General features: G+C 40.5%; 56 protein-coding genes, 1 tRNA gene and 1 pseudogene (1 of these 58 cut by a window edge). 20 read left to right on the top strand and 38 right to left on the bottom strand.

The window, feature by feature from the left end; translation table 11 throughout:
• Positions 1-1,436 carry the 3' portion of a TonB-dependent receptor gene (locus BIZ38_RS15825; RefSeq protein ID WP_187490724.1) on the top strand. The gene continues 664 nt to the left of window position 1, outside the view, so 1,436 of the gene's 2,100 nt are visible here — the last part of the coding sequence; its start codon lies beyond the left edge, outside the window; it ends in the stop codon at positions 1,434-1,436.
• Between the two features lie 61 nt (positions 1,437-1,497).
• On the opposite strand, the gene epmA is transcribed toward BIZ38_RS15825, so the two are convergent.
• Entirely contained in the window at positions 1,498-2,472 is a 975-nt protein-coding gene (gene epmA, locus BIZ38_RS15820) for an elongation factor P--(R)-beta-lysine ligase (RefSeq protein ID WP_187490723.1), read from the bottom strand.
• A 65-nt stretch (positions 2,473-2,537) separates the two neighbouring features.
• Positions 2,538-3,104: an elongation factor P gene (gene efp, locus BIZ38_RS15815; RefSeq protein WP_054554126.1), complete on the bottom strand. Its 567-nt coding sequence runs from the start codon at positions 3,102-3,104 to the stop codon at positions 2,538-2,540.
• A gap of 41 nt (positions 3,105-3,145) precedes the next feature.
• Here efp and epmB point away from each other — a divergent pair, with 41 nt between their 5' ends.
• Positions 3,146-4,159: an EF-P beta-lysylation protein EpmB gene (gene epmB, locus BIZ38_RS15810; RefSeq protein WP_187490722.1), complete on the top strand. Its 1,014-nt coding sequence runs from the start codon at positions 3,146-3,148 to the stop codon at positions 4,157-4,159.
• Positions 4,160-4,162: 3 nt separating this feature from the next.
• Here the strand turns inward: epmB and BIZ38_RS15805 are convergent, their stop codons facing one another.
• Complete coding sequence (locus BIZ38_RS15805; RefSeq protein WP_054554124.1) at positions 4,163-4,375, bottom strand: hypothetical protein; 213 nt, start codon at positions 4,373-4,375, stop codon at positions 4,163-4,165.
• Between the two features lie 72 nt (positions 4,376-4,447).
• Here BIZ38_RS15805 and BIZ38_RS15800 point away from each other — a divergent pair, with 72 nt between their 5' ends.
• On the top strand, positions 4,448-4,738 hold the full coding sequence (locus BIZ38_RS15800) for a hypothetical protein (protein ID WP_054554123.1): 291 nt from the start codon (positions 4,448-4,450) through the stop codon (positions 4,736-4,738).
• 184 nt (positions 4,739-4,922) lie between these two features.
• Here BIZ38_RS15800 and BIZ38_RS15795 read toward each other — a convergent pair whose 3' ends face one another.
• Positions 4,923-5,426 carry a DUF3016 domain-containing protein gene (locus BIZ38_RS15795; protein WP_054552824.1) on the bottom strand — a complete coding sequence of 168 codons (504 nt, stop codon included), beginning with the start codon at positions 5,424-5,426 and terminating at the stop codon, positions 4,923-4,925.
• Positions 5,427-5,655: 229 nt separating this feature from the next.
• On the opposite strand from BIZ38_RS15795, the gene galE reads away from it, so the two are divergent.
• Positions 5,656-6,669 carry a UDP-glucose 4-epimerase GalE gene (gene galE / locus BIZ38_RS15790; protein ID WP_054552825.1) on the top strand — a complete coding sequence of 338 codons (1,014 nt, stop codon included), beginning with the start codon at positions 5,656-5,658 and terminating at the stop codon, positions 6,667-6,669.
• Positions 6,670-6,714: 45 nt separating this feature from the next.
• Here galE and BIZ38_RS15785 read toward each other — a convergent pair whose 3' ends face one another.
• Together BIZ38_RS15785 and BIZ38_RS15780 are read right to left on the bottom strand one after the other, a co-directional pair.
• Positions 6,715-7,416 carry a hypothetical protein gene (locus BIZ38_RS15785; RefSeq protein ID WP_054552826.1) on the bottom strand — a complete coding sequence of 234 codons (702 nt, stop codon included), beginning with the start codon at positions 7,414-7,416 and terminating at the stop codon, positions 6,715-6,717.
• 13 nt (positions 7,417-7,429) lie between these two features.
• A complete protein-coding gene (locus tag BIZ38_RS15780; protein ID WP_187490721.1) occupies positions 7,430-8,449 on the bottom strand; it encodes an NADP-dependent oxidoreductase in 1,020 nt (339 codons plus the stop codon).
• Positions 8,450-8,557: 108 nt separating this feature from the next.
• Here BIZ38_RS15780 and BIZ38_RS15775 point away from each other — a divergent pair, with 108 nt between their 5' ends.
• Positions 8,558-9,463, top strand: coding sequence for a LysR family transcriptional regulator (locus BIZ38_RS15775; RefSeq protein ID WP_187490720.1), 906 nt, complete (start codon positions 8,558-8,560; stop codon positions 9,461-9,463).
• Here BIZ38_RS15775 and BIZ38_RS15770 read toward each other — a convergent pair.
• The 5 genes from BIZ38_RS15770 to BIZ38_RS15750 all read right to left on the bottom strand — a co-directional run bounded on the left by BIZ38_RS15770 (position 9,448) and on the right by BIZ38_RS15750 (position 12,467).
• Positions 9,448-10,017 carry a hypothetical protein gene (locus BIZ38_RS15770; protein WP_187490719.1) on the bottom strand — a complete coding sequence of 190 codons (570 nt, stop codon included), beginning with the start codon at positions 10,015-10,017 and terminating at the stop codon, positions 9,448-9,450. The genes BIZ38_RS15775 and BIZ38_RS15770 overlap by 16 nt on opposite strands.
• A gap of 5 nt (positions 10,018-10,022) precedes the next feature.
• A complete protein-coding gene (locus BIZ38_RS15765; RefSeq protein WP_054552830.1) occupies positions 10,023-10,526 on the bottom strand; it encodes an RNA polymerase sigma factor in 504 nt (167 codons plus the stop codon).
• A gap of 21 nt (positions 10,527-10,547) precedes the next feature.
• Positions 10,548-11,255 (bottom strand): hypothetical protein, encoded by a 708-nt coding sequence (locus BIZ38_RS15760; RefSeq protein ID WP_187490718.1) that lies wholly within the window; start codon positions 11,253-11,255, stop codon positions 10,548-10,550.
• Positions 11,256-11,565: 310 nt separating this feature from the next.
• Positions 11,566-11,733, bottom strand: coding sequence for a hypothetical protein (locus BIZ38_RS15755; protein WP_166338703.1), 168 nt, complete (start codon positions 11,731-11,733; stop codon positions 11,566-11,568).
• Between the two features lie 8 nt (positions 11,734-11,741).
• Positions 11,742-12,467: a zeta toxin family protein gene (locus BIZ38_RS15750; RefSeq protein ID WP_187490717.1), complete on the bottom strand. Its 726-nt coding sequence runs from the start codon at positions 12,465-12,467 to the stop codon at positions 11,742-11,744.
• Between the two features lie 121 nt (positions 12,468-12,588).
• Here BIZ38_RS15750 and BIZ38_RS21865 point away from each other — a divergent pair.
• Positions 12,589-12,858 (top strand): annotated as a pseudogene (locus BIZ38_RS21865) (site-specific integrase); the annotation flags it as partial.
• A 43-nt stretch (positions 12,859-12,901) separates the two neighbouring features.
• On the opposite strand, the gene BIZ38_RS15745 reads toward BIZ38_RS21865, so the two are convergent.
• Both BIZ38_RS15745 and BIZ38_RS15740 read right to left on the bottom strand, forming a co-directional pair.
• On the bottom strand, positions 12,902-13,369 hold the full coding sequence (locus BIZ38_RS15745) for a hypothetical protein (RefSeq protein ID WP_187490716.1): 468 nt from the start codon (positions 13,367-13,369) through the stop codon (positions 12,902-12,904).
• 93 nt (positions 13,370-13,462) lie between these two features.
• Positions 13,463-13,651: a hypothetical protein gene (locus BIZ38_RS15740; protein WP_187490715.1), complete on the bottom strand. Its 189-nt coding sequence runs from the start codon at positions 13,649-13,651 to the stop codon at positions 13,463-13,465.
• Positions 13,652-14,075: 424 nt separating this feature from the next.
• Here BIZ38_RS15740 and BIZ38_RS15735 point away from each other — a divergent pair, with 424 nt between their 5' ends.
• Positions 14,076-15,386: a tyrosine-type recombinase/integrase gene (locus tag BIZ38_RS15735; RefSeq protein WP_187490714.1), complete on the top strand. Its 1,311-nt coding sequence runs from the start codon at positions 14,076-14,078 to the stop codon at positions 15,384-15,386.
• A gap of 13 nt (positions 15,387-15,399) precedes the next feature.
• On the opposite strand, the gene BIZ38_RS15730 is transcribed toward BIZ38_RS15735, so the two are convergent.
• The 4 genes from BIZ38_RS15730 to BIZ38_RS15715 form a co-directional block, all read right to left on the bottom strand.
• The gene (locus BIZ38_RS15730) at positions 15,400-16,395 is read right to left on the bottom strand and encodes an Abi family protein (RefSeq protein ID WP_222938058.1); all 996 of its coding nucleotides are present in this window, start codon (positions 16,393-16,395) and stop codon (positions 15,400-15,402) included.
• Positions 16,396-16,562: 167 nt separating this feature from the next.
• Positions 16,563-16,895, bottom strand: a complete 333-nt coding sequence (locus BIZ38_RS15725) for a hypothetical protein (protein WP_187490713.1) — start codon at positions 16,893-16,895, stop codon at positions 16,563-16,565.
• Between the two features lie 241 nt (positions 16,896-17,136).
• Complete coding sequence (locus BIZ38_RS15720) at positions 17,137-18,003, bottom strand: replication protein RepA (protein WP_187490712.1); 867 nt, start codon at positions 18,001-18,003, stop codon at positions 17,137-17,139.
• Entirely contained in the window at positions 18,003-18,230 is a 228-nt protein-coding gene (locus BIZ38_RS15715; RefSeq protein WP_187490711.1) for a helix-turn-helix transcriptional regulator, read from the bottom strand. Before BIZ38_RS15715 ends, BIZ38_RS15720 begins: the two co-directional genes overlap by 1 nt.
• A 688-nt stretch (positions 18,231-18,918) precedes the next feature.
• On the opposite strand from BIZ38_RS15715, the gene drt3a reads away from it, so the two are divergent.
• Positions 18,919-20,268 carry an antiviral reverse transcriptase Drt3a gene (gene drt3a / locus BIZ38_RS15710; RefSeq protein ID WP_187490710.1) on the top strand — a complete coding sequence of 450 codons (1,350 nt, stop codon included), beginning with the start codon at positions 18,919-18,921 and terminating at the stop codon, positions 20,266-20,268.
• Entirely contained in the window at positions 20,268-22,334 is a 2,067-nt protein-coding gene (drt3b, locus tag BIZ38_RS15705; protein WP_187490709.1) for an antiviral reverse transcriptase Drt3b, read from the top strand. Before drt3a ends, drt3b begins: the two co-directional genes overlap by 1 nt.
• A 134-nt stretch (positions 22,335-22,468) precedes the next feature.
• Here drt3b and BIZ38_RS15700 read toward each other — a convergent pair whose 3' ends face one another.
• Positions 22,469-23,329 carry a phage integrase N-terminal domain-containing protein gene (locus BIZ38_RS15700; RefSeq protein WP_187490708.1) on the bottom strand — a complete coding sequence of 287 codons (861 nt, stop codon included), beginning with the start codon at positions 23,327-23,329 and terminating at the stop codon, positions 22,469-22,471.
• A 567-nt stretch (positions 23,330-23,896) separates the two neighbouring features.
• Between BIZ38_RS15700 and BIZ38_RS15695 the strand changes: the two genes are divergently transcribed.
• On the top strand, positions 23,897-24,586 hold the full coding sequence (locus BIZ38_RS15695; protein ID WP_187490707.1) for a hypothetical protein: 690 nt from the start codon (positions 23,897-23,899) through the stop codon (positions 24,584-24,586).
• A gap of 75 nt (positions 24,587-24,661) precedes the next feature.
• Here the strand turns inward: BIZ38_RS15695 and BIZ38_RS15690 are convergent.
• Positions 24,662-24,738, bottom strand: a tRNA-Ile gene (locus BIZ38_RS15690).
• Positions 24,739-25,012: 274 nt separating this feature from the next.
• On the opposite strand from BIZ38_RS15690, the gene hemN reads away from it, so the two are divergent.
• The gene (gene hemN / locus BIZ38_RS15685; RefSeq protein WP_187490706.1) at positions 25,013-26,386 is read left to right on the top strand and encodes an oxygen-independent coproporphyrinogen III oxidase; all 1,374 of its coding nucleotides are present in this window, start codon (positions 25,013-25,015) and stop codon (positions 26,384-26,386) included.
• Between the two features lie 62 nt (positions 26,387-26,448).
• On the opposite strand, the gene BIZ38_RS15680 is transcribed toward hemN, so the two are convergent.
• From BIZ38_RS15680 to BIZ38_RS15670, 3 genes are all read right to left on the bottom strand, one after another.
• A complete protein-coding gene (locus BIZ38_RS15680; RefSeq protein ID WP_054561152.1) occupies positions 26,449-26,964 on the bottom strand; it encodes a DUF2489 domain-containing protein in 516 nt (171 codons plus the stop codon).
• Positions 26,961-27,560, bottom strand: a complete 600-nt coding sequence (gene yihI, locus BIZ38_RS15675) for a Der GTPase-activating protein YihI (protein WP_166341076.1) — start codon at positions 27,558-27,560, stop codon at positions 26,961-26,963. Before yihI ends, BIZ38_RS15680 begins: the two co-directional genes overlap by 4 nt.
• A gap of 750 nt (positions 27,561-28,310) precedes the next feature.
• Positions 28,311-28,943: a c-type cytochrome gene (locus tag BIZ38_RS15670; RefSeq protein ID WP_054552855.1), complete on the bottom strand. Its 633-nt coding sequence runs from the start codon at positions 28,941-28,943 to the stop codon at positions 28,311-28,313.
• Between the two features lie 283 nt (positions 28,944-29,226).
• On the opposite strand from BIZ38_RS15670, the gene yihA reads away from it, so the two are divergent.
• Complete coding sequence (gene yihA / locus BIZ38_RS15665) at positions 29,227-29,874, top strand: ribosome biogenesis GTP-binding protein YihA/YsxC (RefSeq protein ID WP_187490705.1); 648 nt, start codon at positions 29,227-29,229, stop codon at positions 29,872-29,874.
• A gap of 4 nt (positions 29,875-29,878) precedes the next feature.
• On the opposite strand, the gene BIZ38_RS15660 is transcribed toward yihA, so the two are convergent.
• Together BIZ38_RS15660 and BIZ38_RS15655 are read right to left on the bottom strand one after the other, a co-directional pair.
• The gene (locus BIZ38_RS15660; protein WP_187490704.1) at positions 29,879-30,397 is read right to left on the bottom strand and encodes a DUF1285 domain-containing protein; all 519 of its coding nucleotides are present in this window, start codon (positions 30,395-30,397) and stop codon (positions 29,879-29,881) included.
• Positions 30,397-30,984: a YceI family protein gene (locus tag BIZ38_RS15655; RefSeq protein ID WP_054552858.1), complete on the bottom strand. Its 588-nt coding sequence runs from the start codon at positions 30,982-30,984 to the stop codon at positions 30,397-30,399. Before BIZ38_RS15655 ends, BIZ38_RS15660 begins: the two co-directional genes overlap by 1 nt.
• Before the next feature lie 423 nt (positions 30,985-31,407).
• Between BIZ38_RS15655 and BIZ38_RS15650 the strand changes: the two genes are divergently transcribed.
• Positions 31,408-32,328 (top strand): esterase/lipase family protein, encoded by a 921-nt coding sequence (locus BIZ38_RS15650; protein ID WP_138616089.1) that lies wholly within the window; start codon positions 31,408-31,410, stop codon positions 32,326-32,328.
• Between the two features lie 50 nt (positions 32,329-32,378).
• Here the strand turns inward: BIZ38_RS15650 and BIZ38_RS15645 are convergent, their stop codons facing one another.
• Positions 32,379-34,049, bottom strand: coding sequence for a GGDEF domain-containing phosphodiesterase (locus tag BIZ38_RS15645; protein ID WP_171043809.1), 1,671 nt, complete (start codon positions 34,047-34,049; stop codon positions 32,379-32,381).
• A 121-nt stretch (positions 34,050-34,170) separates the two neighbouring features.
• On the bottom strand, positions 34,171-35,412 hold the full coding sequence (hutI, locus tag BIZ38_RS15640) for an imidazolonepropionase (protein ID WP_187490703.1): 1,242 nt from the start codon (positions 35,410-35,412) through the stop codon (positions 34,171-34,173).
• A 142-nt stretch (positions 35,413-35,554) separates the two neighbouring features.
• Between hutI and hutC the strand changes: the two genes are divergently transcribed.
• Positions 35,555-36,262 (top strand): histidine utilization repressor, encoded by a 708-nt coding sequence (gene hutC, locus BIZ38_RS15635; protein ID WP_187490702.1) that lies wholly within the window; start codon positions 35,555-35,557, stop codon positions 36,260-36,262.
• On the opposite strand, the gene BIZ38_RS15630 is transcribed toward hutC, so the two are convergent.
• Positions 36,263-37,033 (bottom strand): NADP-binding protein, encoded by a 771-nt coding sequence (locus BIZ38_RS15630; RefSeq protein WP_166341070.1) that lies wholly within the window; start codon positions 37,031-37,033, stop codon positions 36,263-36,265.
• Positions 37,034-37,145: 112 nt separating this feature from the next.
• Here BIZ38_RS15630 and BIZ38_RS15625 point away from each other — a divergent pair, with 112 nt between their 5' ends.
• Entirely contained in the window at positions 37,146-39,170 is a 2,025-nt protein-coding gene (locus BIZ38_RS15625) for a methyl-accepting chemotaxis protein (protein ID WP_187490701.1), read from the top strand.
• Here BIZ38_RS15625 and BIZ38_RS15620 read toward each other — a convergent pair.
• From BIZ38_RS15620 to BIZ38_RS15605, 4 genes are read right to left on the bottom strand one after another with little or no spacing between them, the layout of a single operon-like run.
• Positions 39,155-39,364, bottom strand: a complete 210-nt coding sequence (locus BIZ38_RS15620; RefSeq protein WP_054552865.1) for a hypothetical protein — start codon at positions 39,362-39,364, stop codon at positions 39,155-39,157. The two genes, BIZ38_RS15625 and BIZ38_RS15620, sit on opposite strands and share 16 nt — an antisense overlap.
• 50 nt (positions 39,365-39,414) lie before the next feature.
• Positions 39,415-39,597: a hypothetical protein gene (locus tag BIZ38_RS15615; RefSeq protein WP_054552866.1), complete on the bottom strand. Its 183-nt coding sequence runs from the start codon at positions 39,595-39,597 to the stop codon at positions 39,415-39,417.
• A gap of 21 nt (positions 39,598-39,618) precedes the next feature.
• On the bottom strand, positions 39,619-39,777 hold the full coding sequence (locus BIZ38_RS15610) for a YqaE/Pmp3 family membrane protein (RefSeq protein WP_064971745.1): 159 nt from the start codon (positions 39,775-39,777) through the stop codon (positions 39,619-39,621).
• A 57-nt stretch (positions 39,778-39,834) separates the two neighbouring features.
• Positions 39,835-40,401 (bottom strand): BON domain-containing protein, encoded by a 567-nt coding sequence (locus BIZ38_RS15605; protein WP_187490700.1) that lies wholly within the window; start codon positions 40,399-40,401, stop codon positions 39,835-39,837.
• 330 nt (positions 40,402-40,731) lie between these two features.
• Between BIZ38_RS15605 and BIZ38_RS15600 the strand changes: the two genes are divergently transcribed.
• The gene (locus BIZ38_RS15600; RefSeq protein ID WP_187490699.1) at positions 40,732-41,391 is read left to right on the top strand and encodes a LiaF domain-containing protein; all 660 of its coding nucleotides are present in this window, start codon (positions 40,732-40,734) and stop codon (positions 41,389-41,391) included.
• A gap of 672 nt (positions 41,392-42,063) precedes the next feature.
• Here BIZ38_RS15600 and BIZ38_RS15595 read toward each other — a convergent pair.
• Positions 42,064-42,480 carry a VOC family protein gene (locus BIZ38_RS15595; protein ID WP_187490698.1) on the bottom strand — a complete coding sequence of 139 codons (417 nt, stop codon included), beginning with the start codon at positions 42,478-42,480 and terminating at the stop codon, positions 42,064-42,066.
• Between the two features lie 130 nt (positions 42,481-42,610).
• Complete coding sequence (gene pmbA, locus BIZ38_RS15590; protein ID WP_055021365.1) at positions 42,611-43,948, bottom strand: metalloprotease PmbA; 1,338 nt, start codon at positions 43,946-43,948, stop codon at positions 42,611-42,613.
• 137 nt (positions 43,949-44,085) lie between these two features.
• Here pmbA and yjgA point away from each other — a divergent pair, with 137 nt between their 5' ends.
• Entirely contained in the window at positions 44,086-44,607 is a 522-nt protein-coding gene (gene yjgA / locus BIZ38_RS15585) for a ribosome biogenesis factor YjgA (protein WP_058583884.1), read from the top strand.
• A 114-nt stretch (positions 44,608-44,721) separates the two neighbouring features.
• Here yjgA and BIZ38_RS15580 read toward each other — a convergent pair whose 3' ends face one another.
• The 5 genes from BIZ38_RS15580 to BIZ38_RS15560 form a co-directional block, all read right to left on the bottom strand.
• Complete coding sequence (locus BIZ38_RS15580) at positions 44,722-45,168, bottom strand: REP-associated tyrosine transposase (protein WP_138599300.1); 447 nt, start codon at positions 45,166-45,168, stop codon at positions 44,722-44,724.
• Positions 45,169-45,657: 489 nt separating this feature from the next.
• The gene (locus BIZ38_RS15575; RefSeq protein WP_187490697.1) at positions 45,658-47,730 is read right to left on the bottom strand and encodes a M13 family metallopeptidase; all 2,073 of its coding nucleotides are present in this window, start codon (positions 47,728-47,730) and stop codon (positions 45,658-45,660) included.
• A gap of 480 nt (positions 47,731-48,210) precedes the next feature.
• Positions 48,211-48,612, bottom strand: a complete 402-nt coding sequence (gene mutT, locus BIZ38_RS15570) for an 8-oxo-dGTP diphosphatase MutT (RefSeq protein WP_187490696.1) — start codon at positions 48,610-48,612, stop codon at positions 48,211-48,213.
• A gap of 62 nt (positions 48,613-48,674) precedes the next feature.
• Positions 48,675-51,383 (bottom strand): preprotein translocase subunit SecA, encoded by a 2,709-nt coding sequence (gene secA, locus BIZ38_RS15565; protein WP_187490695.1) that lies wholly within the window; start codon positions 51,381-51,383, stop codon positions 48,675-48,677.
• 724 nt (positions 51,384-52,107) lie between these two features.
• A complete protein-coding gene (locus BIZ38_RS15560) occupies positions 52,108-52,584 on the bottom strand; it encodes a DUF721 domain-containing protein (RefSeq protein ID WP_054552875.1) in 477 nt (158 codons plus the stop codon).
• Between the two features lie 496 nt (positions 52,585-53,080).
• On the opposite strand from BIZ38_RS15560, the gene BIZ38_RS15555 reads away from it, so the two are divergent.
• The 3 genes from BIZ38_RS15555 to BIZ38_RS15545 all read left to right on the top strand — a co-directional run bounded on the left by BIZ38_RS15555 (position 53,081) and on the right by BIZ38_RS15545 (position 56,768).
• Positions 53,081-53,968 carry an NTP transferase domain-containing protein gene (locus BIZ38_RS15555; protein ID WP_187490694.1) on the top strand — a complete coding sequence of 296 codons (888 nt, stop codon included), beginning with the start codon at positions 53,081-53,083 and terminating at the stop codon, positions 53,966-53,968.
• Positions 53,969-54,009: 41 nt separating this feature from the next.
• Positions 54,010-55,089, top strand: a complete 1,080-nt coding sequence (locus BIZ38_RS15550) for a phosphotransferase enzyme family protein (RefSeq protein WP_187490693.1) — start codon at positions 54,010-54,012, stop codon at positions 55,087-55,089.
• Positions 55,090-55,364: 275 nt separating this feature from the next.
• Complete coding sequence (locus tag BIZ38_RS15545) at positions 55,365-56,768, top strand: MBL fold metallo-hydrolase RNA specificity domain-containing protein (RefSeq protein WP_187490692.1); 1,404 nt, start codon at positions 55,365-55,367, stop codon at positions 56,766-56,768.
• Positions 56,769-56,878 lie beyond the last annotated feature (110 nt).

The raw sequence follows: 56,878 nt of genomic DNA, 5'->3' as shown, positions 1-56,878 counted from the left end.
CTCGCTTTAAATTATACAGTCAATTAACCGACCATCTGCGTACTGAACTGAATGTACATTACATCGATATAAATAACGGCTATGACGCATTCACATTAGATAACAGCCGTTACAGTGTTGCTGATGAACCAGGCCAAGACAACCAAGAAAGCATTGCGGTTGGCCTAGCAAACATATACACCGGCTTTGACTTTTTTGATGTTAGCTTAAACCTATCTGGTATCGACAGCGAGCTGTTATACAGCTATGACGAAGACTGGGTGTGTAATGATGAAGCTCAACCTGAATTATGTGCTGCTGGCTTGCATGATTGGGGCTATAGCTCAACAGATGCTTACTTTCGCGATCGCCAAGATCAAGCGGCTGAGCTGCAATTTAGTGGTAAATCTGGCGAGTGGGTCGCAGGCATTTACTATCAAGGCCGCGAAGTTGACTTAGAACGTCAATACACTTGGCTGGCACAACCATTTGCATCTAATTATGAAACCAGCAATATTGCTGCATATGGTCAATTAGCAACACCTATCGGCCCAAAAACAACCTTAATTACGGGTTTGCGTGTTGAGCAGTATCAGGGCGACTACACCGACAACAACGGTTTTATTGAAGAAACCGATGATGTCATGGTGGGCGGTAAGCTTGCACTTGAATACCAAGTGATTGATCGCACCATGATCTATACCAGTATTACTCGTGGCTATAAAGCTGGCGGTATTAACTCTGAAGCTTTAGCAAAAGCAAAAGACGAAGGCTTAAACCTAGATGCTGATTTCTTTGCTAATCACACATCATTTGCCCCTGAATACCTATGGAGCGGTGAATTTGGTGTTAAAGGCAGCTCTTTGGACGATAAGTTTGTGTTACGTCTTGCCGCTTTCTACATGTACCGTGAAGATATGCAGCTAAAATCGTGGCAAGTTGAAGGCCAAAAATTCACAGGTTATATCGATAACGCCAGCTCTGGTGAAAACTACGGTTTAGAAATTGAAGGCAGCTTCCAAGCAACTGACAATTTACTACTAACGGGTAGTGCAGGTTATCTACATACAGAAATCAATGACTTTGTTGCGCAATCAGGCCTAGATCAAGATGGTCGAGATCAAGCACAAGCTCCTAAATACCAATATGCATTCACTGCGCGTTATAACTTTACGCCAGCACTTTATGCATCAATTGGAGTAGAAGGCAAAGACGATTACTACTTCTCTGATAGCCATAACTCAAAAGCACCTAGCAGCAACTTAGTGAATGCTTCATTTGGTTATGAAAGTGATAATTGGAGCATTAATGCATGGGCACGTAACTTATTTGATGAAGACGTACCAACCCGTGGTTTTGAGTTTGGTAACGATCCATTAGACGGTTACACCACTCATACATACACACAGCTTGGCGAACCTATGGTTGCCGGTGTGACATTTATTTACGAGCTATAAGCAATTAGGTGCTAGGTTTTTTACCTAGCACCCAAACACCTAGAGCCTAGAGCCAAATAAGTTAAGCCCTTTCAACATCAAAGGCGAGTACGTCTTTAATCTTTTGCTTATTCGTTGCCAGCATAATGAGTCGATCTATACCCAGTGCGACACCCGCACATTGTGGTAAGCCATGCTCTAGTGCAGCTATTAAACGCTCATCCATTGGCACTTGCTTTAAGCCATTTGCTTCACGGTACTGATTATCTTCACTAAAACGAGCTGCTTGCTCTTTGCCATTGGTCAGCTCATTAAAGCCGTTTGCAAGTTCCATATTTTTAAAATATAACTCAAAGCGCCCAGCTACTCGCTCATCGTGCTGACAAATTTGGGCAAGCGCTGCTTGCGAAGCTGGAAAATGATAAACGAAACAAGGCTTTTCTTGGCCAATCGTTGGTTCAACCTTCATACAAAATAATAGCTGTAACAAGGTATCGCGATGCGTTTCATTCGCGGCAATATCGGCGAAGCCCTGCTCCTTTGCTAGTTGCTGTAATGTGCTGATATCAGCAGTTAAAGGGTCTACACCTAAGGCGTTCATAAAGGCTTGCTGATAAGTGAGTCGCTCAGCGCTTTCTACGCCAAGCACCAATTGCATAAGCTCATCCATTTCATCCATAAGCGCAAATTCATCAAAACCCGGACGATACCACTCAAGCATTGTAAATTCAGGATTATGATGACTACCCGCCTCTTCATTACGAAAAGCTTTGCATAGCTGGAAAATAGCCCCAGAGCCCGCCGCAAGTAAACGCTTCATGGCAAACTCAGGTGACGTTTGCAAATAAAGTGGTAAGCCACCAGCATGACCTGGGCCAACAAACTCGGTACTAAATGTCGCTAAATGCACATCGGTTACACTGGCCGCGCTTAAGCTTGGCGTTTCAACCTCCATAACATCACGTGCATAAAAGAACTCGCGAATACGGCGGATGATGACGGCACGCTCTCGTAAAGTTTCAATATCGGCGCTTGGTTGCCAAAGGACATTAGACATAGCGTTTCCCAAAAAAAATCCCAGCAGAAGCTGGGATTTTATAATAAATTGCTTAACAATGCCTATTACTTAACACGGCTCACGTATTCACCGCTACGTGTATCAACTTTGATCACTTCGCCGATTTGTACGAATAGAGGAACACGAACAACAGCACCTGTGCTTAATGTTGCTGGTTTACCGCCAGTACCCGCTGTATCACCTTTTAGACCTGGATCTGTTTCAGTGATTTCTAATTCAACGAAGTTTGGTGGAGTCACGGCGATTGGGCTACCGTTCCAAAGCGTGATAGTACAAACGTCATTTTCAACTAACCATTTTGCATTGTCGCCAAGCGCTTTTTCGTCAGCAGCGATTTGCTCAAATGTTTCGTTGTTCATGAAGTGCCAGAACTCACCGTCAGTGTATAGATACGCTAAATCTGTATCCATTACGTCTGCACCTTCAACTGATTCACCTGACTTGAATGTTTTTTCTAGTACTTTACCTGTGATAAGTTTACGAATACGAACACGGTTAAACGCCTGGCCTTTACCTGGTTTTACCATTTCATTTTCTAAGATGCTGCAAGGTTCGCCGTCTAACATAATTTTTAGGCCGCCCTTGAACTCATTGGTGCTATAATTCGCCATCGTTTCCTCTGTCTAAATAATTTCGAGTAATCTACGTGTCAATGATACAAAGAAATGAAGTAAATTTGCATAAAAACTGGCAAAAAGAATTGGCAAATGTTGTCACTTGTCCTGAACGCTTGCTAGAAATGCTAGGATTATCAAGCAAAGTAGACGAAAAAGACCTCAAAGCACGCAGTCTTTTTCCTGTCCGCGTGCCGCTGCCATTTATCAAAAAAATGCGTTATGGCGACATAAACGACCCTCTTTTGCTGCAAGTGATGCCCAGGCACCAAGAGTTTTTAGCAAAAACAGGTTACGACAAAGACCCTCTAAAAGAGCAAGATAACAACCAACCTGGCTTGTTACACAAGTATCGCTCTCGCGTTTTAGTAATGTTTAAAACCGGTTGTGCCATAAATTGCCGTTATTGCTTTAGACGCCATTTTCCTTATCAAGAAAACCAATTAAACAAACGCAGTTTAATTGATGCACTGGCTTACATTAAAGCCGACAGCAACATCAACGAAGTCATTTTAAGTGGTGGCGATCCATTGATGGCCAAAGACGATGCTGTTAGTTGGTTTATGGATGAGTTAGAGCAACTTCCGCAAATTAAACGCATGCGTATTCACAGCCGCTTACCTGTGGTGATCCCTGCAAGAATTACCGATGAGCTATGTGCACGCTTTGCTGCATCGCCCTTAAAGGTGGTGTTTATAAATCATATCAATCACGCTAACGAAATTGATGATGACTTTAAAGCGGCCATGCAAAAGTTAAAAGCTGCAGGGGTGACGTTACTAAATCAGGCGGTGTTACTAAAAGATGTGAATGATTCTGTCGAGTCGCAAGTTGCACTTAGTGAAGCGCTATTCGAAGCAGACATTTTACCTTACTACTTACATCTACTCGATAAAGTTGAAGGTGCCAGCCACTTTGATATAGCTGAGAGTCAGGCACGGGAAATCGTGACGGCTATGCTAGCAGCATTGCCGGGGTTCTTGGTTCCTAAGTTGGTGCGCGAGATCGGCGGCGAAAAAAGTAAAACGCCTATCGATCTCAATCTAATTTAACAACTAAACGTATACGTTTACGTTGTTACCTAGTGTCGCAGTTACCGACTTAGCAGGTGTTTGTGCAGCACTGGTGTTCATTGCTGCGCCTTCGATAAGTGCAAGTGCCGCAGCACCATCAGCCTTTTGCTGTTTTTTAGCAAGTGATGCGCTGTAAACTTCTGCGCTTTCGCCACCGCCACTCATCGCTGGTAAGCTTGATCCTGATATATTCATAGTTCATTACCTGACTTTTTATGACAATCCACGTACTATATCGGCATTGCAGTCTAAAGCTTTAGGAAAAAAATGGATTCAATTATTGAACAACTCAATGCTAACCTAAAAATCGTTTATCGTCAGGCACTTGATGCTGATAAAAAATTAGATGATTTACAGCAGCAAGGCCATGGCAAATTCAAAGCCTTATTTGCAAAAGATGCTGGCTTTGATTTTGAAGCGAAACGCTTTAAACCTTACGTTCTCGATGTTGCAGCTGATGTAGAAAGCTTAAGCAACGACGGTATGGACGAAGAGAAGCTGAAAAAAACCGTTATTAAACTGCAACAGTTACTACAACTGTTAGCGACGTTTAAGTAACGTAGAAGCCTCTATTTTATTTATTGTAAATAGAGGCTATCGCGAAAAATAAATTTCACGCCTACATGTGTTAGCAGCTTTAGCCGTTAATTGTTTTTCGGCGTTAAAACGCCTCCCACGATATAGGCCTTTTACAAGGCCCACAAACAACACAGCTCAACTAAAAACTGATGGCTGACGGCTATCATTCACCCAGATTTAAAGACGGCAATAGCTCATCTTCAAACCAATCGCTGATTAAACGTTTGTCGTAGTAATAAGCTTCATCGCGCCCCATTTTCATGCGGTCCATAAAGCCCATATCTTTAAGCTTTACGTCTTTTGCTTCACTAATCACTTTACCGTCTTTATCCGTAATTGAATAATTAAGGTCAATACGTGGGAAATAAATTGGCTTGATAATGCGCAGTTCATTCATCGTTCCAAAACGCACATCACCAGCAAGGTCAAGCTCTGTTACTTCCACATTGAAGGTGTAGCCATCAGGTAACTGTTCAGCAAGCTTGTTAAAGTGCTTCTCAAAGCTCTTTGCCACGTTTTTATGAAATGCACCTTTTGGTGAGTTATTTCCGGGGCGCACATCACGGTAATCGTTAAAGTCATGCCATTTAACCTTAGCCTCCCCTGCGTGAGCAAAAGCAGGTAGTGCAATAACCATTGCTAAGGCCATTTTCTTTACAATTTTCATCTTTATCTCCACTTAACAGGAATAGCTTTTGATTAAAATTTAGCAGCTGACAATTAACTATAGCTTAATAACTCAACGCTTGGATGTAACCAATATGGTGCAAAATGTAATCAAAAACAAGACACTGATATTTCTATGAAATAAGTTTAATCACATTTTATTCATGTAATTTAACGCGAAATGTGATGAAATAAGGCTAATTCAACTAGGTATAGTTCATGGATATTTTATGACCATTTTAGTCACCGGCGGAGCCGGGTACATCGGTTCTCACACCGTTTTAGAGTTACTACAACAAGGCACAGACGTTGTTGTACTTGATAATTTAAGCAATTCATCAAATGAGTCATTGGCTCGCGTAAAACAAATCACCGGCAAAGACGTCACGTTTTATCAAGGTGATATTTTAGATAGAGCCTGTTTAGACAAAATCTTCAGTGAACACACAATTGATAGTGTTATTCACTTCGCTGGTTTAAAAGCGGTTGGTGAATCGGTTGTAAAACCTATCGAGTATTATCAAAACAACGTACAAGGTACACTGACTCTGGTTGATGCTATGCGTGATGCTGGCGTGTTTAAGTTAGTATTTAGCTCATCAGCAACCGTATACGGTGACCCAGCAAGCTTACCAATTCGCGAAGACTTCCCAGTTGGCGGCACGACTAACCCGTATGGCACATCAAAGCTTATGGTAGAGATGATGCTGCAAGATATCGCGAAATCAGATGAACGCTTTGCCTTTGTTATCTTACGTTACTTTAACCCTGTAGGCGCACATGAGTCTGGCCTTATTGGTGAAGACCCTAATGGTATTCCTAACAACTTATTACCTTATATTTCGCAAGTCGCTGTGGGTAAGCTAGAAAAGCTTGGTGTGTTTGGGGATGACTACGATACTGTAGATGGTACAGGTGTTCGTGACTATATCCACGTTGTCGATTTAGCATTAGGTCACTTAAAAGCACTGAACCGAATTGCAAGTGATACAGGTGCGCACGTATTTAACCTAGGCACAGGTAATGGTTATTCAGTACTGCAGATGGTTACCGCTTTTGAGAAAGCCAGCGGTCAAGCCGTACCTTACCAAATTTCGCCGCGTCGAGCGGGCGATATTGCAGCTTGCTACGCAGCTCCAGAAAAAGCGTTAAAAGAGCTTGGCTGGCAAGCTGAGCGTGGTATCGATGAGATGATGCAAGATACATGGCGCTGGCAAAGCAATAACCCGAACGGTTACAAATAGTCAGAAGAATTAAAAGGCACTTACAAATAAGTGCCTTTTTACTGGCTACTTTATAAAATCCTGCGTTTCAAAATAGGCTATTTGGCTGTACTCACAGTCTTGAAAGCTATTAGATAATTGCGTAAATGTTGGCACGTTTACTTCTACCTGCAAACGCTCAGCTTCACACCCTCTTACTAAAACAATGGCGTCAAATGACGGGCTGGCCTGTATTTGATGTACCAATATTTGTATTCCTTGTTCATTTGTTGCTTTATTTATTCTTCGCCAGCGCGGTTGCGACACGTGCTGAGTCGATGACAGTGCTCGTTTATATACAAGAGAAACAAACTTAAAGTTTTCATCCTTTAGCCATTTTTTACCGCCTCGTTCGAAGTGACCAAAGAATAACTGGCTGGGCACACTCAGTGTCTGCCCTGCAATTAACTTATTCAAGTCAAACTTAGCAGGCAATAGAGTGATCATCGAATTTAAATACTGAGGAATTGAATCACTTTCTTGCACAGTAAGCCAACGAATTAGTTCTTTCTCATAGCGAGTTTCTACACGATAAATTAATTGATAATCATGCGGGGCGTGGTACAAAGGAAGGTGGCTGGCATAGAGCTCAACGCCATCGGTGAACAACACCATGCCATGCATGCCAACTCGGCTATGCGCATGAAAATGCTTAACCTCTTTTGCTATGCTTTTAAAACTGACAATTAAACAGTAAAGTAACAACAGAAAAGCGAAATTTGCTTTCATTTTTTAATACCTTTTATTTAACACGAACAATCGCTTTACCGATATTCTTCCCTTCGAACAATCCCTCAAGCACGCTTGGTAAATTTTCAAAGCCATTAATTTCGGTTGTTTTAAATTGGATCTCTCCTGCTTTTAACCACGGCAAAATATGATTAATCATTTCAGGCATACGGTGAGTAAAGTCTCTTGCTAAAATCCCTTGAATTGTCGCTCGTTTATAAAGTAATTGATGGAGAAAGCGAGGGCCTAGTTCGGGGTTGTCAAGCGAGCCATCGTACTGCGAGATTTGCCCGCAAATCACTACACGAGCACGCAAGTTTAAGCTGCTCAACACCGCATCAGTGTTCATCCCGCCAACATTATCAAAATAAACATCAACACCACCAAGCTCCATCAACCTTTCGTGCAACTGTTGGGCTGAGTCAAATTGCTTATAGTTAAGCGCATAAGTGACCCCGAGCTTTTCTAACCAAGTACATTTTTCTTCAGATCCAGCTAAGGCAATAACACGACAACCATTTTTTATAGCAAACTGAGTAACTAACGAACCCACGGCTCCAGCAGCACCTGAAACGACAACCGTCTCGCCGGCTTTTGGTTTACCTGCTTCCATTAAACCAAACCAAGCTGTTCGCCCAGGCATACCTAAAACACCTAGTGCCGTTTTTACATCGGCATCATTAGGGTTTAAGGCTTGTATTTCATTGGCATGGACAACTGCATGAGTTTGCCAACCTGAATAAGCGCTTACCCAATCACCTTGCTTAAAACGCTCGCTGTTTGACTTTAAAACCTGAGCAACAACCGCAGCCCCTTGCACTGTATTTAATGCATGAGGTTGCTCCCAGTTCGGCTTAGCAGCCTGTTGAATACGCATATATGGATCGACAGAAATATACTTTGCCTCTAGCAGCACTTCGTTTTTAGCCAATGTCGGCGAAATTACAGATTCTCGCAATGCATAATGCTGCTCACTGACACGTCCATCAGGGCGCTTAACATAAAACCACTGCTTAAGATTGTAAGACGTCATCGCTCTCTCATTTAATGAAATTTAATAACGAAATTATTGCACTTAAACAATTAACCATTAAGCTATTAAAACTATCTATACGTTTCCACATTGGAATTAGAGGCAAACTTGGATACAGAAGATTTACGAAAGTTTTTGGTCATCGCAAAGCACAATAACTTACAGCAAGCATCTGCAACATTAAATGTCACACCTGGCGCGCTTTCGAAGGTCATAAAACGGCTCGAAATTAAGCTAAATACACAACTATTTAAGCGAATTGGTCGAAATATAAAACTAAATCAGCAAGGTGAAAAATTTCGCCATTATGCGCTTAATTTGGTTCATGAGGCTGATCAAGCTATCAGCGAGTTTAATGGAAGCACGAAAAATACGGTTGTTAACTTATCTGGCCCCTCTTTGCTGTTACAGCATTACCTGCCTTTATTATTATCGCAATTTAATGAGCAAGGTTTTCAATTTAATATTGATACAAGTTGGGAAGGTCAAGCCATTGAACAGGTTGCCAGCGGCCATGCCCATTTAGCTTTAGTTACCGAAGTGGCATTAAATGAAAGCACACTACAAAGTGACTTTGAACGTATATATTTAGGCACAACTACTTTCAAAGTTGTAGCTGCGGACTCTCATCCATTATTCGAGCAATTTAGTAATGGTTCACTCACCAACAGAGAGCTTTTTCAATTTAGTTTTGCTTGTCCGAGTATTTCACCCTTTTGTGGCGTAACTAGGGGTGTCGGCTCAGATGGTTGGCGAGATGACAAAGTACCTAGAACCATAAGTTATCGCTGCAACGATTTCAGCACCTTGCTGTCACTCGTCAAACAAGGGATTGCATTAGCATACGTCCCTGACTTTATTGCAAACGATCCAGCCCTCAAAGTCATCGATGTATTAGACTGTAACTACACTTGCCAAGAGCGCCTCGAGCTGGTTTACAAACCAAGTTTAGCTACTGGCTGGTTAAATAAATTCGCAGCAAAAGTGAGAGCCGCACATCAGCGCATTGCTTGAATGCTCTCAAGTGCTACAGCTAGCTGTGTTTTTAATTTTTTATAGCGTATATAAACAGCCAGCACGATAATACCATTAATACCAAGCTGGATAAGCCATAGGCTGTATGTTTTAAACATAACCATATTAAACAAGGCAACGATCAGCAAAGCGCACCAAAGCACAACGCAGCCAATAAAACTCACATGCCAGTAATGAACTTGGTGCTTTAGCTGGCTTTCTTTAAAATTAAGCATTGCATTGACGTCTAGCGTTTCTGCTCGCCAAAGCTTTCGCCTTAAACGGTATGACCAAATTCCAAAACCTAAAGGAATAGGCACTAATAGCGCAAACATAATGGTTTCATAGGTATTTTTTGCTTCAAACAACATGGCGTAAATACAAAATACGGTTACCACAACACCTAAAAAAGATTCGATTAACCCTTTTAGCTTTAACTTAGCTCGCGACTTTTGCGTTTGTGCAATTAACGCTTCACTATCCACTTTCGGAGTTGCCTGCACGAATGCCTGCTGCCACTTAGCTAATTGATCATCTGCTTCGAATTTATCCACTTTATTTACTCCATTAGGCTCGCAATTTGCTGTCTTGCTCTACTGGCACGTTTAGCAACAGCATCTTCAGACAACCCCAGCGTTTGCGCTATCTCACTTTGATTAAACCCTTCAAGCTGTAAAGCAAGCACCTGCCGATATTTCAGCGTTAATTTACGAAGGGCAGCCATTAAATCTAAACTGTCGTCTGGTGACTTATGCGCACTTAAGGCTTGGGTGTAATCAATACTTTCAGAGCTTGCCACCTCTTTGCGGTTTTGCTCTTTTATCACATGATCAACCGCTTTATTGTGAGCTATTCGGGCAATATAGGTTTTTATGCTGGCATCGCCCCGAAAGGCAACATCGGGTGATGAGTCATTACTTTCAAAAGCGCGCCAAACAGCCAGCGACATCTCTTGAATTAGCTCATCTTGTAGCGCTTGATTGATCTCGTAGGTTGCAGCAACACGCGCCAACAGCGGCGCGTATTCATTCAGCAATGTGTTTATTTGAACATCAGCTTTCACTGTACTTCCATGTTTTTATTATTATTTGAACAAACGATTATAGGCACAAAAGTAGGTACATGCTAATACCGGCCCTACCAACAACATAGGTAAAAGACTATAAGGGGCAGCAAAGGTAACGAGCATATTAATCAAACAAAGCATGCTTAATGGTTTAATCACCTTTAGTACCGTTGTAATGCCTTCTTTAACAGCTGCACTAAGCGAAGCATTGTTTAAAAGTAACAGAGGTACCACAAACATAAGCAACATATTTACAGGAACAATTGATACAAACATGACCCCTACGCGCCAGCGCTCAACATCAACAAACTGACCTGACAATAAAGCCGATAACTGCTCACTACCAATCAAAGTACTCCCAACAGCAAATTGCACCAGCGCCAGTAAAATACCAACAACTGACCACACGGCAACTCGCCCCCACTTCATCCATGTTGCATTGTGCTTAAATGAAAAGCCTTGCTGATTATTCAGGTTAAACAACAAAGGCCACACCGTTGCCATTAACATAGGCGCTAACCACTTTGATACGGTTAAACCCGTAGGTGCAGGTAATAGCTGCACTAAACCTGGCACAATAGCGAACAGCGTCATAAGTAAAAAAAGTTTAAACGGTGCTTTTTTAAATAGCCCCCACCCTTCTTTTAACCAAACAGCAGCATCACTAAATGGTGCATTTGTTGAATCAAGTTTTAGCGTATTCACAGTTGATGTTGTAGTCGTCATGAGTTTGTCCTTTTCGTAAAAATAGATACATAAGACACTGCCTATCGCTACCACCGAATAGAACAACTTCGTGTCATTTGCAGCTATAGACGAGACAAACACAGAAAACCTGACAAAATATTTTTAAAAAATTAAAAAGTAATTTTATTTCATTGAATTTTAAGGATAAAAAGAGGTGTATAAATTTTTTAGATTAAGCTAGTAAAGCTAATAATAGAATTTAAGGGCTAAGTGGTGTTTAATTTAACTATCTATTTGAAGTTGTGTTTCTTTCTTAAGCAAAAAAGTCCCGCATAGGGACTTTTAATAATTACTTATGGCCAGCAGGTGCTTTATTTACTACCTGTACTTGAGAGGAAATTGCTCGCTCAATAACTTGATTATAAACTCGCTTTTTCTCACTTGAGCTTGAATCAAGTACAAAGTCTGAAAGCTTAGAATTTTGAGCTTGCTTTGGCTTTATTAAATTTGAAAACATAGGCACTCCTAAAGCTCGTTTTTTGAGCTGGACGATGATTTTATCAGGCTCTCTAGATCTTCTCTAGTGAATTTTTCATCTAAATGATGCTCAATTGCCTGAACATTATCATGATAAAAGCGTGTTCGGCCCTTATTATTCTTAACTAATAAATCTACTTTAATTTGACTTCCAAACTTTGCCTTAAGTTCCTTTATAACTTTTTGTGATGCAAAAAATTGATCTATAAAAGTATTTGGTAAAATTCTACGCCCTTCTAACTTCTCTCTAGCTTCAACAAATTCCCATGCATATTCTGGGTTTTGGTATACAAACAAAATAAGCACATTTCGACCTTTACGAATAGATCGCTCAATATTTTTTTCTGCCACATCATAACTTGCCAAGGTACCATCTAACAAAAATGACTGTTTATTTTTAAAAGCATGGTCAAGTGTCCTCTCTACAATAAAAGATACAGCACGATGAAATAAATAAGAATTATCACCTGTGTAGCCAGGTATTTGCTCTCTTAACTCATCGGGATCAAGTCTGAGTACATTATCGGCACCAATTTCTTCTAAAAAAGCTTTTGAAGCTTCCGTTTTTCCAGCACCAGGCGAACCTGCCATAAAAACAGAAACCGGTCTTGTATCGGGAGGAAACTGATTTTTGTCTGTTAACTCACGGGCAATACGTGTTCTGTGTTTTTTAGCATAAGCTGTGGCATGTTGTTCTAGTTTATCAAGTGTCATATGAAGCCTTTTCCTATCTTTTTATTATGTCCCTAGAGTGCCTATTAGCAAGTGATTTAAATTCAAAATAAATCCTATGCGATTAGACTCTTTAGAGTTTCTGTATGTTTATAAGCGCTGAGCACAGCCTATAACGGTTCGTGATAGGGAAGTTAACTATTTGCAACGTTAAGATATTGGTGGCGGTCATAAATGGTCATGCTCATTCTCAAAAGCATCTAGTCGCACACTCTTCTTTTCAAATGGCGGTCATGGCCTCAGGCATAGCTACGCACAAGAAAGAATGGTAGAGCTAAGAAGCTTTGGTTTAAGTAGAGCAACGGCTCTCGAAACTGTATCGCAGGAACTAGGCCATTTCAGGGCTGAAATAACTGAAGTTTATTTTAGGTGATATGTGATAACTCTTAATTCACATTAACTAAGCTTGATATACTTCATTTTTTAATTGCGCCTTCTTTAACTAAAAATAGTCTTGCTTTAGATAGTTGTTCCTTATTTTTACCTGCTACTAAAATATCTTTTTCAATAGCCTGTAATTGTTGCTCAAGCATTAAGTTAGCTTCAGCTTGATTTATTTTCCCAAATTTAATCATTGCTGTACGCAGCAACCCTGCTGAATCAAGAAATAGTTTAATATTTTCGATTGCTTGATAAATTTGAATGGCATCAAGCTTTAAGAACTGCTCTTTATCTGAAAGGTACGAGCTAAATTGCTTAATAATTACAACAACATTTTTTAGCTTCTTCTCATAACGTTGGTAAAAGATAAGAGCATCTTTCGGGAGTTCAGCTTGTTGTTCAAATGTCAGATAAGTCTTTGTTAGGCTGTCAATATGAAGCTCTACTAATCCCTCAAAACCAACTATATTTTCGTATGAATGACTATTGTTTTCTCTAATCATATCTTCAAAAATAATTGATATCGCGTGTGAAAAAGTAAACTCATTTTCAGGGATCGGAGTGTCTACTTGAGCTTCTATTTTCTCGAAAAAAGATTATAACCATGCATTTGCAGCAACCAAAAAACTTAACTGGTATACATAGACATAAGCAATACGATGTTCTAAGTCCTTTTTTATTTTATTTTGGGCTATAACTCTAACTTTAAAACTCAAGAAAGCTGATATTAGGGCTCCAAATAAACCACTTAGTATAGAAATCAGTAGGGTATAGCTATTATCCATATATTGCCTCATATGCTTTAACAGCCAATAAAATAATGACTGCAATGAATCCTTTTTAGTTAGCTCTATTAAAAAGAGACCAAATGCTTACTTTAAAGATATTAATAGCAATATCAATTAATATGATAGGACTATTTTTAATAATTGATTTATAGTAAAAAGTAGCACAGGGTAATTTCTGTTAGTAGGTGGTTACTTGGGAAGCTTGTAAAAATGGTGGCCCCTCCCAGACTTGAACTGGGGACCTAACGATTATGAGTTGCAAAACAAGGACTTACTACTAGTTACTTTTTGATATAACCATTTACTAATTTTCATAGCTATATCATAGGGTTATTGAATAACCCATACCTCTGATGCATAAATCATTATGTATTTCAGAACGTTAAATTTTACGTTCAAAGTAGCACAGAGGTAGCACCATATGTCAGACACAAAGTTTCGCTTCACAGAATTGTCGCTTGAAAAGATCGAATCAAACGGTAAACGCACTCGATTTTTTGATAGCTTCTTACCTGGTCTTATTTTGGATATCACCAAAGCGGGCCGAAAGTCTTTCCGTGTTTATAAAAAGATACCAGGACGGGCAAATCCTGTTTCAGTAACACTAGGCTATTTCCCTTCACTTAGCCTTGAGGCAGCTCGTCGTATGGCGCGTAAAGTGATGGCCGATATTGCCGATGGTATTAACCCCAATGACACCAAGCGCCAGTTTAGGGCTGCGTCAGTCACTCTAATCGAGGCATTTAATGCGTTTCTCGAAGCACGAAGCCTAAAACCTATTACGGTGCGTGGTTACGAGCAGACGATGAACTGTTACCTAACAGATTGGCACTCAAAGCGTTTGGCAGATATTAACCAGAGCATGATTTTAAAGCGCCACCGCAAAATCACCGAGCAAAGCCGTGCTCAAGCCGATCTCACCATGCGTGTAATGCGAGCTCTATATAACTTTGCTAAGGCTGAATACAAGTCATCAGAAGGGCGCTCATTATTCCCTGATAACCCCGTTGATGTGCTATCTGAAAAGCGTGTGTGGAACAAGGTAAAGCGTAAGACGACCCGTTTACGCCGCTCTCAACTCAAGCCATTTTTGGAAGCACTAAATAAGATTAGAGATGAAGCTATTATGTATCGCCAAAACGACCGAGTCGCGTTTTGTGATTATATCGAGTTTGTAACGTTTACCGGTCTACGGAAGATGGAACTACTTCAACTGCCTTGGTCGCAGGTGTTTATGGAGGATAAACTATACTTCCTTAAAGACACTAAAAATAGTGAAGATGTTGAATTTCCGATGACCACCAAGTTAGTTGAAATCTTTGAGCGCCGTAAGGAATATAAAGTCTCGCCTTACGTCTTTGGTAAAGCAACCGGCAAAGGCTGGCTTACCGAGCCCAAAAAGACACTCGCTAAAATATGTGAGCTAGCTGACGTGCAAATTACGCTTCATGACCTCCGCCGCACCTTTACGTCTATTGCCGAGAGTAATAGCGTGTCAGGATATCGTCTCAAACGCCTGCTAAACCATTTAACTGATCAAAGTGATGTAACGGCTGGATATACGATATTAACAGCAGAAGAGCTTAGAGAGCCTGCTCAGCATGTGGTTGATAAAATGGAGGAGTATGCTGGTTTTTTAGACGATGATGATCAGCTTCAAAGTATTAAGCTCTTACTGACTACATTTTCCAAAGAGCAGAAGTTAGAGCTACTAAGTAGTCTGATGAATTGATAGATTTTAAGTTTTATTCTAAGAAAAGGTCGATCGATAGGCCATTCTCTGGGACTCCCATCGCTTCCATTGTATCAAATGGTAGATCAGGCAAGGACGCTATTTCTTCAAGTACATGTTGAATCCAGTCTGAGTTTGGTCCTATATTCCTCACTAAGTACCAAATTATAGTTATGAGGCTATAAATCTTTTTTTTATGCCTGTTCCCAAGGTTGAACCTTGCAAAATATTCAGTGTCTGCGTGCCCCTGATCAGTTGGAACTCGTATAGGGTTATTTTGTGATTGATTCCAGACTCTAGTGTGATGGGCGCATCTATTTCGTAGAGTATTCAAATCTTGAAGCCATCTTACCAATAGAGATGAATTACTAACACCTAACTTGGCGGCGACTCTGTTTTGATGAGTACCTTTTAATAATTCAAAGTATTTAGATACTGTACCAAAAGACCACGCTTCAACTGCTACCCAAATAGGCAAGGTTTTTTCATTCTTTGTATGCCACATCATGCAATCTTCTTTACTACGAGATAGTTCTGACTGCTGGCGAGAGTACCACTCTATCCAAGAATTTCTTACCTTTCCATGTTTATAGTAACTCTGTAATTCAGATGGGTTTATAAATTTCTGCTTTTGGTATGCTAATGGGTCTAGCCGCCCTAGTTCGTGGGCTATTATCGTTCTTAAATGAATTTCAATTCGCTCTATTGCATCTAGTAGCAATAGGCGAAGTCGTTTATCAAACTTATAGAGGAGGAACGTATCATTGAAGCTAGAGCTGGGTAAAAATTGGCTTGTTCGTTTAGGCTTACCGTGAATTTTGACCACTTGATTATTTTCATCGCGCTCTAAAACTCGACATGGGTACCAAAAGCCACTTAATCTGTAGTAACCAACTTGAGATACTTTTCGTATGGCACGATCTTTATCTTCGACAGTCATGCCACGAGAACTAAGAAGCTCAATTAAATCTCCATAATCCATGAATGGTTTGACTGCTGATAATGCCAAGTTTTTCATCCCCTGAAAACAAGAAGGCCTAGACGTACTACCCACATTGCTATGGGTAACAGCGGCCTAGGCGCGATTGGCTGAGTATTATAAGGACTTAAAAAACTATGTCAAATAAGATTATAGTCTATTGGTACTGGCTATATAATTACTTAGACTGTTAGATCTCAAATAGATTCAATGTGCTTTTTTGCGTAATCTTCCATCTCTCTTAACGCTTTATGCCTCACCGCAGCCTCTTCTCGTTTTTCTTTTGGTGCATTAGCTCTTTGCCTTTTTTCGAAGAAGTCATCAGGCAGAGCGATCCGAACAAGGTCTTCAATTCGCTTCTTTGGCTTAAAATTATGCTTTGTGCTTGCAGAAGAGAGTGCAAACTTTAAAGTTCTATTTTTATCAATGATAAGATAAAGGGTCATCCCCACAGCCTTGTATAACTGAACGTCTTTGATGTAAGGCAGGTTCTTCATGTACTTTTCGTACTTATAAGTTTTTTTATTCACAGTTAAGTGTCCTTAATAATAAGATTTTTGGATATTGAGAATTTAAGGTATTAAGCAGGGAGCTAGAGGCCTTGATAATAAAGGGCTGCATTGGTGGTACTGTCCTTCAGTGACAAACTTTTGCACGCCTGTGACAAACATTTGGTTCTCAGTGACATAAAACTGTTCGCCAGTGACAAACTTTTAACCGCCAGTGACATTACTAGTAACTACTTATACATAATTTTTAAGCAACTATACGCTAGCCTCCTCCACCGCGAAGTAGGTAGTTGTTAGGCGGAATGACGATACCTTTATCCTTTTTATCTAAGCGAATGCCAGAGTGAGGATGACATTCAAGAATGAAGTCTAAAGCGAACAAAAATCGCCGCTTGAACCTGCTCAGAGCAAGCCTGTCTAGATAAGGAAAAACATCTTTGTGGAGGGTCCCCCAAGGGATAAAACCAATTTTTTCACGTCCATAACCTCGACGTATGAGATACAAGTAGAGATCATGGGCGAGGACTATGTCTTTAGCTCGAGCAAGTTGAAGGAACCTTAAATCAATGGGAATAATGCTTTTATCATCAGCTATCAGCGTCTTAAAGCTATTCGAGGGGGTATAGAGAACCTGTTTATATTTAGCGTTGAATTGACCAACGTCATACTCATTGTTGAGCAGGTTATCTGCTTCAGCGAAAAAGCCCCTTCTTCGCATTGTATCTTTTGATTTATTAGTCGGGACAACTGTAAATGTCGTATCAAATACTCTTTCGAGAGAGAGTAAAAAATTAGCGTACGTGCCACCTGATATACTGTCTTGCCCTGTTATTTGCTGAAATAGCTCACTTACAGATTTAGCCATCACGTATGAGGGAAGCTCTGGTCTTCTACTAATTTGTGTTGTTAAGTGAGCAATGATCAACCTTGCATAGTGACCATGAGGCAAGATTTTAGGACTGCTCAACATTACAGTTTTGTATTTGCCAAAGCCTTTGACAGTGGGTTGCTCAAGCTTTTTAAGGGGCAAAATACATGGGTCAATCAAAAAGGCTGGGTATGAACCAATGGTTCGCTCTTCGATAGGACACTTTTTAATTATATCTATGTTGTTATGGGATAGAGCCATTAGTAATGGACCTCCCCACTGCGAATTAAAGGCTGCGTTTCAATCCAGTGGTGGAACTCAGATATAGGAAAGAGTGTTTTACCACCTTGCTTAATATAAGGAGGCAGTGAGTGATGCGCTTTTGCTTGCCTATTCTCACTAAGCTTGTTGTATAGGGTTTGCTTAGAGCAGCATAAAGCTTCTGCAACTTCATCAGCTGTATAAAATTGAGGTTTGATTTTCGGCATAAAGCACTCCGTTTACTAATATATGGAATGCCTTACTATTATGGGAATGAATTTACCGTTGTCTCAGAAAAACCCCCCTGACTTTTCTGGAGCTTTTTTTTTGAACAATTTAAGTGCTGGGAGAGAGCTCAATTTTGCATGCCAAATCGGGGAATGGTTTAGACCGCTTTTTTAATAATTACGTACTTTCGTTCGTCGAAACAGCAACCAGAAAAATAAAACAAGCGATAAGATCATGATATTACTTACGATTAGCGGTAGCATATTGCAGACTCCTATGATTGTGGTGTTATCAGGTAGAGTTAGGCATGCCTAATTCTGTGTGGTTTTCTTTGGTCGAGCCGTTTCATAAAAATTAGGCATGCCTAATTGTGTGATTTGTTTATAGCTCTACTCCTCTTTGAACCTTTTTAGCTTGTAGTCTTGTAGACTTGTCGTTTAGCTCAAAGTCTTATAGCTCTAGGCTATTATTTTGATAGCTCCAGCTTAGCGTAGACTATGCTTAGTATTGAGAAAAGTTATTAAAAATTGATTTCTCATGATAAAGGTGTAGGGGGGCTGACATCCATAGATTTGTTTTTATTTGTTCGAAGGGGCTCGATGTGAGGAGCTTGAAAAAAAAAAAGTTTTAGTACATTGTGAGGAGGTAGTGGAGCAAATTAATATTTAGAAGAATTAAGGAAGATTCGTGTTTGACCAATCTTTTTCCCATCAAAACTTATTCAAAATATACGTTTCTGAAAATAAGAAAGGGAACAACCTTGCTGAAAAGTACTTCGGCGATGTTGATTTTGAGTACACCAAAATAAATAGAGTTAGAACCCTAATACGTCGAGCATACTCACGTAGAAGAAACTATTCAAAGGAAGTTTTTGAAACGCGTATTTTGCTCCTGTACAGAATACTTCATGGTTTAAAAAGCAGGAAAAATGACCTTGTTAGAGAACATTTAAAACGAATTTCTAAAAATGTCTCCAAGAAAGACTTTCACTTCGTAATTAAAAAAGGAGCGAATAAAGTCAATGGGAAAGATGTATACATAAGTAATGGTTCCTCTTCCTCATTTTTTTCTGAAAAACAAATTCAAAGAAATATAAAGTATATATATGGAGTTAAACAAGCAGATCGAGATTTGATTATCCCACAGTTGAAGTCTGTTTTAGACGATCAATTCCCCAAAATAATTATTAAAACAGACATCAAATCTTTTTATGAAAGCATTGATCGAGAGATGCTCTTAAAGAAGTTGAATGAAAGCCCATTACTTAGCTTAACTACTAGAAAACTGATCGCTCGATTACTCAAGTCATATGAAAAGGCTTCCGGATCTAAAAGCGGTATACCGAGAGGCGTTGGTGTTAGTGCATATCTATCTGAGCTTTATATGAAACGCTTCGATACGGTCATCGAGAGTCTTCCGAATTTAATTTATTACTCTCGCTACGTTGATGACATAGTTATAGTACTGACGAAGGAGCCTGGACATAAGGCAGAACATTACTTGAAGTTGGTTGAAGATCAACTTCATAAAGAAAAGCTGAAGATTAATACTGTTGGTGGAAAAACAAAAGTTACAGTTGTAGAAGGAGCCTCTACGCCATTTTCATTTGATTATCTCGGGTACAAATTTAAATATGCATCTGGCCGAATTACACTTGAACTCGCACAAAAAAAGATATTGAAGTATGAAAGTCGAATCAAAGCTGTGATCGATACTTACAACAAGCATTGCATAAAGCAGCCTAATAAATCGAAAAAGGAGCTGTTTCTTAGATTGAAGTTCCTTACTTCCAATACAAAGCTATCGAATAACAAAGGTAATGCTGTTGTTGGAATTTATAATTCAAATAAGTGGATCTCGGACCCAACATATTTAAGCGCCTTAGATAGGAAGTTGATGGGAATATCGAGAAAAATAAAAAACCCTAATGTTAGAAAAAAAATATCTAAATTTTCATTTCAGAAAGGCTTTGAAGACAGGACTTTCTCAGGTTTCAGTCCTTCTGATTTTTTCACAATAACAAAGGTTTGGTCATAATGAAAAAGTTAATGAGGATCAAGCTAAAAAAAGAGAGAGTTATACTTTCAGATACCCTTCCTTATGAAACTCCGATCACATTCTCAAATCGTTTCTTCTACGATTTCCTCGTGAAGAACAATATTGAATGTAAAGATAAGAAAGTACAATGGATTAAAAGAACTGATGCGGATGAGGCTGTAATTCAGCTTCTTTTAGGTATTGATGATAAAGATAAAGCAAAAATAAAAGAAGATGGGCTTCAAAGAGAAATCGACATTAATAATGGCATGTTCATTACAGTCCCATTTCAGTATGGGGTTAGCCACAAAGAGGATAGTTACAGAAAACTTTCGGTCATTCATCCAAGAAATCAGATTCAAACGATATTTTTCTATGAAAAGTATAAAGAGATTATTTTATATCACTCTGAAAGGTCTAAATTTAGTTTGCGATACCCATCTCGTATTGCTAATACGAGGCTTTTTGACGATGAGAGAAAAAGCGCATCAGTAATACTTTCTAACCACTTCGACAAGGGGATAATATATAAAAACAAACACTTAAAATCTTTTTTTGGTTATCAAAAAATACGTAACATTCACGAATTTTTTGAATCTAAGGCATATCACCAATGTGAAAAAAAGTACGATTTTATGGCGCAGCTAGACATATCAAAGTGCTTTGATTCAATCTATACACATTCAATTGCCTGGGCTACTTTGGGTAAAAAAGTTGTCAAAGATCAGATGGCTTTATTAGGTAACAGTGTTCTAAAAAATAATTTTGCAAATGATTTTGATTCATTGATGCAAAAGCAAAACTACAATGAGACTAACGGTATTTTGATCGGTCCCGAAGTATCAAGAGTTTTTGCTGAAATGATACTTCAGAAAGTTGATTTTAACTTGGAAACTCTGTTACTGGCATCGAATCTAGTTCATGATGTCAATTACTCAATATTTAGGTATGTAGACGATTATTTTGTTTTTTTTAATAGTAAGAAAGAGTACAAGGTTATCGTTGATACCTTAATTGATTGCCTGTCAGAATATAAGCTAGGGTTAAATACTGAGAAAGAGCTTATTTATTCAAAACCTATTATTACAGAAATAACTATCGCAAAGAGAAAAATATCTGAATTGCTGAACGATAAGATTAGTATTGAACTTGAGGTGTCTGAAGAACATGTAGATGATAATGGAGAGCCTTTAAAAAAAGCAAGGGTCTACATTTATGGAAAAAGCTTAATTACTTCTTTCAAGGCAATATTATCTGATAGTGGCGCCGAATATAAGAGTGTGACAAATTACTCATTAACGATATTAGAGTCAAAGTTAAAAGGTGTATTCAAGAATTATAAGGAAGCTTCTTTTGATTATAAAGCTCACCAGGACTTACTTCTATCAATAAACTCTTGTATCGAGTTTTGCTTTTTTATTTACAATGTTTCACCCCGTGCGAATACTACTATTAAACTGAGTAGAGTTTTAAAGCAAATAATTGAGTTTTGTAAAACACCGTTGGTAGATACTGATGAAATGCACCAAGTCTTTAAAAGTATTTCCGATAACATATCATTTGTAATCAGTAAGTATGAAACGCAGAATTACACGCAAGTTGAGACGCTTTACCTACTTACTGTTTTGTCTGAGCTAGGGAAAGACTATTGGCTATCTGAAGATAGCTTAGTGAAGTACTTTGGTGGGGAGTATAAAAGTGAAAGAACGATCGCGTTTAATGATAGCTTAAACTTCTTCTCTATCACGGTCATTCTTTTCTATATGAAGAATAAGAAAAGATACTCAAGAGTTAGAAGAGCTATTAAGAAAGTAATCAAATCCAAACTCACTTCGCCAAGTACTTCAATTCAAAAAGACACAGAAGCTTTTTTGTTGTTCATGGACTGTATCAGCTGTCCGTACTTAGAAGATAACTTTAAACGGACTCTTTTGAAGCACTTCGGAATCAGTCGCAAAAAGCTGCAAGGAGAGATAATTGCGCTCAGGGATAATTGGTTTACGAAGTGGAAAGACTTTAGCTTTGCTGAAGAGCTTGACTCAAAACAAAGCGACGAAGTATATTAAATACACTTCGCATCGTACCACCGTTAATGACTGTAGGCAGTTTTACACACTCGCGAAGCCTGACATTGCTCCTATGCATGGTGCGTGTTGGGTAAGTGGTCTGGTATCGAGCCACTTCTAATTTTTTTACTGTATTAACTCCCCAAATATGTATAAGTAATACTAAACCTCTCGTGCCCAAGCTCTCGGCTAATTATCATTCGTGCTTTGTAATCTAGCTCTCGCTCTTTGCCTATTAAATGCATACGTCGTGGCCCACCATTAGCGGGGCACTGCCAACCAGTTAGTTCTAGATAACGTTGTCGGGCATAGTGATGGCGTAAGCCATGATTTTTGCTAAGGCCTACCTTATTTGTTTCGCGCTCATAGCGGCGCATTTGATCTACGTAGCGGTCTGTCGCGCGAATTAATGATGAGCGTGTAAAAGAGCGAACTTCATCAAGCAGAGAGCGCTGTGACTCTTTTAGAATAGGTAAGGTGCGGGGTTTACCACCTTTAGTCCATGAGCCTTTTAAGCGGATATAATTACCTTGATCGGCATAGCTGACATTGAACTTTATTGCCTCTTCTCGGCGTAGCCCGAACTCTTGTTGTAAGCGCAGTGAAAACCTTACATAAGGGCAATTAATCTGGGCATGCTTCTGCATATCTAGCTCCTTGGATTTACCCAGAGGGCTATTGCGTACCTTATCAATACCATATTCATCGTTAGTACGACCGACTACATTGCGTTTACCGACTTTGTCTGCCCACCATCTAATGGCCGACATTCGATTTTTGATAGTCTTGTTTGCAAGCTTTTGAGCTTGCCAATGCTTTACTAATGCATTTACGTGTTTAGGTTTTAACCCTTTTGCATCTTTTAACTTAAAGCCAAAGCCATGAAGCTGTTTGGCAACAAGGTTAAAAATGCTCTTTCTATTTTGACGTGTAGCATGGCTACGCTCTTTGTTATTAATGTTTAACTGATTTAGTGAATATCCCAACTGGCTCATATCAACTCCTCAAAATTTAAGTGGAAGATAAAAAACCAAAACCGAAGATCAGGGGGCGTAAGCCAATAAAGGTAAGTTTTAAAGCCACTTAGTTAGTGCGTAACTAAAAAAGTTGTCATAAGACACATAGGCTGGCTGATCAAAAGCAAACAAGCAAAGCGGCGCTGAGTCTGTTGATTCAAGGCGCAGACTATAGTGGTTTTGGTAATTATTAATCTGGCTCTGTTGAGCCAGACAGCTACGGTTGTAGCTCCTCTTGACGTGTCGAGGGCAGTTGGAAAACGCCCATTTTCTTGTTTGCTCAAATTGAGCTAGTTCATATTTAAATTAGCATATTGATCTTAGATTGCAAGCAGCTATTTTTTCTAGTGGATGCCCTTCCCTCTTTTGGCCTTCTGATTTTGCGGTTGGATAATAGGTCTCAAGGCATCATGAGCAGTTGCCTTGAGATAGGCGACTCTTTGAGTCGTCCCTACCTCTTCGAGTAGGTACGACTTATTCAAAGTTTAGAATTGCGCTTAATGTTACCCCAGTGCAAAATAGGAATATTTATAATAGGGAAGTTACATGTCTAAAAGAAATCACCAGAATATTTTTACGTTAACCAATATAGCGGCATCAATTTCGTTATTCGTACCGATATTTTACATAGTCGGCCATCTCTACCTTCAAGGTTATTTAAGTGTCTACAATCAATCTGTGGACTCACTTTCATTACCATTTGAATCTATTCTGATGAAGTCATTTTATGTGATATCAGGATCAATTATTCAGCTTTTTATATCTTTTGTAGATAACATCATTTACTTTCTTTCCTTTGCTGCTTTTATTTTTGTTTATTCTGTAATCATTATATTTACTGCCTCTCACTCAGAGAAAATGAAAAAGAAAATAGAGGAAAAGAAAGTAAGTCTAAGAAAAAGTAATTTATTCAATTATGGATTCGTACCAACAGCAATAGCAACAATCTCTGCCGGTGGACCATTCTTATTGCTAACTGCCTTAGCTGCAATTTTGATGGCTATTTGGAGTAGTTACTCATATGGGGAAAGACTAGCAAAAGAAGAAATTACGGATTTCGCATATTGTAAAGAAAAACAAAAGGCTGTTTGCACTACAATAATTGAATCAAATGGTATAAAAACAGTAGGAGTTTTAATAGCTTCAAGCGATAAATTTATTGCGCTTTACACAGGTCAAAAGGTAGTACTTATAAACAATCAGAATTTAAAAATTGAAACCAAGCCTAGAGTATAACTATACTAAAAGTAGCACAGAGGTAGCACAGGGTAATTTCTGTTAGTAGGTGTTTACTTGGGAAACTTGTAAAAATGGTGGCCCCTCCCAGACTTGAACTGGGGACCTAACGATTATGAGTCGTGTGCTCTAACCAACTGAGCTAAGGGGCCATTGTATTAGCGAAAGCTAAATTTTTTGATGCGTTTAACAGGTTTAACTGACTAAAGCGGGATGCAGTATAAAAAGTTTTTGCAACCTTGTCACTAGCAAAACCCTTTATTTTAACAATCACTAAATCAACTGCTCAAATAGTAAACTCTTTGTTTTTACAACGACCTTAAAGCATTGCCGATTCGTTTCTATTCTCCGACATTGTTCTAGATCAAATAGCTAACTTGCTAAACTCGTTAAAATAGCCGCTCAATCAATTGCGGAGTGCTGACTGTGATAAATTTACCAAGCTGGGATCAATCTCTGATCAATAAGTACAATATTTCTGGGCCTCGATATACATCTTACCCAACGGCATTGTCTTTAGCTGATGGTTATAAGCAACAAGATATGATTAACGCGATTGCGGCGTCGAAAAGCCGTTCTTTATCGCTGTATATCCATATCCCTTTTTGCAGTCAGCTTTGTTATTACTGTGGTTGTAATAAGGTGATCACTCGTCATCAATCTAAAGCCGATTTATACCTAGATAACTTAGCGCTTGAAATTGCTGAGCAAGCAACACTTTTTGCCGATTATAACGTTGAGCAACTGCATTTAGGGGGTGGTACACCAACGTTCTTATCGGCAGAGCAAATGAGTCGCTTAATGGCGCTGGTTGAGCAGCATTTTAATTTTTCTGATGATGCCGAACGCGGTATTGAGATTGACCCTCGTTCTTTAGCTGATGGCATGCTAGTTCACCTACGTCAGCTTGGCTTCAATCGTGTCTCGTTTGGTATTCAGGATTTCAATGATGATGTGCAGCTGGCAGTTAATCGCCCACAAAGCGTGCAATCTGTAAAAGGTTTAATAAGTGAGGCTCGTGAACTTGGCTTTAAGTCTATTAATGCAGATATGATTTACGGTTTGCCACTGCAAACACCAGAGAGTTTTAAAGAGACGATTGCGCAGCTGATAGAGTTAAACCCTGATCGCGTGTCGGTATTTAACTATGCCCACTTACCAGATAGATTCGCTGCTCAGCGTAAAATTAAAGACGCTGACTTACCATCTGCTGGCGACAAGCTCACTATGTTCAAAAATACCCTTGAGCAGATGTTAGCGGCGGGTTATCAGTTTATTGGTATGGACCACTTTGCCCGTAAAGACAATGAACTAGCAATTGCACAAAACGCAGGTCAATTACACCGTAATTTCCAAGGTTACACAACGCATGGCCAATGTGACTTATTAGGTTTGGGTGTGTCATCTATTTCGCAAATAGGCAATGCCATTTTACAAAACGAAAAAGAGTTAAAGCACTATTACAAAGCCGTGCAAGAAGGCTATGGCAGTGCAATCTGTAAAGGTGTTGCTTTAACTGATGACGATACGTTACGTGCCGCAGTGATCAAACAATTGATCTGCCAGTTTGAGCTGGATATTCCAGCAATCGAAAAACAGTTTAATATTAACTTTGCCAGCTACTTCTGCGAGGCACTACAGGCACTCGACCCATTACTAGCTGATGGCTTGGTGTCTGTTAGCCAAGATAAGATTACAGTAACAGCTCGCGGTAATTTATTTATTCGTATTATTTGTATGTGCTTTGATGCGCACCTACAACAACAAATCAAGCAAACTCGTTTCTCACGAGTTATCTAGCCCAACAAAAAGCAGAGCCTAGGCTCTGCTTTTTATTTTGTTTAATTCAACGATACGTCAACTTAATTGAATACTACGTTTTCGCTGCCTGGAGCGGCTTTAAACTCTTCAATTATACGTGCGCAATCTGCTTTAATTTCATCGCTATGCTGCTCTTCAGCACGCCAGCGAGCGGTGTCCATTTTAAAAATCTCTTTTTTAGAGTATTTCTTACGGGCATCGTGCGTTGGCATATCTTTTACGACTTCGTACATTTTAAATATGCCTGGGTAGCGCTCACTTAGCTCAAACTCTTCAGCAAAGCTGTATTGAGAGATCAGCACCCAAATACGTAAGCAGCCTTCTGAGAACTCACATTGCTCTTCATTCATTGCACGGGCAATTAAATGAATGCTATCGGCTAGCTTTGCATTACGCTTTGCTTTTGATGCCGCAAGCTTTTGCTCATGCTCAGCTTGCTTCTTGGCGATAAGCTTATTTTGCTCTTTTAGTTTATACAGAAGTTGCCCTGCATAAAACGCAAGCCCTGCGATAATTGCCGCACCAATTACAATGGCAATAATCAAGGTTGTGCTCATCGCTCATCCTCATCTTCGTCATCAAACCATTCGTTGGCTAAATCATCAGATAAGTACTTATCGAAGTCAGATTCACCTTCATCGTATGAATCATCTTCAAAGTCATCTTCGTACTCGTCTTCATCTTCAATCCCTAATAACTCGCAAAGTGCTTGGTGGCGAGCAATACGGCTATTGAAGTACTTAGCGTCTTTACCTGTTAATAACTCACCGCGCTCATGACGCTCAACCAGCTTAAGTAGACGCTCGTCATTCTCTAGCGCTTCTAACTCTTGCTCTGGTGTTAGTTCAGGCTCAGTCACTTTCTTAAGCTCAACCATAGGTTTTAAGTTGCGTTTCATTTCAACTTTCGGCTCAGCCTTAGGCGCAACTAAAGAAATCGGCTTTTTACTACCAACACGCTTATCTTTCGGTTGATTGTTTGCAGCAGTGTTTTCTGCATTTTGTGCATCAGGTGCATTTCGAGACCCAGGTTTAGCACCTTTGGTCTTTTTAACTCGCTGCTCTTTTAACGCGCGCATCTCTCTAAGCTTTTCTTTGCTCAGACGTACAGGACCATTCGATGGAATTTTACGCGACTTTTTCTTTCTACTCATATCTTGATCATCTCACTTAAGAGGTTGTGCACAACGCCTTTGTGGCATTGTAATGCTGGCATAACCAGAAGAATTCGATGTGCGGATGTGGTTGGTCAACTTGACGAACTGCGCACTTTTCATACTTTTAGTACAAACGGTGGCTATTGTAACAGGACAAATAAAAAGGCGGTAGAGAAAACATCTCTACCGCCTACTAATCTGAGCGCCAATTATCTGGACACTTCTCCCTTCGACTTTTTAGTCTTTATTATTTTTATTATTATTGTTCATCCATTTTGTTATTGTTTTAACCTTCCGTGTAGCATTCCATTTTGTTTTTATTATTAAACTTCCATGAGCTTTTATTATTCTCGGTCAATCCTGACACTTTTTTGTTATTTCCTTTAGGACACCTAACTAGTGTCAACCCCTAAAGATTTGCCGCAGTTACTTTCCTTATTACATTGTCCATGTTGTTTTTGCTGTCTCAGCGACAGTGGTTAATTTACTTATTAATAAAATTGTTACAACTAATTTATATAATTTTTCTTACAGATGACTTATTGCAACATTGTCATTTTAATTAATAACAAAGACTTAGCAAAAATAGTGAAATAAAAATAAGACTTGGCTTACATCTAGATATGGTCAATGTCTCACAAGGGAGTGGGAAATTTCGACATACGTTAGGTACAAAAAAAGCAGCTTGCGCTGCTTTTTCAAACTCTTTACATACTACTGCGGAGCATTTCTTTCCGCAATCAGACTTTAGTGTAAGCCACCTAAGTATTTTGAAAGTACTTCGATGTCTTTGTCTGTTAACTTTTTAGCGATGTCTTGCATCATACCGTTTAAGTCGTTATTACGCGTACCATCACGGAATTTTTCAAGTTGTGACTTGATGTATTCTGGATGTTGGAACGAAATTTTCGGGAATTTAGCTAGTGATGTACCGTTACCACGAGGACCGTGACACGCAGCACATGCTGGAATACCACGCTCTGCATCACCGGCTTTATAAAGCTGCTGACCTACTTCTACTACATCTTTAGGTGTTGCACCTTCAGACATATTTAAAGAAGAGAAATAAGCTGCTAGGTCTTTCATGTCTTGATCGCTAAGCGGCATAGCCATACCACTCATTACTGGATCCATACGACCTTCTTTGCCGCCAGATGTCATACCTAATTTAAACTCTTGTAATTGTTTATAGATATAATCTGCGTGTTGGCCTGCAATTTTAGGGTAGATATTAACCGGTGCATTACCGTCTGGGCCGTGACAAGCCGCACACGTTGCCGATTTCTCTTTACCTGCGTTTACATCGCCATCAAATGCTGTTGCGTTGCTTGCTGACAACGTACCAAGCAATATAGTTAAAGATAGTGCTATTTTTTTCATGGTGAATTCTCTGTTTCCGACCCTGTATCATCTACAATATGGATGTTGTGATTTCTATATTCTACACGATAATAAATTCTCTGGCACGTTTTCTGCCCACATTAAGCTCATAATTTATAGGGATTTGACTTAGATTAAGTTTACACCTAGTAATTTTCCTAATTTAAAGCCAATTTAGCACGCTTAAATACGCTTTTGAATGCTGCTTTAATAGTATAAAATACGTGCCTTAAGTGGAAATTAGCCACTGTTTGTTATTTTTTATAAAAGACTAGGAGAGCCTGTGCTCAAATCTCGTATCAAATACAATACTGCGTCCTTTGTTACCAGCGCACCTGATATCTCACGCTTACCTGCTGATACGGGAATTGAAGTCGCGTTTGCTGGTCGCTCTAATGCGGGTAAATCAAGTGCTTTAAACACGTTAACTGATCAAAAGTTAGCGCGTACTTCTAAAACACCTGGTCGTACTCAGCTGATCAATACCTTTGAACTTGATGCCGATAAGCGCCTTATCGACTTACCGGGCTATGGTTTTGCGAAAGTGCCTATCGAAATGAAAAAGAAATGGCAAAAGTCGCTAGGTGAATATTTACAAAAACGTCAAAGCTTAAAAGGTATCGTTGTTTTGATGGATATTCGCCACCCGTTAAAAGCTTTAGACCGTGACTTAATCGACTGGGCGGTGGGCAGCGAAATTCCAGTGCTGGCACTATTAACTAAAGCTGACAAGCTAAAACAAGGCGCGCGTAAAGCTCAAGTTTTACAAGTTCGTCGTGAGTTAAGTAGTTTAGATGGTGATGTTACAGTACATGCCTTCTCTTCACTAAAAGGCACCGGCTTACCTGAAGTTGCCAAAAAGCTCGATGAGTGGTTTTTAGGCCCTATTGAAGCGCAAGCACCTGAGTCTGACGAACAACCAGAAGACTAAGTGCTTAGGCCAAGTAATAACGCTTGGCTAATGATTCTATATAATAGCCCTGCTCATCTGAGCAGGCTATTTCAGCCCACTGATAATAAACATTTCTCGATACCCTCGCAGCCAAGCCATGTTCTAATTGAAGATAAGGCACACTGACACCTTCAAACTCTCTCAGTAATAGTGGTTGCTTTGCTGATACCAACCAAGCGCGCTGTAAATTATCGACACAACAAAGCGCAAGGCCTTGCTCTGTCTCTTCAAAACGCCAATCAACAATAATAAAAGGCACATCAATGACAGTGATGGCCATTTTCTCGACGGGTGTTTTTAAAAAATAACTATCTGCCTCTTTGCAAAGCACAGAGGCAAAGAGTTTAACCATTGCCTCGCGTTTTATTTCACTGCCGCCATAAAACCACCGCCCTTGCGCATCAATCGTTATTGGCACTTGCCCACAGTTTTGTGGCTGCCATTGATCAAAAGGTTTATCGGGCGTCTGAAGAGCGGCTTCTAAGTCAGCAAGTGATTGCATTATTTTTCTTTATCTAGCGTCAAAGAAAATGTTACAGGAACCGCCGTTGCAATTGATGGTAAGCCCGCAAGCTTTTGTAGTTCACTAATGCCTTCTGTTACTTTGAAATCACTCGCATTAATAATAACTGGCGTAAAAGATGACACGCTAATATCGCCCTTTGCTGACATATTAGCTAGAACATCAATCGTTAGCTCTTTCTTGTTACCATGAAAGTCTAATTCAGCTTTTAACCCTTTCAGCACATGTTGACCTGGTTTTAGCGTTAACAGCGCTTTGCTTAAGTCAGCAGTTAACACTGCATTAGGGAATTTAGCTGTTTCAAATAACAACTTAGTCATGCGCTCATTGCGTATAGGGATCAGAGTTTCAACCGATGTTAGGTCGATCATCAACTTAAATTGACCTTGTTCGTTGAGTGTACCCGACACGTTTTTGAAATGATGTGCTTCTGCAATAGAGTTCTTTTTAATAGATACAAAGCTTACGTTACTTTGCTCATTATTAACTTGCCAATTTGCGCTGGCTAAAGGGGCAACTAAAATACTCGATAATGAAAAGGCAGCTATTGCCAAAGATTTAAACATAACGCATTCCTTCGAAAGTAAATAAGAATCACTTTGATGGTATCACTTGCGTGTATTTGTGCAATGAATTGTATGATAAGAAAAGAAAAAGCGACTCACTCAACAAGGAGTGAGTCGTTATAGCAAACTGGGGAGAAGCTATCAATACGTTGCATCCTTTCAGATGCATCATCAACAGGATGTCCTACAGGATGAGGACGGCGCGGACTTTATCAAATACCAGATTAAAAATAAATTGCTTAACCGCAGAAAAAACACAAATTGATAAACATATAACGAAACACTAAAACCATCTTTTCCTGCTTACTTTAATTTAACATTACAGAGAACCCAAATTTAAGGTAAGGTGAATTAAAAGCGCACTAAAATCAGGCTTTTTTAAGGCTTGTTGGTGATAAATATTGAAGTAGAAGAGTAAAAGGTATGAAAAAAATCCCGTTAATTTTATTTGTTACCTTACTTTTTTTGTTGAGCCCTTGGTGCAATGCCAAAAAAACAACTACCCAATATCCAGTTGTTTTAGTTCATGGGCTAATGGGATTCGATAACCTGCTCGGAATCGATTACTTCTACAATATCGCTACAATTCTGGAAAAAGATGGTACTTTAGTCTTCACACCTGCCGTTTCTGCTATCAACAGTTCAGAAGTCCGAGGCGAGCAATTACTCACTCAAATAGAATCAATCTTAGCTCTGACTAGTGCTAAAAAAGTAAACTTGATTGGTCACAGTCAAGGTGCGCAAACTGCACGCTATGTTGCATCTATCAGGCCTGATCTAATTGCCTCAGTTACCAGTGTAGGCGGTGCAAATTATGGCAGTGGCATTATTGATCTTATTAATAAAGAGCTAACACCCGGCTCTCAAGCAGAATATACAACTCGATTAGTATTCGATGCATTCGGTGGTGTTATTTCGTTATTATCAGGCAATAGTCAATTACCGCAAAATACACTCGGTGCAATAAATAGTTTAAGCACACAAGGAGCAGCAACATTTAATCAAAAGTACCCCGAAGGCTTGCCCAAAAACGAGTGCGAACAAGGTAATATGCTTGCAAGCAATGGCGTATACTACTTTTCTTGGAGCGGCACAGAAACACTCACTAATATCTTAGATTTAAGTGACTTATCCATGTTATTTGGCTCATTATTTATCTTAGGTCACAGTGACGGCCTCATTTCACGCTGTAGTAGCCATTTAGGGCATGTGATCAAAGATGATTACAAAATGAATCATCTCGATGAGATTAACCAATTTATTGGTTTACATAGTTTTCGTGAAGTTGATCCAGTTGAACTTTACCGTAGCCACGTGACAAGGTTACAGAAACTAGGGTTATAAAAGCGGTGTTGTATCGTGAAGCCTACCAGAGGAAGAGCACAGCATTACGCTTACTGGTGCTCCAAACGCCATTGTTTAAGCCATGACATCATACCAACACTACTCAATGGGTAATTAAAATAATAGCCCTGTGCAGCATAGGTTTTAAGCGACTTTACAAACTTAAGTTGCTCTAGAGTTTCAACTCCTTCACAAATCACTTTTGCATTATTTTGATTGTGCATATCGACCATGCCCGAAACGAGGCTTCGAATTTGACTTTGATGAGCAAAATCAGCGGTAAGTGAAGCCGCCACTTTAATATACTCAACATTAAGATTCGGAAGCTTAGCTAGCCAAATAGGTGTGTCACCAAAACCATCTATACATAATTTGATACCAATACTATTGAGCCTTGCAACCATCGCTTTACCTTGATCATCTAAACTCATAAATAAATCGAGCGGGCACTCGATAATTAAATCACCCGGCTCTAGTCGATGCTCAGCCATGATACGGTCAACAAACTCAATAAATTCTTCGTGCAGCATCTCAGGGCCAAACACATTTATACTAAGAGGTAATTCAATACCTTCCATTCGTAGTGCCATAGCAAGTTCTGCTGCACGCTCAATAACAAAAGCAGCCACAGGATAGCTTAGGCCTGCAACACGTATATCATCTATAAATTTATTCGCAGAAAGAATCCCTTGCTTAGGATGCTGCCAACGTAACAGCAATTCTAAAAATTCGATTTGCTCATCGCTATTACGAATAACTGGCTGAAAATACAACTCTAGTTCACTTGCAAAATCAAGGTGTGCTAACTCACGTAGTCGTGCTTGCTGCTCCAATTGCTCAATCATCATTTGCGGATGATAAGGCACAATCGCTTTGTCTGGATTTGAATCAAGCGCTAGATTGGCAAACGAAATGAAGTTTTCAAAGCTGTATTCAGGCTCATCACAAACTACATAACTAGCACGAACTTTAACTTCAATGGTGCAATTGGCAACATTAAATGGCTTTAAAGTCACATGGCGAATTTGACTAATTAGTTGCTCATGAAGGTGCTTTTGTTCCTCTAATGAACAAATAAATGCAAAGTTTAAGCCCCCTAAATGCGCCAACTTTTCGGCTTTGCCTGAATTACCCACTATATTAAGAACATTATCAACATTGAGCTGTTGTTTAATTCGGGTTGCTGATTGCGCTAATAACAAATCACCAAAGTCTCGACCTATGTGTTGGTTTACATCGTTAAAACCTTCAAGGCGAAGCATCACTAACGCGCAGTTAGCATCATGCTCCTCGGTCCAAGCAATAAAGCTATTTTTTAGGGCGTTGCGATCGGGTAAGCCTGTAAGAGGTGTCGCATCTAACTCGTCAGTGTGAAGTGGCTCAACGACCACCTGCTCTTCTTCAGGTTCTTCATAGTTAAAAAAGCCTGATATACACAAAATAACGACAGAAAAAACAAGCCAGTAAAGAGCAGTATGTAACAATAAATGAGCTGAATAAAGTACTGTTAATACAATCGCAGCAACAACTGAAATAATGATTGCTAGCCAATTAGTAGTGCGAAATGCCTGCCACAAATGAAAACAAACACTTGCACTTAACAATAACACTAACCAAGGCATGCCAAGACTAAGAATTGCTAACCCAAGCACGCCATTGACGACTAAGCTCAGCCTTAAAATAGAATTTTGAGTAACACATAAGGCACAAATCATTGCCATAAGAACGCAACCAGCTAAAAACACTGGCACAACATCGCTACTTAAATTTGCAAGGCTCACACTACTACTTGCTAAGCTGGCAATCAAAGACATGTAAAAATACTACGTAAAAAAGACTTATCTAATTAAGTCTACCCAAAATCCACAGATTTAACAGTTTATTTACGCCAAATTGGTAACTTAATTGTGCTGGGTGGGTTATTTGCCAATGGGCAATATCAGCACGTGCGCCTACCTTTAACACACCACGATCATCAAGTCCTAAAGCACCTGCAGCGTTTCGAGTTACCCCAGCTAATGCTTGCTCTGGTGTCATCCGAAAAATAGTGCATGCCATGTTCATCATCAAATGCAATGAACATAAAGGCGAAGTACCCGGGTTGAAGTCAGTTGAAATAGCAATTGGAACTTGATACTGCTGCAGTAGTTCAATTGGCGGATACTTTGTTTCACGTAAGAAGTAAAATGCACCTGGTAATAAAACTGCTGCAGTACCCGCTTTGGCCATTGCCTGAATACCAGCTTCATCTAAGTGTTCAATATGATCCGCAGATAAGCCATTAAATTCAGCAACAAGCTCTGCACCATGTTGATTAGATAACTGCTCAGCGTGCAACTTGACCGGTAAGTTGTGTTTTTTAGCCGCTTCAAACACGCGGCGAGTTTGCTCATTACTAAAGCCAACGTTTTCACAAAAAGCATCAACTGCATCAGCTAAATCAGCTTCAACAACACGGTCAAGCATTTCACCGCAAACCAGATCAATGTACTCATCGCTACGGCCTTTATATTCAGGTGGTAATGCATGCGCACCTAAAAACGTGGTTTTAACATCAACAGGGTGATTTTCACCGAGTAAACGTGCCACTTCGAGAAGTTTAATTTCGTTTTCGCAATCAAGGCCGTAGCCAGATTTAATCTCTACCGTCGCCACACCTTCTGCATATAATGCATTTAAGCGCTCTTTTGCACTGACAAATAAAGCTTCGTGATCGGCTTCTCGCGTTGCACGTACGGTACTTGCAATACCGCCACCGTTTGCAGCTATTTGCTCATAGCTTACACCTTGTAAACGCTGCTCAAATTCTTCTGCACGGCTACCCGCGAACACTAAGTGAGTGTGGCAATCAATTAACCCGGGGGTTAACCATTGCCCTTTTGCTGACAATGTTGGCGTAGCTAGCGCATCAAACTCTGGTAAATCGGCTTGCTCACCTAACCAAGCAATTTTGCCATCTTTAACAGCAATAGCTGCATTTTCAATAGCACCATAAGGTGCTTCGATGGCTGGGTCCATTGTGGCGATGTTGGCATCTGTGATCACTAAATCCCAGAAAGCTTGATCATTATTGGTTGTGTGCATTTTTCACCTACATTGATACTTGCGATAGGCCCATTACGAGACTAAGTTTAAATTTGCTTAAAGTTTATCAACTCACCTTGTATATACAAGATAATTATGTCACCTTCAAACATACTGTTTACTCACCACATATACACGCATAATGAGTGTTCCTAAATTTGCGCAAATAAAAGAGTTCATTCTGGAAAATATTCGTTCTGGAGCTTGGCAAGAAAATCACCGAGTGCCTTCTGAAAATGAGCTTACCAACCAGTTTAAAGTTAGTCGTATGACTGCAAGACGAGCACTCAGTGAATTAACCGATGCAGGTATATTAACCCGTAGCCAAGGCTTAGGTACTTTTGTGGCTAGCTTTAAGTCACAATCATCTTTATTAGAAATTAAAAATATTGCTGATGAGGTAAAAGCGCGAAGTAACCATTATAGCTGTACCATTTTAGTAATGGAGTCTATAAGCGCTATAGCACCAATTGCGATTGCTTTGGGTGTCGAGGTCGACAGCCATGTTTACAGAAGTGTGATTGTACACAATGAAAACGAGCAACCTCTGCAAGTTGAAGAACGCTTTGTGAACTCCGCTCTTGCTAAAGATTACTTACAGCAGGATTTCCATAGCCTAACGCCTCATGAATACTTATCGCAAAACGCCCCGCTCACCGAGGCACGCCATACAGTCGAAGCGATTATGCCCAACCAAGAAATGTGCGAATGGCTGAACCTTTATAACGAAGAGCCATGCTTACAAGTGATCCGCCGAACTTGGTCATCACAAGGTATTGTGAGCTTTGCCCGTTTAGTATCACCAGGCAGTAAATACCGATTAGGCGGCCACCTTACTTTTAAAAGATAACTAAATGGACATTTGATAACGAAAATTCAGTGACTCAATCGCTGAGCCATCAATAAGTCGCTCGCCTTTATCATGACTAGTAAAAATCGGTGGCTGGTTGCCCTGCTCAGCACATTTTTGCTGGTAGTAATCTGCTTTTGTAGGATGTGCCGGATTAACCACATTATAAATACTGCTCGCGTTTGACCAATTTTCAAGTACTGAAAAAATCGCCGCTATCACATCTTGCTGCTGAACCATGTTTACCACTTGCTGACTTGAGCTAGTCAGTTCTTTACCGGCAACAAACCTACCCGGATCGCGCCCAGGCCCTACAAGACCAGCCAAACGCAATACTTTACCACCAGCACTTAGCACTAACTGTTCAGCATCATATAGCTGTTGTTGACGTGCTGATTGGCAAATAATTTCTGTAGTTTCGTCATATTGACCATTGTTAGATGGATAAACTCCTGTCGAAGAACATAAAATAAAGCCTTTACAATTTAGTTGCTTAGCAAGTTCAAGCCCTGCTTGCAAAGTCGCTAAATAGTTACTTTCTGAGCTACGACTACGCGGTGGAATAGCGCAGACCCACCAAGCATTTTCAAGCGACAGCTCATGCTTGAGCACATCACCTTCAAGTATAAACTGGCGCTGAAAGTCATATTCGTGCTCGCCACCGCGATGTGTTCCCTGTACTTGCCATGCTAATTTATTTGCCTCAACACAAAGTGCATTTCCAAGCCAGCCGGCACCTAAAACAACCAGTTTATTATTTTCAGTACTCATTTACTCAACTGCCCCTTAGTATTTATTATTAACCTTCGCTTAACAGTGTAGCGATTTAGGTGCAAATATGATTAGATAGATAACTCTAACCTATAATAAAAACGCGTGCACTATGTTAAACAACCTCTCTTTACGTAAAAAAATACTTCTGCTCATTGGCGGGACGATAAGTGTGCTACTAATCATCGCGTCTAGCTTTTTTGTAAACCATATTGCTGATCTCTCACGTCATGCAATTCAACGCGAAGCCGACAGCTATTTGCAAAGTGAGCGACTGTCAATGCAGGCCTATTTTGCCAAATACGGCAAAGTTGTCGAAACCTTTGTAACAAACCCGCATTTAGTTAACTGGTTCGATAACTGGACTCAGCGCGATCAAAGCTTAGATAGTCAGCCTGGTTACAGCAGCGTTAATCAAGATTTTGTTCGTATTAGTGGTAACGATGATAACATTTTATCAGCCTTCTTTGCTTCTGCGACCACAGGTGAGTACTTCAAAGAAAACGAGCGTACCGCCACTTATAATGGCCAACCATATTACGCTTACAAACGTGGTTGGTGGCAAGATGCATTAAAAATAAATAAATTGTATGTTGGCCCTATTTCTGTTGATTTAACCACAGGTATCGCCTCTGCAGTTGTACAACAGCCTGTTTATAAACAAAACAAGCTTATTGGTTTTGGTGGTGTTGATTTACAGCTTAATAATATCAACGACATGGTTGAAGCTATTCGATTTGATGGCCAAGGCTTTGGCTTTTTACTCGACAGTAACCAGAAAGTAGTGCACTTTTCAAAACGAACTGGACATAAACTATCTATCACAGACGAAGGCCCTAATGGCAAAGAAGGCTTAGATGCCCTCGAAAAGCAATTTAACGACACCTCGGGCTTTAGCGAATTAAACCGCGCGATGAAAAGCCAAAAAGAGGGTAGCAGCTTTGTCACATTCAAAGGCGAGCAATATTACGTTGTATACAATCGCCTTGAATTAGAAAGCCCTTACCTTGATTGGTATGTGGGTATTTTAATTCCGACCAGTATGATTGATGAGCCAGTAAATGATGCGGTGATGACAACCACAACATCCGTGATCATCATTCTTGCGATTATTATTGCGATGATCTTCTGGGCCACGCAAATGATCACCAAGCCGCTGACTAAACTCACTTACATCATGCGCGATATCGCATCAGGTGATGGCGATCTAACACAAAAAATCGAGATAAAAAGTCAGGATGAAGTAGGACAGCTTGCTCATCACATGAATACTTTCATCGATAAATTACGTGCAATGATGCTGAATACTGCAGCACAAGCTGAGCAATTAAGCCAAGCCGCAGCCCAATTGAAAACCGTATCGCAAAAAACCAATGATGAAATTCAGCAAGAAAAGCAACAAGTTGATAGCGTAAGTGCGGCAGTAACCGAAATGGCCTCAACTGTTCTCGAAATTTCACGTAACGCGCAACATACCAATAATGCAGCTGAAGAAGTGCAAACCATTACCGCAGATGGCACCAAGCGCTCAACTCAAGCTCAGTCAGTCATGACCGCTCTTGCAAGTCACATTGGTGAAGCGTCTAAAGTCGTTGCGGGTCTTGAGCAAGAAAGTGGCAATATCGGCGCGGTGGTTGATGTTATCAACTCAATCGCTGAGCAAACCAACTTACTGGCACTTAACGCGGCGATAGAAGCAGCCCGTGCTGGCGAGCAAGGCCGAGGTTTCGCAGTTGTTGCTGATGAAGTTCGTTCACTAGCAAGCAGAACGCAAGAATCTACTGATGATATTCGCAACATGATCAGCCGTTTACAGCAAATTGCCCAACAAGCATCAACCATGATGCAGCAAGGTCAAGAGCGTGCTGAAGGCTCAGTTGAGCAAACACAAATTGTATTGCAAGCATTGCAAGATATCGCGCAATCTGTGACAAATGTGCAAGATCAAAGTCATCAAATTGCGACTTCGACAGAGCAGCAAACTGTGGTTGCAGAAGATATTAACAATAGCTTGGCAGCGATTAATCACTTAGTGAATAGCACTGCAGATCATGCCCATGAATTGGCGGATGAAGCACGTGATTTGAATGAGTTAGCAGAGTCTCTAAATAAGACAGTAAATCAATTTAAGTTATAAAGATAAATTGCTGAAGTAGTTAAAAACCCGATGTCACCTGAAGATGACATCGGGTTTTTATCGTCAGCCTTCCCTGTTAATCGTGGCGCAACCGCTTTCGCGTGTTCCATAAATTCGTGCCACTGTTGCTTGTTCCATAAAGCAACTCCATTATTGGTCAATCCTTGTTTTGATTGCGTTTGTACTTGTTCCATATAGTCTCCTCCTTACGCTAGCTTCATCCGTTTGGGCTCCAAGCCTAAGCTTAATCCTTGCTGTCATCTCCATTCACCTTATCCATAAAGCGTTGCCATTGTGCGCTACTCCATAACGCCTTGTTACTTCCTTGTTGTCCTTTGTGCTTAGTTACATTATCCATACTGTAAACTCCTTGCGGTTTATCGTCCGTTACTCCTACAGCCCTTCCTTGCTGTGCTCCATTACCCATCCTTGTAGGTTAATGCGGTGATTATCGCTTAGCGATGATATACACAGCATGAATCAAACCTGGAATATACCCTAATAGAGTTAAAAGAATATTAATCCAGAACTGCGCACCTAAACCTACCTGTAAAAATACGCCGAGAGGTGGAATTAAAACCGATAAAATAATACGTATTAAATCCATGACTCACTCCTTGAAAAAGATAAGCCCAGCCAAAGCTGGGCTATATAGGGCTTGCTATTATTCAGCAACAATCGTTAATTCATCGATTACTTTGCGAACATCTTCAGCGTTTTCAGCAATGCTTACCGCTAATTGCTTTTCTGCATCAGACTCAACAGTACCTTTTAGTGTTACTACACCGTTGTCGGTATCAACATCGATATCTGTACCACCTACTTCTGAGTTAAATAAATAACGTGTGGTGATTACAGTACTGATTTTTGCATCGGTTAAGTCGCTTTCTGCAGAATCAGCTTTGTCTGATTTCATGTGCTTAGCTTTCATGTTTTTAACAACCGTTAGTTTGTTATAAACAGAGCTAACACCGTCTAGGCTAAGAACTAACTCTTCAGCAAGCTCTTTATCTAATTCGCTATCAACTTTACCTGTAAGTACAACCTTGCCATTCGTTACATCAGTGTTGATGTCAAAGTTGTTAAGGTTTGTGTTCATAAGAAGCACAGTTTCCGCCTTACCATCAATCCAAGCATCTTTACTTTCATTTTCCCAGCTGCTTGCCTGAGCTGACATGCTAGTTGCACCAATTACTAAAGCCGCAATCATAGATTTGTTAAAAGTGTTCATAATCTTTCTCCTTTTGATTAAAGACAGTTTAAGTAATGCGACTATGATGCCAACTATTTACCCCTTAAATTTCAGCAAGTTAAATACCTATTCAGCGGTGATTTATATTCATTTCGGTAAAGATTTACAAGCTGCTCGGTAAGATGTTCACAATGTTGCAAAAATAACCATTTAGTTGCTGATTTTATTAATCTGTGGTTAATTTAACGAAATTGCTTATTCGTCTAAAAAGACAACCTCATGATTTATATAGAAATAAAATCTGGCCTAAGCTTTGCTTTGTAATTAATAACTAAAGAATCACCTTTAAAATCACAACAGGGAACTACCATGGCCGTTAAACTTGAAGACCGCCCAATCGATCAAGTAAGAGAAGAAGTCATTGATCAACTCATTTATAACTACAGTCATGCTGTTATTTCAGCCGAAGCATTTGAACGCCGCCTAGATCAGGCAATGGAAGCCACCAGCAACGAAGTACTGGTTGAGCTTGTTGCTGATTTAGATCTGAAAGCGGATATTGACTACAAATCGCAAAAGCATGCGCAATTTAAACCTCACTACAGCCACAGCAGCGACAACGAAAGCCTGCAGCTACGCAGTATTCTGGGCTCAAATGAGCGCAGCGGCCAATGGGTAGTACCAAAAGAAATTCACATCACAAACTGCCTAGGCTCAATCGAACTCGACTTTAGCGAAGCGATTTTCCAACATCAGCATGTCACCATTTACGTGAACTGTATTTTAGGTAACGATGAAATCTACGTGCCAGAACATGTAAATGTGGTATCTAAATTATTTAGCGTGATTGGTAGTGTAGAGAATAAATCAGTTGCCTTAAACAAAGGCCAAGGCCCAACCATCACTATTGAAGGTAATGTATGGCTAGGCTCAGTCGAGATTTCAGTTAAACGTACCATGAAAGAAAAGTTCATCAGCTTTGCCAACAGCCTAAAAGCCGGTTGGAAAGAGATGAATAAGATGCAGTAAAGTTGTGAGGTGCTAGGTGCTAGGTGCTAGGTGCTAGGTGCTAGTTATCGTAGCCGCAGTTTTACATCGTGCAATATAATAAGATAACGCGCGAAATAAATTTCACGCCTACATCAAAGACATTTAATCGCACAAAGAGGTTAAGAGACGCTGCGCTTTAGAGGAAGTAAAAAATGATCTTGTGGTTTACTCATTCTCTTCTCATTCACTTCTCTTTGTGCAAAACATATTGAACCACAGAGGGCACAGAGGCGCTTCGCGCTACACAGAGAAAACCAAAGTATCACAAAGAGATCATGAGACGCTGCGCTTTAGAGGAAGTAAAAAATGATCTTGTGGTTTACTCATTCTCTTCTCATTCACTTCTCTTTGTGCAAATATTTTCGCGCGAAATAAACTTCACACCTACATCAAAGATAATTAATCTCACAAATAGATAATGAGGCGCTGCGCTTCAGAGGAAACAAGAAAAGATAAATATCACTTCCTCATTCTTTCCTCATTCTCTTCTCTTTGTGCAAATATTTTCGCGCGAAATAAATTTCCCGCCTACACCGTAGGCGTCACGCTTGCTTGGCGCGTCTTGCATACAACGCCATTTCATCAATCAATGCCAGACCTACAAACAACGCAATTCGGCTTAAAACTGACAGCTGAAAGCTGACAGCTCCCTCACAAGTCATTATTCCTCTCACTCGGGATATCACTAAAATACTCTACAAACTCAACTTCAAAACCTGCGGGGTCGATGAAGTATACATTTTTACGGTAAGGGTTTTCTGGGCCGTGTTTATCAACTTCATAACCAGCCGAAACCAGGCGTTCAATTACCGCATTAATATCGTTTGTCACATAGGCAAAATGAGCAAGGCCTACTTGGTGGCCGGCTAAATCACGGTTTTCAGCTTCACCGTTATCGCTTAATGCAAGATATTGGTAATCATCACCAAAGTGCAGCCACTTGCGCGGTTTGCCCGACCATTTGCTATCGCCTTGACTACGCACACGCCAGTGCGGGAATGCAGCTTTATAAAAGTGCAGCATGGCATCAACATTACTAACAACAAGGTTTACGTGTTCTAAATACATGGTAGTTTTCCTTTTTATTTTTAAACTGCCACCAAGATAAAACCTCAAGTTAAGTTTAGGTAAAGCGTTTTTTCAAATAAAAAAGCCCCACTGAAGTGAGGCTTTAAAAAATTGAGTAGTTATTGATGAATCAGCTACCAGCAACCTGCATTTGTTCTATCAATACAGAGCCTGTTTGAATACCACCACGACGCTCGATATCGCCACCTAAGCCCACAACGGCTTTAAACATATCTTTTAAGTTACCAGCAATTGTGATTTCACTGACTGGGTATTGGATTTCACCATTCTCAACCCAGAAGCCCGCTGCACCACGTGAGTAATCGCCCGTTACCGTATTCACACCTTGGCCCATAAGTTCCGTTACTAATAAGCCTGTGCCCATGGTTTTTAAAAGTGCTTTTAAATCGGCATGGGTTTGTTCAACTAGCCAGTTATGAATACCACCAGCATGACCCGTTGGTGCCATAGACAGTTTACGTGCCGCGTAGCTTGCTAATAGGTAAGTTTGCAGCTCACCGCCTTGAATAATTTCACGGTCTACAGTTTTTAAACCTTCAGCATCAAACGGTGAAGACGCTAAACCTTTTAATAAATGAGGGCGCTCAGAGATATTCACACAATCGCTAAATACTTTTGTACCTAAGCTATCAAGCAAGAAGCTCGACTTACGATAAAGCGCGCCGCCACCAATCGCCGACACTAAATGGCCGAATAATGAGTTAGCAATATCTGCTCTAAAGATCACAGGCACTTTCATGGTACCGAGCTTTTGGCTGTTAAGTTTAGCCAAGGTTTCGGTTGCCGCTTCGAGGCCTACTTTTGCAGCGTCATTTAAATCATCTTTATGACGTGCGATGGTATAAGCTGAGTCGCGCTGCATTTGCTCGCCTTCTTTACCAATCACCATCGTGCTAATGCTATGACGCGTACGCGGGTAACCTGCAATCATGCCATGGCTGTTACCATAAACACGTAAACCTTGGTGAGAAGAAAAACTCGCACCGTCTGAATTTACAATGCGCTCATCGGCATTTAACGCCGCTTGTTCTGCTTGATGACAAAACTCAACACCTTGCTCTGGGCTAACTTCCCACGGGTGGTATAAATCTAAATCTTGCGGTGCAAATTCAAGTAACTCTTTATCAGCGATACCATTAAATGGGTCGTCAGAGGTGAACTTTGCAATATCAATGGCTTTTTCGACCACTGTACGTAATGTTTTAGGGTTTAAGTCAGCTGTTGAAGCAGAGCCTTTGTTGTTACCCACATAAACACTGATACCTAAGCCACCGTCTTGGTTAAACTCTATTGTTTCAACTTCGCCCATACGCGTGCTGACAGACAAACCTGACGTGCTCGACATCGCCGCTTCAGCTGCTGTTGCACCCAATTTTTTTGCATGCTCCAGTACTTCGCTTACAGCGTCTTTCACTTCAGAAATGTGTTGATAAATAGGATCTTTCATCTTGTGTGTCCTAGGTTCTGATATTTTTTATAGTGTAACGAATGCTAACACACTGCGAGACCTGCATCAGCTAATATTAATCATTAACTAAATGGCGTATAATAGCGAATAGTTAAGTTTACTGAATGAGCATCCTTATGGCGAAGAAGAAAAAGCCACTTATCGAAGAAGAAATTATTTACGTATCAAAAAGCGAATTAAAACGTGAAGCCATGCAATATCATGGTCTGGGTGCTGAAATTGCAAAAATGCCGAAAAAGCAACGCGATCGTTTACCGCTTAATCACGATTTAAAAGAAGCCCTTGTCGTTTCTGATAAAGTAAGTGACAAGAGCGATGCTTACCGTCGTAACTTAAACTACATCGCAAAAGTTTTACGTACCACAGAAAACGTTGATGAAATTCAAGCGATGATCGACATCATGCTTAATAAAAACAATCAAGCCGATGTTTTGATGAACAAAATCGAAACCCTGCGTGATGATTTAATTAAACAAGGTGACGACCTGATCAATTCAACAATTGATCAATACCCTTCTCTTGAGCGCCAAAAAATGCGCCAATTAGTGCGCAGCGCCGCAAAAGAAGTAAAAGCAGAAAAACCAGCAAAGAATTACAAAGAGTTATTCCAGTATCTAAAAGATGCGATTATGCTTTGATTTCCTTCGCGCGAAATAAATTTCACGCCTACAACACCGTAGGCGTCACGCTTGCTTGGCGCGTGTTGAACACCACTTAATACGCAACCATCGCGCGACATAAATTTCACGTCTCTACAACCAAATACAATTCCAAAACGGGTAATCGCCAACGTGCTTGACTAATTTTGCGCGTAGAGGGTTTGCGACTATATATCGAGCTTGATGTATTAGGTCATTTTCATCTCTGATTTGATGATCATAAAAATTATTTTGCCAAACCACTACTTTGCGCCCTTTTCTCTTACGAATAGACATGGTCACCATGCTTTTGTACAGCTTAATTACTGCTGATAAGTTTTGCTGAGGGCGAAGTTGAAATATCCAATGTAAATGGTCAGGCATGAGGACAAAGCAGATTGTCTCCACTTTATCTTCTAAATGGTAAATTGCTTTGGCAGCATCAACTGCATATAGATAGTTGGCAAATATAGGCACTCGATTCTCACAACAAAGAGTTACTGAATAATAGCAGTTTGAATGTGAGGTTCGCCCTTTAAGCCTCTTCCTTGACGAAAACATAAACCTATCAATCCTGAAGGTAAAACCTGATCTTAGAACTTAAAAACACACCTAGCCAATTTACACCAAAAATGTTTGAACCTCACAATACAAAAACATCGCGCGAAATAAATTTCACGCCTACATCAAACCGTAGGCGTCACGCTTGCTTGGCGCGTTTTAAACACCACACAACACGCAACCACCGCGCGAAATAAATTTCACGTCTACATCAAACGTAAGCGTCACGCTTGCTTGGCGCGTCTTGAACATCACACAATACTCAACCATCTCGCGAAATAAATTTCACGCCTACCACAAGCGTAGGCGTCACGCTTGCTTGGCGCGCCTGAAACATCAAACAATAAACAACCATCACGCGAAATAAATTTCACGCCTACATCAAACCGTAGGCGTCACGCTTGCTTGACGCGTCTTGAGCTGATCGCTCCTAAAACAAAAAAAGGCTCTGAGCGTTCACTCAGAGCCTTTTTTAAAATCGATAATCAATTACCAGATTTTTACGCGATCTTCTGGTTTGATATACATTTTGTCGCCTTCTTTCACGTCAAATGCCTGATAGAATTCTGGCATATTTGAAAGAATACCGATTACACGGTAATGGCTTGGTGAATGAGGGTCTGTCATTAGGCGGTTACGTAACTCTTCGTCACGATATTTACGACGCCAAATTTGCGACCAACCCATGAAGAAACGCTGATCACCTGTGTAACCATCAATAATAGGCGCTTTTTCATCACCAAGTGATAACTGGTATGCTGTATAAGCAACTGTTAAGCCACCTAAGTCACCAATGTTTTCACCTAATGTAAGCTGACCATTTACGCTAGCATCTTCAAATGGTTTGTACTCGTTATATTGAGCAACTAGCTGACCCGTGCGCTCTTCAAACTGTTTAAGGTCTGATTCGCTCCACCAGTTACGTAAGTTACCGTCACCATCGTACTTCGCGCCTTGATCATCAAAACCGTGACCTAATTCGTGGCCGATTACCGCACCGATTGCACCGTAGTTAACAGCATCGTCAGCTTCTAGGTTAAAGAATGGCGGTTGTAAGATAGCCGCAGGGAATACGATTTCGTTGTTCACAGGATTATAGTAAGCGTTTACTGTTTGTGGTGTCATGTGCCACTCTGAACGGTCAACTGGCTTACCTAGTTTTGCAGTCATGTCTGCATATTCCCACTCGCTGTGGCGAATGTAGTTACCTACTAAGTCATCACCTTTAACTTCAAGTGCTGAGTAATCTTTCCATTTATCTGGGTAACCGATTTTTGGTGTGAACTTATCAAGCTTTTCTTTAGCCGCAATTTTTGTTTCAGGGCTCATCCACTCAAGGTTTTCAATCGCAACTGCATAACCTTTGATTACGTTATCTACTAACTCTTCCATGCGCGCTTTCGCTTCAGGCGGGAAGTTTTCTTTAACGTATACTTTACCTAGAATTTCACCTAGTACACCGTTTGATGCATCAACCGCTTTTTTCCAAAGTGGAGATTGCTCTGTAACACCGCGAAGTGTTGTGCTGTAGAAATCAAAGTTAAGGTCTACTAGCTCTTTATCTAATAGGTGAGCATAGTTGCTAACAAAGTGGAACTTAAGGTAGTTCTGCCACGTTGCTAAGTCTGTATCGTTGTAGATACCAGCAAATTTTTCTAGGTAGCTAGGTTGGCGAATGATTACATCATCAATTTTGATACCTGATGCATCAAGGTAAGCTGCAAAGTCAAAGTCGCCTGTAAGTTTGTTTGCATCTGCAATGCTCATCTTATTGTAAGATTTAGTTGCATCACGGCTTTCAACACGGCTCCACTGTGCATCAGCAATGCTTGTTTCAAGATCGATAATTGCTTTAGCCGCAGACTCTGCATCAGCAACACCGGCCTTGCTTAAGATAGCTGTTACGTATGCTTGGTAAGCTTCACGAATTTTTGTGAATTTTTCTTCATCTTTTAAGTAGTAGTCGCGATCTGGTAAACCTAAACCAGACTGATAAACATACATCGCGTTTTCGCTAGAATTTTTCGCGTCGTTGTTTACGTACCAACCAAACGGTAAGCTACCGCCTTTAATGCGAAGTTCTGCCATTAAAGCAACAAGATCTGACTTGTTCTTAACTGCATCAACGCTTTCTAGCACTGGTGTTAATGGCTTGATGCCAGCCGCTTCACGGCCTGCTTCGTCCATGTAGCTGTTGTAGAATGCAGCTAATTTAGCTTCATCAGAGCCTGGCTTAACGTCTTTATTAGCCGCTGCTTTTTCTAGCACTTCTTTCATCGCTTTTTGCGAATCATCGTAAAGCTGAGTGAATGAACCGTAGTTTGATTTATCACCTGGAATTTCTGTTTTCTCTAACCATTCGCCGTTTACGTGATAGTAAAAGTCATCTTGTGCGCGAACAGATTTGTCCATGTTCGCCAGTTCAATGCCAGAGTTTAAAGGTGCTTTTGCTTCAGTGACGGTCGCAGTTGCTGGTGCTTTAGTTTCTTGTTCTTTTTCACCACAACCAACAAGACCGAGCGCAAGTGCAATACTTGCCGCGGTAAGTGTTACTTTTCTCATGGGGTTCCCGTACCAATTTAATTTATAAAGTATTTATCGAAAAACGAGTAAACCATACCAACAGTTAGTTTTTCGCTGTTTCCATAATAAACCTCTCGAGCAAAACAACAAAACCGAATATGTAACAATTCTTATCAAAACAAGATAAGCCGCATTTTTGAGCGATGAGAGGGGGAGATTAATTGGTTAGTGGTCATTGTAGGCGCGATTTTACATCGCGCAATGTTTCTATGATTCACAAAGAGGGTAAGAGGCGCTTCGCTTAAGAGGAAATAAAAAACATTATTATCACTTCCTCTTTTTTCTCATTCACTGCTCTTTGTGCAATTTTTTCGCGCGAAATAAATTTCACGCCTACATCAATCGTAGGCGTCACGCTTGCTTGGCGCGTCTTACATTCAGCACCAAGATTGCAAATTAATAAAGAACCCGCAAACAATGCCGCTCGGCCAGAAACTGACTGCTGAAAGCTGACGGCTGTTACTGCTCGTACTTCTGCTTTATCTTTTCGATAATCTCAACATTGGCGGCTGGGAAGCTATAATCATCAAGCTCGCTGAGAGCGACCCATTTTCCTTGTTGGCCTTCTGCGCCATGGGCCGTGCCTGTGAAATCATCAACAATGTGCACATCTAAGCGTACGCATTTATCACCGTAGTTATGTTCGATAACCATTAGCTCTTCACTGCCATTTACGGTTAGGTTTACTTCTTCTAATAGCTCGCGCTGTAGCGCAGTAAATACGCTTTCGCCCTGCTCTACTTTACCACCTGGGAATTCCCATAAGCCGCCTTGGTGTTTGTCGTCTGGGCGTTTACAAATAAATAATTGCTGATCTTTATAAATAACACCAACTGCAACATGCACTACTTTTTTAGTCATTTGTTGTTTCCTTAATCATAAAAAAAGCGACGCAAGCGTCGCTTTTTATCACCGTGTTTTGGTTATTTTAATTTACCGCAACACTGCTTATATTTATTACCTGAACCACAAGGACACGGCTCGTTACGGCCTACTTTAGGTTCTGCGCGTTGTGTAACTACAGCACCTTCTGGTGTTTCGCCACCGATGTGCTCAGCTTCTTCGTGTTGGTATTCACGTGGCGCATTTTCGCTACGACGATGTTGCTCTTCAACTTTTTCAACATCTTCTTCAGCGCGAACTTGTACTTTACTTAAAATACCCACAACGTCGACTTTTAAGTTCTCAAGCATTTCAGAGAATAGCTCAAACGACTCGCGCTTGTACTCTTGCTTAGGATTCTTCTGTGCGTAACCACGTAAGTGGATACCTTGACGAAGGTGATCCATCGCAGCTAAGTGATCTTTCCAATGTTGGTCTAGGCTTTGTAGCATAATCGCTTTTTCGAATTGACGTAGTACAGACTCGCCTACCATCTCTTCTTTTTGCTTGTATGCTTGCTCAACCGCTTCTTCGATACGCTCACGAAGTTTCTCTTCGTATAGTTTGCTATCGTCAGCTAGCCATTGTGAAATTGGCAGCTCGATTAAGAAATCTTGCTTTAAGCGCTCTTCAAGACCCGGGATATCCCACATTTCAGCAAGGCTTTGCGGTGCAATGTACTGGTCGATTGTACCATTTAGCACATCGCCTCGAATTGCAGTGATAGTTTCTGAAATATCGCCTTCTTCAAGTAGCTCATTACGTTGCGAGTAAACAACACGACGTTGGTCGTTTGCTACGTCATCGTACTCAAGTAATTGCTTGCGAACGTCGAAGTTACGCGCTTCAACTTTACGTTGCGCGTTTTCGATTGCACGGTTAACCCAAGGGTGCTCAATCGCTTCGCCGCGTTGCATACCTAGTTTACGCATCATGTTAGTCATGCGCTCACCAGCGAAGATACGCATTAGCGCGTCGTCCATTGATAAGTAGAAACGGCTTGAACCGGCATCACCTTGACGACCAGAACGACCACGTAGCTGGTTATCGATACGACGAGATTCGTGACGCTCAGTACCAATGATGTGTAAACCACCCGCTTCGATTACTGCATCGTGGCGTTTTTGCCACTCATCTTTAATCGCTTTGATTTGTTCATCAGTTGGGTTTTCTAGCTTTTCAACTTCGCTGTTCCAGTTACCACCTAACACGATATCGGTACCACGACCGGCCATGTTAGTTGCAATAGTTACTGTGCCAGGTAAACCGGCATCGGCAACAATGTCTGCTTCTTGCGCGTGAAACTTAGCATTAAGTACGTTGTGCTTAATTTTTTCTTTACGTAAGAACTGCGATAAGTACTCAGAACTTTCGATTGAAATAGTACCCACAAGTACCGGTTGACCACGTTCTTGGCAATCTTTGATATCAGCAAGGATTGCTTCGTACTTTTCTTCTTGTGTTAAGTATACAAGATCAGCACGATCGTCACGGATCATCGGTTTGTTTGTTGGCATTACTACTGTGTCTAGACCATAGATAGACTGGAACTCAAACGCTTCTGTGTCTGCTGTACCTGTCATACCCGCTAGCGTGTCGTATAAACGGAAGTAGTTTTGGAATGTGATTGATGCCAATGTTTGGTTTTCGTTTTGAATGCGTACACCTTCTTTTGCTTCAACAGCTTGGTGTAAACCTTCTGACCAACGACGACCTTCCATTGTACGGCCAGTGTGCTCATCAACGATGATAACTTCGTTTTCTTTAACAACGTAATCAACGTCTTTTTGATAAAGCTTGTGAGCACGAAGTGCCGCATACACATGGCTTAATAATGTGATGCTTGAAGCTGAGTAAAGTGAATCACCTTCTTGAATTAAGCCGCGCTCAATTAGTAGCTCTTCAACTTTAATTTGACCACGTTCAGTTAAGTGAACTTGCTTAGACTTTTCATCGATAGTGTAATCGCCATCGCCTTCAACGCCTTCTTCATCTTCTTTTTCTTGTAGCTCTAGGTCAGGCACAATTTTATTGATTTCGATGTAAAGCTCAGAGCTGTCTTCAGCTGGGCCTGAGATAATAAGCGGCGTACGCGCTTCATCGATTAAGATTGAATCCACCTCATCCACTACGGCGTAGTAAAGTGGGCGTTGTACACGCTCTTCAATGCTAAATGCCATGTTATCGCGCAGATAATCAAAGCCAAACTCATTATTAGTACCGTAAGTGATGTCAGCAGCATAAGCGATTTTCTTTTGCTGCGGCATCATGCCAGGTACGTTACAGCCTACTGTTAGGCCTAAGAATTCAAATAGTTCACGGTTAGTTTCGGCGTCACGTTTTGCAAGGTAGTCGTTCACGGTAATTACGTGAACCCCTTTACCTGTTAAACCACGAAGGTATGCAGGTAACGTTGCTGTTAGTGTTTTACCTTCACCGGTACGCATTTCTGCGATGCGACCTTGATGTAAAACCATACCACCTAGTAGCTGTACGTCGAAGTGACGCATGCCATTTACACGCTTAGATGCTTCACGTACCACAGCAAATGCTTCTGGCAAGATATCATCTAGGCTTTGTCCGTTATCGTAACGCTCTCTAAATTCAGCTGTTTTTGCTTTTAAATCTTCATCAGAAAGCGCTTCTAATTGCTTTTCAAGCGCATTAATTAGAGCGACCGTCTTTCTTAGGTTTTTAATAGTGCGGTCATTGCGACTACCAAAAATCTTGGTAAATAAATTAGATATCATGATAAAACCGTTACAATATATTCTTTGTTAGCTAGTCATTAGCTAACCCACTTTCTTCAATTGATAATTAATATGCGCTTATGCTCATGATGTAGGGCATATTAATTAACAATTTATCAGTACGCTGTTCAAAACACAGCTTATTTCGTGCGCTATCATACCAGAGTCTGCGCAACATCAAACCTTCTGTTTATGAAGATATGGATTTTCAGCAAGAAAATTTAAAAATCAGCCATATTCTTTGATCTAACCCCATAAAAAGGGTGAAAACAAGATTACTGAATAGATATGGCGACAATAAGAATAAAATCAAGATCAGGGGAGTAAAAAGGCGATGCGATGGACGAAATTCGACTTTGTAAATGTAGGTGGTCATTTATGGCGACAATACATTACATCGCCTTCACCAATGACGCGCTAAAGCACGACCTACAAGATAACACGCGAAATAAATTTCACGCCTACATCAAAGACATTTAATCGCACAAAGAGGATAAGAGACGCTGCGCTTAAAAGAAAACAAAAAAGCACATTATCGCTTTCTCATTCTTTTCTCATTCACTTCTCTTTGTGCAAATATTTTCGCGCGAAATAAATTTCACGCCTACACCATAGGCGTCACGCTTGCTTGGCGCGTCTGACATACTGCGCCATTTCACCAACCTATGTCTGACTTACAAACAACACAATTCGGCTTCAAACTGACGGCTGAAAGCTGACGGCTTTACTTCTTTTTCCGCCCATGTTGTGCTAAACGTTCTAATTTGGCTTTTAAAGAAGGAGGGGCATCTGCGGCAATGGCGCTGAGGTAATCAGCTGTTTGTTCGCTCATTTGACGTTTAGAAACAGGCTTTTGCTCTGGCTTATTAGTTGCCGATAAGCGCTGCGTAGCCTGTGGGTTTGCAGTAATTTTAATTTGCCCAAGCTCGACCATGCCAGCGGCACGAAAATGCGAAAGCATATCCATTTTTAAGTAATTTAAACGCAGCGCAATCGGTGCCGAAACTGCTTCTATCATCAAAGTACCATCACGGTAATTACTTACTCGACATTTTTTCGAAAGCGTTTCACCTAAGAAGTCATCAAGAATGGTTTGTTGAGAAGACAAGCCCTGGGTTTTACCAGCATAAGATGCCAAGCGACCACTCAAGCCCGCCATAATATCGCCAACAGCTTTTGGCGCGTATCTATCTTTTGCCATTAATCGTCTACCTAAAAAGGTTAATCACCACAAAGAGAATATATCACCTACGTAAATATGAAGCTATTAGGTTCGAAAACAGTGGTTAGTGGTTAGTGGTTAGTGGTTAGTGGTTAGTGGTTAGTGGTTAGTGGTTAGTGGTTATAACAAGGTAAAATACATTTCATGTGTAGCAAGTTCTTTGTTTAATTACACAAAAAATAAAACCACCCTCTCGATCAACTGATATCTAACTTCTGAATTCTAACTACTAAAAATACGACTTCTGAAGTTTATCTCTTGTTATAAAACCTCCGCGCGAAATAAATTTCACGCCTACATCAAACGTAGGCGTCACGCTTGCTTGGCGCGTCTAACATTCAACACCAAGCCGGGAAATCATTAAAGAGCCCACAAACAACACCGTTCGGCTCAAAACTGACAGCTGAAAGCTTTTCTTCCTCCTGCGTGATTGTTTCTGGTACACTTTTCCTTTGTTTTTTATTTAACTTTCGCGATGACTCAACACTCTCTTACTTTAATCGTATTGGCTGGCGGGCTGGGTAGCCGCTTTGGCGGAAACAAACAAATTGCCGAAATTCCTGGGCTGGGCTGTACCATCATGGAACTGAGTATTCAGGATGCGGTTAAAGCGGGTGTTAACCAAGCGGTGATCATCATTAATAAAAAAATTCGTGCTGAGTTTGAAGCGACGATTTTACCGCGCCTGCCTGAGTCGCTCGAAGTAATCCTAGTTGAGCAAGAAATTAGTGCTGTGCCTCATGGCTATGAGCACTTAACTGCTGAACGCCAAAAACCTTGGGGTACAGGTCATGCATTACTTTGCGCAAAACCCTATGTGAATAACCCTGCTATTGTCATTACAGCCGATGATTATTATGGCGAGTCTTCTTTTGCCATTATTAGCGAACACTTCAAACATCATAGCAATTGGGCGATGGTAGGCTACCCAATAAAAGATACCCTATCCGAAGAAGGTGGTGTAAATCGAGGTGTATGCTCTGTTGATAGCCACCAGCATTTAACTGATGTGGTCGAGTACCTAGATATTAAACTCGAAAATAATGTTTTAAAAGGCAACAATCCACATGGTGAGAGATTACAAATTGCCGATGATGCCCTAGGTTCTATGAGCTTTTGGGGAATAACACCCAGTTTATTTAATGACTTAGAAACAGGCTTTATTGAGTTTTTAGAAAATACTGACAACGGTGTCACGAAAGAGTATTATTTACCAAATGAGATACAACTCGCGATTCAAGATAACCGCCAAGCTGTAACCGTTTATACTGCACAAGAGCCATGGTATGGCGTAACCTACAAAGCTGAACTGGATGCAATAGCACACACTTTATGTCAGTTACGTCGTAAGCTAAACGATTAAACCCTCGCCTCTTCTTGCAAAAAATAAGTAATGGAAAATTAATGAAGTCTAATCCTGTTGCAACTTATCTTTCTGAGCACTTTGGCTTAAGCACAGATAACGTAACGCTAAAGCCAATTGGCAATGGCCACATCAACACAACCATGTTACTTAAATCAGAAGAAAACGCCTTGGTTGTGCAAAAGTTAAATACCGATGTGTTTCCTAACCCTAAGCACCTAGTTGAAAATGCACGACTAATTGAGCAGCACCTTAGTGAAAAACACGACAATGGTGAATACAGCCTAGAAATTATTCGTCATGTTCCAACTATCGAAAGCGACTTTTTAGTTGAATGCGATCAAGGTGTTTGGCGTGCACTCGAATTTATTGGCGGCAGTTATAGTGAAGATGTAGTAGCAACTATCTCGCAAGCACAAACTGCAGCCAATGCATTTGGACAATTCGCGCTAGCATTACAAGATTTTCAGGCTGAAAAGCTTCATCATGTGATCCCTGATTTTCATAACTTAGCGATGCGCTTTGACGCCTTTAAAAAGGTAATCGAAAAAGACTCTGTAAACCGTGTGGCCCTTTGCCAAGACGACATCGATTTTTGTTTAGCTCAACAATCTTTAGTTGATGAGTTAAAACAACTTGAAGGAAACATTCCTTTAAGACCATGCCATAACGACACAAAAATCAACAACATGCTGTTTTGCACACAGTCAGATGATGCTAAAGCAGTCATCGACCTCGATACCTGTATGCCTGGTTATTGGTTATTTGATTTTGGCGATATGGTGCGTACCTTCTGCTCACCTGAGCAAGAAGATTCAACCAACCTAAGTAATGTACGTGTTCGTGAAGAGATCTTCGCCGCCATCGTTAAAGGTTATGTTGAACCACTACAAGATGTGATCACCGATGCCGAAAAAGAAAGCTTCTGGCTAGGCACCAAAGTAATGACCTTTATGATTGGCCTGCGCTTTTTAACAGACTTTATTGATGGCGATAATTACTTTGCCACCAAGCATGCAAACCACAACCTAGAACGCGCCCGCAACCAGTTTGCTTTGTATCGCGATATTCTTGAAAAAGAACATACGTTAAAAGCGATATTAGAGATAAATAAAGGTTAGAGATGCGAGTTGCGAGGGACGAGGTGCGGGGAACGAGGTACGAGTTATCGTAGGCGTCACGCTTGCTTGGCGCGTCTGACTTACAGCGCCCAGCTCACAAATAAATGCATAACCAAAATTGATCTTCAAACTGACGGCTGACAGCTCCTAAAATTTCACGCCTACATCAAAATGTAGGAACGGCTTTAGCCGTGAATAGCTGCTCGCTCGCCCCATTGCTCTATAAGTCAATAACTTCTATTCTAAAACTCTAACTTGAAAATAAAGAGATTATTATGCATATAAAACACCACGGAGCGGTGAAAGGCGTAACTGGGTCTTGCCACCAGCTATTTATTGATGACACAAATTCTGTACTTGTTGATTGTGGTCTATTTCAAGGAGAAGAGAATAAACAAGATCTAGCAATTGAGTTTGATATATCAACGGTAAAAGCGCTGATTGTCACACATTGCCATATAGACCATGTTGGCCGCATACCCTACTTACTTGCCGCAGGTTTTAAAGGCCCAATTTATACCTCGATTGCCACCGCAAAACTCTTACCTATGGTGATTGAAGATGCCTTAAAAGTGGGTGTAACACGCGATGAAGCAATGATCCGCACCTGCTTAAAGTTACTAAAACAACAAATTGCCTCTCTCGATTTCAACACATGGTACTCCATTCCCGTAGGAGTGGGCTTTAGCCCCGAAAAAGTAGCCTCAAGCAATCAAAACCCCTTATATAAACTTCGCCTGCAACGTGCTGGGCACATTTTAGGCTCAGCCTATGTTGAAATTGAACTGGGTAAAAAAACAAACTCGCATAGAGTGGTATTTTCAGGTGATTTAGGTGCAACTTACACGCCATTATTACCAACGCCAAAACCGCCTTACCGCGCCGATACATTAGTTATTGAGTCAACCTATGGTGATAAAAACCATCAAGGTCGTAAAGAGCGTGTAGCCGTTCTTAAAAAGGTTATAGAACGTGCAGTAAGCGATAATGGTGTGGTACTCATACCGGCTTTTAGTATTGGCCGAACTCAAGAGCTGCTCTATGAGTTTGAACAGCTTATTCACTCTGCAAGCAAACGTTCTATGTGGCATAAACTGCAAATTATTGTAGATTCGCCAATGGCAGCCAACTTCACGAATGAATATTTACACTTTAAAACGCTGTGGGATAACGAAGCAAAAAAACGCGTAAAACAAGGTCGCCACCCGCTCGACTTTAAGCAACTACACACCATTGATAGCCACCAAGAACACCTTGCCCTCATAAATTTTTTAGCCTCAAAACAACAGCCCACAATAATCATTGCTGCCAGCGGAATGTGTAATGGCGGCAGAATAGTTAATTATCTAGAACGGTTTTTGCCCGACAAAACAACCGATGTCATTTTTGTTGGCTACCAAGGGCAAGGAACATTAGGCCGAGAGATTCAAAAATATGGCCCACGCGGCGGCTATGTATTTATCGATAATCAAAAAGTAATGATTAAAGCGCAAATTCATACCATCAGCGGCTACAGCGCCCATGCAGATCAAAAAGGATTAATCAGATTTGTCACCGGTATGCGCAAAAAGCCAAGTGTTATCAAAATCGTCCATGGTGATGAGCAAGCCAAACAAGTACTAGCAGAAAAGCTTAAAGCAGAGTTAGGCGAAGGGACAAAAGTAGAAGTTAGTGGTTAGTGAGTAACGAGTTGCGAGTTGCGAGTTGCGAGTTGCGAGTTGCGAGTTGCGAGTTGCGAGTTGCGAGTTGCGAGTTGCGAGTTGCGAGTTGCGAGTTGCGAGTTGCGAGT

It is taken from the genome of Pseudoalteromonas sp. BZK2, from assembly GCF_014349195.1.
In the GTDB taxonomy this organism is placed as follows: domain Bacteria; phylum Pseudomonadota; class Gammaproteobacteria; order Enterobacterales; family Alteromonadaceae; genus Pseudoalteromonas; species Pseudoalteromonas simplex.
This window is presented reverse-complemented; position numbering and strand designations above follow the sequence as displayed.

What these genes read in the sequence shown, in the direction of transcription:
- BIZ38_RS15580 (WP_138599300.1), bottom strand. Translation starts at nt 45,168, where the DNA reads ATGTTTTCGTCAAGGAAGAGGCTTAAAGGGCGAACCTCACATTCAAAC.
- BIZ38_RS15745 (WP_187490716.1), bottom strand. Translation starts at nt 13,369, where the DNA reads ATGATTAGAGAAAACAATAGTCATTCATACGAAAATATAGTTGGTTTT.
- BIZ38_RS15600 (WP_187490699.1), top strand. Translation starts at nt 40,732, where the DNA reads ATGGCCGTTAAACTTGAAGACCGCCCAATCGATCAAGTAAGAGAAGAA.
- BIZ38_RS15625 (WP_187490701.1), top strand. Translation starts at nt 37,146, where the DNA reads ATGTTAAACAACCTCTCTTTACGTAAAAAAATACTTCTGCTCATTGGC.
- efp (WP_054554126.1), bottom strand. Translation starts at nt 3,104, where the DNA reads ATGGCGAATTATAGCACCAATGAGTTCAAGGGCGGCCTAAAAATTATG.
- hutI (WP_187490703.1), bottom strand. Translation starts at nt 35,412, where the DNA reads ATGCACACAACCAATAATGATCAAGCTTTCTGGGATTTAGTGATCACA.
- BIZ38_RS15785 (WP_054552826.1), bottom strand. Translation starts at nt 7,416, where the DNA reads ATGAAAGCAAATTTCGCTTTTCTGTTGTTACTTTACTGTTTAATTGTC.
- BIZ38_RS15620 (WP_054552865.1), bottom strand. Translation starts at nt 39,364, where the DNA reads ATGGAACAAGTACAAACGCAATCAAAACAAGGATTGACCAATAATGGA.
- BIZ38_RS15575 (WP_187490697.1), bottom strand. Translation starts at nt 47,730, where the DNA reads ATGAGAAAAGTAACACTTACCGCGGCAAGTATTGCACTTGCGCTCGGT.
- BIZ38_RS15715 (WP_187490711.1), bottom strand. Translation starts at nt 18,230, where the DNA reads ATGCCGAAAATCAAACCTCAATTTTATACAGCTGATGAAGTTGCAGAA.
- BIZ38_RS15560 (WP_054552875.1), bottom strand. Translation starts at nt 52,584, where the DNA reads ATGGCAAAAGATAGATACGCGCCAAAAGCTGTTGGCGATATTATGGCG.
- BIZ38_RS15610 (WP_064971745.1), bottom strand. Translation starts at nt 39,777, where the DNA reads ATGGATTTAATACGTATTATTTTATCGGTTTTAATTCCACCTCTCGGC.
- BIZ38_RS15780 (WP_187490721.1), bottom strand. Translation starts at nt 8,449, where the DNA reads ATGACGTCTTACAATCTTAAGCAGTGGTTTTATGTTAAGCGCCCTGAT.
- secA (WP_187490695.1), bottom strand. Translation starts at nt 51,383, where the DNA reads ATGATATCTAATTTATTTACCAAGATTTTTGGTAGTCGCAATGACCGC.
- BIZ38_RS15615 (WP_054552866.1), bottom strand. Translation starts at nt 39,597, where the DNA reads ATGGGTAATGGAGCACAGCAAGGAAGGGCTGTAGGAGTAACGGACGAT.
- BIZ38_RS15555 (WP_187490694.1), top strand. Translation starts at nt 53,081, where the DNA reads ATGACTCAACACTCTCTTACTTTAATCGTATTGGCTGGCGGGCTGGGT.
- pmbA (WP_055021365.1), bottom strand. Translation starts at nt 43,948, where the DNA reads ATGAAAGATCCTATTTATCAACACATTTCTGAAGTGAAAGACGCTGTA.
- BIZ38_RS15805 (WP_054554124.1), bottom strand. Translation starts at nt 4,375, where the DNA reads ATGAATATATCAGGATCAAGCTTACCAGCGATGAGTGGCGGTGGCGAA.
- BIZ38_RS15735 (WP_187490714.1), top strand. Translation starts at nt 14,076, where the DNA reads ATGTCAGACACAAAGTTTCGCTTCACAGAATTGTCGCTTGAAAAGATC.
- BIZ38_RS15630 (WP_166341070.1), bottom strand. Translation starts at nt 37,033, where the DNA reads ATGAGTACTGAAAATAATAAACTGGTTGTTTTAGGTGCCGGCTGGCTT.
- BIZ38_RS15650 (WP_138616089.1), top strand. Translation starts at nt 31,408, where the DNA reads ATGAAAAAAATCCCGTTAATTTTATTTGTTACCTTACTTTTTTTGTTG.
- BIZ38_RS15670 (WP_054552855.1), bottom strand. Translation starts at nt 28,943, where the DNA reads ATGAAAAAAATAGCACTATCTTTAACTATATTGCTTGGTACGTTGTCA.
- epmB (WP_187490722.1), top strand. Translation starts at nt 3,146, where the DNA reads ATGATACAAAGAAATGAAGTAAATTTGCATAAAAACTGGCAAAAAGAA.
- epmA (WP_187490723.1), bottom strand. Translation starts at nt 2,472, where the DNA reads ATGTCTAATGTCCTTTGGCAACCAAGCGCCGATATTGAAACTTTACGA.
- drt3b (WP_187490709.1), top strand. Translation starts at nt 20,268, where the DNA reads ATGAAAAAGTTAATGAGGATCAAGCTAAAAAAAGAGAGAGTTATACTT.
- BIZ38_RS15695 (WP_187490707.1), top strand. Translation starts at nt 23,897, where the DNA reads ATGTCTAAAAGAAATCACCAGAATATTTTTACGTTAACCAATATAGCG.
- BIZ38_RS15750 (WP_187490717.1), bottom strand. Translation starts at nt 12,467, where the DNA reads ATGACACTTGATAAACTAGAACAACATGCCACAGCTTATGCTAAAAAA.
- BIZ38_RS15795 (WP_054552824.1), bottom strand. Translation starts at nt 5,426, where the DNA reads ATGAAAATTGTAAAGAAAATGGCCTTAGCAATGGTTATTGCACTACCT.
- BIZ38_RS15680 (WP_054561152.1), bottom strand. Translation starts at nt 26,964, where the DNA reads ATGAGCACAACCTTGATTATTGCCATTGTAATTGGTGCGGCAATTATC.
- BIZ38_RS15545 (WP_187490692.1), top strand. Translation starts at nt 55,365, where the DNA reads ATGCATATAAAACACCACGGAGCGGTGAAAGGCGTAACTGGGTCTTGC.
- BIZ38_RS15660 (WP_187490704.1), bottom strand. Translation starts at nt 30,397, where the DNA reads ATGCAATCACTTGCTGACTTAGAAGCCGCTCTTCAGACGCCCGATAAA.
- BIZ38_RS15755 (WP_166338703.1), bottom strand. Translation starts at nt 11,733, where the DNA reads ATGTTTTCAAATTTAATAAAGCCAAAGCAAGCTCAAAATTCTAAGCTT.
- hutC (WP_187490702.1), top strand. Translation starts at nt 35,555, where the DNA reads ATGAGTGTTCCTAAATTTGCGCAAATAAAAGAGTTCATTCTGGAAAAT.
- BIZ38_RS15800 (WP_054554123.1), top strand. Translation starts at nt 4,448, where the DNA reads ATGGATTCAATTATTGAACAACTCAATGCTAACCTAAAAATCGTTTAT.
- mutT (WP_187490696.1), bottom strand. Translation starts at nt 48,612, where the DNA reads ATGACTAAAAAAGTAGTGCATGTTGCAGTTGGTGTTATTTATAAAGAT.
- BIZ38_RS15720 (WP_187490712.1), bottom strand. Translation starts at nt 18,003, where the DNA reads ATGGCTCTATCCCATAACAACATAGATATAATTAAAAAGTGTCCTATC.
- galE (WP_054552825.1), top strand. Translation starts at nt 5,656, where the DNA reads ATGACCATTTTAGTCACCGGCGGAGCCGGGTACATCGGTTCTCACACC.
- BIZ38_RS15760 (WP_187490718.1), bottom strand. Translation starts at nt 11,255, where the DNA reads ATGACGACTACAACATCAACTGTGAATACGCTAAAACTTGATTCAACA.
- BIZ38_RS15595 (WP_187490698.1), bottom strand. Translation starts at nt 42,480, where the DNA reads ATGTATTTAGAACACGTAAACCTTGTTGTTAGTAATGTTGATGCCATG.
- yjgA (WP_058583884.1), top strand. Translation starts at nt 44,086, where the DNA reads ATGGCGAAGAAGAAAAAGCCACTTATCGAAGAAGAAATTATTTACGTA.
- yihI (WP_166341076.1), bottom strand. Translation starts at nt 27,560, where the DNA reads ATGAGTAGAAAGAAAAAGTCGCGTAAAATTCCATCGAATGGTCCTGTA.
- BIZ38_RS15605 (WP_187490700.1), bottom strand. Translation starts at nt 40,401, where the DNA reads ATGAACACTTTTAACAAATCTATGATTGCGGCTTTAGTAATTGGTGCA.
- BIZ38_RS15700 (WP_187490708.1), bottom strand. Translation starts at nt 23,329, where the DNA reads ATGAGCCAGTTGGGATATTCACTAAATCAGTTAAACATTAATAACAAA.
- BIZ38_RS15740 (WP_187490715.1), bottom strand. Translation starts at nt 13,651, where the DNA reads ATGGATAATAGCTATACCCTACTGATTTCTATACTAAGTGGTTTATTT.
- BIZ38_RS15645 (WP_171043809.1), bottom strand. Translation starts at nt 34,049, where the DNA reads ATGGCAATGATTTGTGCCTTATGTGTTACTCAAAATTCTATTTTAAGG.
- BIZ38_RS15655 (WP_054552858.1), bottom strand. Translation starts at nt 30,984, where the DNA reads ATGTTTAAATCTTTGGCAATAGCTGCCTTTTCATTATCGAGTATTTTA.
- BIZ38_RS15550 (WP_187490693.1), top strand. Translation starts at nt 54,010, where the DNA reads ATGAAGTCTAATCCTGTTGCAACTTATCTTTCTGAGCACTTTGGCTTA.